The 57,246-nt window shown below is 73.7% G+C and carries 50 protein-coding genes (2 of these 50 cut by a window edge); 21 read left to right on the top strand and 29 right to left on the bottom strand.

Annotation, left to right across the window (positions count from 1 at the left end; all coding sequences use genetic code 11):
• Positions 1-325: the 3' portion of a hypothetical protein gene (locus CG736_RS21890; protein ID WP_157815690.1), read on the top strand. Its footprint begins 104 nt before the window's first position; only the last 325 of its 429 coding nucleotides appear in the window; its start codon lies off the left edge, out of view; its stop codon occupies positions 323-325.
• An 88-nt stretch (positions 326-413) separates the two neighbouring features.
• On the opposite strand, the gene CG736_RS21885 is transcribed toward CG736_RS21890, so the two are convergent.
• A complete protein-coding gene (locus CG736_RS21885) occupies positions 414-1,022 on the bottom strand; it encodes a TIGR03086 family metal-binding protein (protein ID WP_100587877.1) in 609 nt (202 codons plus the stop codon).
• 89 nt (positions 1,023-1,111) lie between these two features.
• A complete protein-coding gene (locus CG736_RS21880; protein WP_198520572.1) occupies positions 1,112-1,705 on the bottom strand; it encodes an NUDIX hydrolase in 594 nt (197 codons plus the stop codon).
• A gap of 228 nt (positions 1,706-1,933) precedes the next feature.
• On the opposite strand from CG736_RS21880, the gene CG736_RS21875 reads away from it, so the two are divergent.
• Positions 1,934-3,106 carry an exonuclease SbcCD subunit D gene (locus tag CG736_RS21875; protein WP_100587876.1) on the top strand — a complete coding sequence of 391 codons (1,173 nt, stop codon included), beginning with the start codon at positions 1,934-1,936 and terminating at the stop codon, positions 3,104-3,106.
• Positions 3,107-3,128: 22 nt separating this feature from the next.
• Positions 3,129-6,155, top strand: a complete 3,027-nt coding sequence (locus CG736_RS21870) for an AAA family ATPase (protein ID WP_100587875.1) — start codon at positions 3,129-3,131, stop codon at positions 6,153-6,155.
• Positions 6,156-6,184: 29 nt separating this feature from the next.
• Here the strand turns inward: CG736_RS21870 and CG736_RS21865 are convergent, their stop codons facing one another.
• Together CG736_RS21865 and CG736_RS21860 are read right to left on the bottom strand one after the other, a co-directional pair.
• Entirely contained in the window at positions 6,185-7,012 is an 828-nt protein-coding gene (locus CG736_RS21865) for an alpha/beta fold hydrolase (protein ID WP_100587874.1), read from the bottom strand.
• Positions 7,013-7,034: 22 nt separating this feature from the next.
• Complete coding sequence (locus tag CG736_RS21860) at positions 7,035-7,256, bottom strand: hypothetical protein (RefSeq protein WP_100587873.1); 222 nt, start codon at positions 7,254-7,256, stop codon at positions 7,035-7,037.
• A 128-nt stretch (positions 7,257-7,384) separates the two neighbouring features.
• On the opposite strand from CG736_RS21860, the gene CG736_RS21855 reads away from it, so the two are divergent.
• The 5 genes from CG736_RS21855 (at position 7,385) to CG736_RS21835 (ending at position 13,733) form a co-directional block, all read left to right on the top strand.
• Positions 7,385-7,567: a hypothetical protein gene (locus CG736_RS21855; RefSeq protein ID WP_100587872.1), complete on the top strand. Its 183-nt coding sequence runs from the start codon at positions 7,385-7,387 to the stop codon at positions 7,565-7,567.
• A 9-nt stretch (positions 7,568-7,576) separates the two neighbouring features.
• Positions 7,577-8,275 (top strand): pyrroloquinoline-quinone synthase PqqC, encoded by a 699-nt coding sequence (gene pqqC, locus CG736_RS21850; RefSeq protein WP_100587871.1) that lies wholly within the window; start codon positions 7,577-7,579, stop codon positions 8,273-8,275.
• Positions 8,276-8,278: 3 nt separating this feature from the next.
• Positions 8,279-9,715, top strand: coding sequence for a pyrroloquinoline quinone biosynthesis protein PqqE (pqqE, locus tag CG736_RS21845; RefSeq protein WP_198520571.1), 1,437 nt, complete (start codon positions 8,279-8,281; stop codon positions 9,713-9,715).
• A 19-nt stretch (positions 9,716-9,734) separates the two neighbouring features.
• The gene (pqqB, locus tag CG736_RS21840; RefSeq protein ID WP_100587870.1) at positions 9,735-10,625 is read left to right on the top strand and encodes a pyrroloquinoline quinone biosynthesis protein PqqB; all 891 of its coding nucleotides are present in this window, start codon (positions 9,735-9,737) and stop codon (positions 10,623-10,625) included.
• Positions 10,626-10,700: 75 nt separating this feature from the next.
• Positions 10,701-13,733 carry a choice-of-anchor D domain-containing protein gene (locus CG736_RS21835; protein WP_100587869.1) on the top strand — a complete coding sequence of 1,011 codons (3,033 nt, stop codon included), beginning with the start codon at positions 10,701-10,703 and terminating at the stop codon, positions 13,731-13,733.
• Between the two features lie 48 nt (positions 13,734-13,781).
• Here CG736_RS21835 and CG736_RS21830 read toward each other — a convergent pair whose 3' ends face one another.
• Together CG736_RS21830 and CG736_RS21825 are read right to left on the bottom strand one after the other, a co-directional pair.
• A complete protein-coding gene (locus CG736_RS21830) occupies positions 13,782-14,204 on the bottom strand; it encodes a secondary thiamine-phosphate synthase enzyme YjbQ (protein WP_043911095.1) in 423 nt (140 codons plus the stop codon).
• 213 nt (positions 14,205-14,417) lie between these two features.
• Positions 14,418-14,687, bottom strand: a complete 270-nt coding sequence (locus CG736_RS21825; RefSeq protein ID WP_100587868.1) for a hypothetical protein — start codon at positions 14,685-14,687, stop codon at positions 14,418-14,420.
• A gap of 821 nt (positions 14,688-15,508) precedes the next feature.
• Here CG736_RS21825 and CG736_RS21820 point away from each other — a divergent pair.
• A complete protein-coding gene (locus tag CG736_RS21820; RefSeq protein WP_100587867.1) occupies positions 15,509-17,689 on the top strand; it encodes a bifunctional glycosyltransferase/CDP-glycerol:glycerophosphate glycerophosphotransferase in 2,181 nt (726 codons plus the stop codon).
• Between the two features lie 235 nt (positions 17,690-17,924).
• Positions 17,925-18,596, top strand: a complete 672-nt coding sequence (locus tag CG736_RS21815; protein WP_083462242.1) for a 1-acyl-sn-glycerol-3-phosphate acyltransferase — start codon at positions 17,925-17,927, stop codon at positions 18,594-18,596.
• A gap of 16 nt (positions 18,597-18,612) precedes the next feature.
• Here the strand turns inward: CG736_RS21815 and CG736_RS21810 are convergent, their stop codons facing one another.
• Positions 18,613-20,415 carry an ABC transporter ATP-binding protein gene (locus CG736_RS21810; RefSeq protein ID WP_100587913.1) on the bottom strand — a complete coding sequence of 601 codons (1,803 nt, stop codon included), beginning with the start codon at positions 20,413-20,415 and terminating at the stop codon, positions 18,613-18,615.
• A 170-nt stretch (positions 20,416-20,585) separates the two neighbouring features.
• Entirely contained in the window at positions 20,586-21,359 is a 774-nt protein-coding gene (locus CG736_RS21805) for an SDR family oxidoreductase (RefSeq protein WP_100587866.1), read from the bottom strand.
• Positions 21,360-21,860: 501 nt separating this feature from the next.
• On the opposite strand from CG736_RS21805, the gene CG736_RS21800 reads away from it, so the two are divergent.
• A complete protein-coding gene (locus tag CG736_RS21800; protein ID WP_198520570.1) occupies positions 21,861-23,924 on the top strand; it encodes a discoidin domain-containing protein in 2,064 nt (687 codons plus the stop codon).
• 114 nt (positions 23,925-24,038) lie between these two features.
• On the opposite strand, the gene CG736_RS21795 is transcribed toward CG736_RS21800, so the two are convergent.
• The 3 genes from CG736_RS21795 to CG736_RS21785 are packed head-to-tail and all read right to left on the bottom strand — an operon-like array spanning position 24,039 to position 27,492.
• Positions 24,039-24,929, bottom strand: coding sequence for an SDR family oxidoreductase (locus CG736_RS21795; protein ID WP_100587865.1), 891 nt, complete (start codon positions 24,927-24,929; stop codon positions 24,039-24,041).
• Entirely contained in the window at positions 24,926-25,912 is a 987-nt protein-coding gene (locus CG736_RS21790) for an alpha/beta fold hydrolase (protein WP_100587864.1), read from the bottom strand. The genes CG736_RS21795 and CG736_RS21790 overlap by 4 nt, the downstream gene beginning before the upstream one ends.
• A complete protein-coding gene (locus tag CG736_RS21785; RefSeq protein WP_100587863.1) occupies positions 25,909-27,492 on the bottom strand; it encodes an NAD(P)/FAD-dependent oxidoreductase in 1,584 nt (527 codons plus the stop codon). The genes CG736_RS21790 and CG736_RS21785 overlap by 4 nt, the downstream gene beginning before the upstream one ends.
• 234 nt (positions 27,493-27,726) lie before the next feature.
• Here CG736_RS21785 and CG736_RS21780 point away from each other — a divergent pair, with 234 nt between their 5' ends.
• Positions 27,727-28,476, top strand: coding sequence for a MerR family transcriptional regulator (locus CG736_RS21780; RefSeq protein WP_232734104.1), 750 nt, complete (start codon positions 27,727-27,729; stop codon positions 28,474-28,476).
• Positions 28,477-28,982: 506 nt separating this feature from the next.
• On the top strand, positions 28,983-29,783 hold the full coding sequence (locus CG736_RS21775) for an inositol monophosphatase family protein (RefSeq protein ID WP_232734107.1): 801 nt from the start codon (positions 28,983-28,985) through the stop codon (positions 29,781-29,783).
• 15 nt (positions 29,784-29,798) lie between these two features.
• On the opposite strand, the gene CG736_RS21770 is transcribed toward CG736_RS21775, so the two are convergent.
• On the bottom strand, positions 29,799-31,244 hold the full coding sequence (locus CG736_RS21770; RefSeq protein WP_100587860.1) for a pyridoxal-dependent decarboxylase: 1,446 nt from the start codon (positions 31,242-31,244) through the stop codon (positions 29,799-29,801).
• A 321-nt stretch (positions 31,245-31,565) separates the two neighbouring features.
• Entirely contained in the window at positions 31,566-32,939 is a 1,374-nt protein-coding gene (locus CG736_RS21765) for a diaminobutyrate--2-oxoglutarate transaminase family protein (RefSeq protein WP_100587859.1), read from the bottom strand.
• Positions 32,940-33,116: 177 nt separating this feature from the next.
• Between CG736_RS21765 and CG736_RS21760 the strand changes: the two genes are divergently transcribed.
• Positions 33,117-33,731, top strand: a complete 615-nt coding sequence (locus tag CG736_RS21760; protein ID WP_100587911.1) for a class I SAM-dependent methyltransferase — start codon at positions 33,117-33,119, stop codon at positions 33,729-33,731.
• Between the two features lie 46 nt (positions 33,732-33,777).
• On the opposite strand, the gene CG736_RS21755 is transcribed toward CG736_RS21760, so the two are convergent.
• Both CG736_RS21755 and CG736_RS21750 read right to left on the bottom strand, forming a co-directional pair.
• A complete protein-coding gene (locus tag CG736_RS21755; RefSeq protein ID WP_100587858.1) occupies positions 33,778-34,494 on the bottom strand; it encodes a response regulator in 717 nt (238 codons plus the stop codon).
• Positions 34,491-36,146, bottom strand: a complete 1,656-nt coding sequence (locus tag CG736_RS21750; RefSeq protein ID WP_100587857.1) for a sensor histidine kinase — start codon at positions 36,144-36,146, stop codon at positions 34,491-34,493. The genes CG736_RS21755 and CG736_RS21750 overlap by 4 nt, the downstream gene beginning before the upstream one ends.
• A gap of 191 nt (positions 36,147-36,337) precedes the next feature.
• Between CG736_RS21750 and CG736_RS21745 the strand changes: the two genes are divergently transcribed.
• Positions 36,338-37,699 carry a cation:dicarboxylate symporter family transporter gene (locus tag CG736_RS21745; protein ID WP_100587856.1) on the top strand — a complete coding sequence of 454 codons (1,362 nt, stop codon included), beginning with the start codon at positions 36,338-36,340 and terminating at the stop codon, positions 37,697-37,699.
• Positions 37,700-38,001: 302 nt separating this feature from the next.
• Here the strand turns inward: CG736_RS21745 and CG736_RS38665 are convergent, their stop codons facing one another.
• The 5 genes from CG736_RS38665 to CG736_RS21715 all read right to left on the bottom strand — a co-directional run bounded on the left by CG736_RS38665 (position 38,002) and on the right by CG736_RS21715 (position 42,797).
• Entirely contained in the window at positions 38,002-38,967 is a 966-nt protein-coding gene (locus CG736_RS38665) for a hypothetical protein (protein WP_100587855.1), read from the bottom strand.
• 252 nt (positions 38,968-39,219) lie between these two features.
• Positions 39,220-39,837, bottom strand: coding sequence for a hypothetical protein (locus tag CG736_RS21730; protein ID WP_157815689.1), 618 nt, complete (start codon positions 39,835-39,837; stop codon positions 39,220-39,222).
• A gap of 246 nt (positions 39,838-40,083) precedes the next feature.
• Positions 40,084-40,785 (bottom strand): hypothetical protein, encoded by a 702-nt coding sequence (locus CG736_RS21725; RefSeq protein ID WP_100587853.1) that lies wholly within the window; start codon positions 40,783-40,785, stop codon positions 40,084-40,086.
• A gap of 132 nt (positions 40,786-40,917) precedes the next feature.
• Complete coding sequence (locus CG736_RS21720) at positions 40,918-41,619, bottom strand: response regulator transcription factor (RefSeq protein ID WP_100587852.1); 702 nt, start codon at positions 41,617-41,619, stop codon at positions 40,918-40,920.
• The gene (locus tag CG736_RS21715; protein ID WP_100587851.1) at positions 41,616-42,797 is read right to left on the bottom strand and encodes a sensor histidine kinase; all 1,182 of its coding nucleotides are present in this window, start codon (positions 42,795-42,797) and stop codon (positions 41,616-41,618) included. The genes CG736_RS21720 and CG736_RS21715 overlap by 4 nt, the downstream gene beginning before the upstream one ends.
• A gap of 161 nt (positions 42,798-42,958) precedes the next feature.
• Between CG736_RS21715 and CG736_RS21710 the strand changes: the two genes are divergently transcribed.
• The gene (locus tag CG736_RS21710) at positions 42,959-43,612 is read left to right on the top strand and encodes a DUF2306 domain-containing protein (RefSeq protein ID WP_100587850.1); all 654 of its coding nucleotides are present in this window, start codon (positions 42,959-42,961) and stop codon (positions 43,610-43,612) included.
• A gap of 41 nt (positions 43,613-43,653) precedes the next feature.
• Here the strand turns inward: CG736_RS21710 and CG736_RS21705 are convergent, their stop codons facing one another.
• On the bottom strand, positions 43,654-44,868 hold the full coding sequence (locus CG736_RS21705; protein ID WP_100587849.1) for an MFS transporter: 1,215 nt from the start codon (positions 44,866-44,868) through the stop codon (positions 43,654-43,656).
• 195 nt (positions 44,869-45,063) lie between these two features.
• Complete coding sequence (locus CG736_RS38425; protein ID WP_255419023.1) at positions 45,064-45,186, bottom strand: hypothetical protein; 123 nt, start codon at positions 45,184-45,186, stop codon at positions 45,064-45,066.
• A gap of 107 nt (positions 45,187-45,293) precedes the next feature.
• On the opposite strand from CG736_RS38425, the gene CG736_RS21700 reads away from it, so the two are divergent.
• A complete protein-coding gene (locus CG736_RS21700) occupies positions 45,294-48,617 on the top strand; it encodes an NACHT domain-containing NTPase (protein WP_157815688.1) in 3,324 nt (1,107 codons plus the stop codon).
• A gap of 17 nt (positions 48,618-48,634) precedes the next feature.
• On the opposite strand, the gene cynR is transcribed toward CG736_RS21700, so the two are convergent.
• Entirely contained in the window at positions 48,635-49,543 is a 909-nt protein-coding gene (cynR, locus tag CG736_RS21695) for a transcriptional regulator CynR (RefSeq protein ID WP_100587847.1), read from the bottom strand.
• 125 nt (positions 49,544-49,668) lie between these two features.
• On the opposite strand from cynR, the gene CG736_RS21690 reads away from it, so the two are divergent.
• From CG736_RS21690 to CG736_RS21680, 3 genes are all read left to right on the top strand, one after another.
• Complete coding sequence (locus CG736_RS21690; protein ID WP_100587846.1) at positions 49,669-50,313, top strand: carbonic anhydrase; 645 nt, start codon at positions 49,669-49,671, stop codon at positions 50,311-50,313.
• A gap of 19 nt (positions 50,314-50,332) precedes the next feature.
• Entirely contained in the window at positions 50,333-50,803 is a 471-nt protein-coding gene (gene cynS / locus CG736_RS21685; protein WP_100587845.1) for a cyanase, read from the top strand.
• Positions 50,804-50,873: 70 nt separating this feature from the next.
• Positions 50,874-51,374: a nucleoside deaminase gene (locus tag CG736_RS21680; protein ID WP_100587844.1), complete on the top strand. Its 501-nt coding sequence runs from the start codon at positions 50,874-50,876 to the stop codon at positions 51,372-51,374.
• Between the two features lie 12 nt (positions 51,375-51,386).
• Here CG736_RS21680 and CG736_RS21675 read toward each other — a convergent pair whose 3' ends face one another.
• The 6 genes from CG736_RS21675 to CG736_RS21650 all read right to left on the bottom strand — a co-directional run bounded on the left by CG736_RS21675 (position 51,387) and on the right by CG736_RS21650 (position 56,591).
• Positions 51,387-51,818, bottom strand: a complete 432-nt coding sequence (locus CG736_RS21675; RefSeq protein WP_100587843.1) for a CBS domain-containing protein — start codon at positions 51,816-51,818, stop codon at positions 51,387-51,389.
• A gap of 120 nt (positions 51,819-51,938) precedes the next feature.
• A complete protein-coding gene (locus tag CG736_RS21670; RefSeq protein WP_043911071.1) occupies positions 51,939-52,529 on the bottom strand; it encodes an ATP/GTP-binding protein in 591 nt (196 codons plus the stop codon).
• Positions 52,510-52,836, bottom strand: a complete 327-nt coding sequence (locus CG736_RS21665) for a DUF742 domain-containing protein (protein WP_229848276.1) — start codon at positions 52,834-52,836, stop codon at positions 52,510-52,512. Before CG736_RS21665 ends, CG736_RS21670 begins: the two co-directional genes overlap by 20 nt.
• Positions 52,837-52,940: 104 nt before the next feature.
• A complete protein-coding gene (locus CG736_RS21660) occupies positions 52,941-53,351 on the bottom strand; it encodes a roadblock/LC7 domain-containing protein (RefSeq protein WP_100587842.1) in 411 nt (136 codons plus the stop codon).
• Positions 53,348-55,777, bottom strand: coding sequence for a nitrate- and nitrite sensing domain-containing protein (locus CG736_RS21655; RefSeq protein WP_100587841.1), 2,430 nt, complete (start codon positions 55,775-55,777; stop codon positions 53,348-53,350). The genes CG736_RS21660 and CG736_RS21655 overlap by 4 nt, the downstream gene beginning before the upstream one ends.
• A gap of 31 nt (positions 55,778-55,808) precedes the next feature.
• A complete protein-coding gene (locus CG736_RS21650) occupies positions 55,809-56,591 on the bottom strand; it encodes an MHYT domain-containing protein (RefSeq protein WP_100587840.1) in 783 nt (260 codons plus the stop codon).
• Positions 56,592-56,884: 293 nt separating this feature from the next.
• Between CG736_RS21650 and CG736_RS21645 the strand changes: the two genes are divergently transcribed.
• A protein-coding gene (locus CG736_RS21645) for a toxin-antitoxin system, toxin component (protein WP_100587839.1) crosses the window boundary here: on the top strand, positions 56,885-57,246 show its beginning. 514 nt of this gene lie beyond the right edge of the window; the window shows 362 of its 876 coding nt (coding positions 1-362); the start codon lies at positions 56,885-56,887; its stop codon lies beyond the right edge, outside the window.

Raw genomic sequence — 57,246 nt, 5'->3', positions numbered from 1 at the left:
GGGCATCATCCCGGGCCAGAGCCTCAACGTCGGGGACTCGATCGTCAGCCCCAGCGGCGTCTACCAGCTGATCCTGCAGTCGGACGGCAACCTCGTCGAGTACCGCGGGTCCGGCAGCGGCCGCACGGTGTGCTGGGCGACCGGCACCAACGGGAGCGCCGCCCACCACGCCTCGTACCAGTCGGACGGCAACTTCGTGCTGTACACCCAGTACGGCACCGCGCTGTGGTCGTCGAACTCCGCGGGCACCGCGGCCATCAGCGTCGTCATCGCCAACGACGGCGTCGTCCTGGTGGGCCAGAAGCGGATCACCGGCGCCTGCTGACCCGCACCGCCCCGCGCCCCGACCGCCGGGCCGGTGCCGCCCCACCCCCGTGGGGGCGACACCGGCCCGCCCGCGCCCCGAACCCCCGTCAGCCGGTGTGCCCCGGCGCGGACCAGTTCGGGTCGCGGCCGAGCAGCAGCAGGATCCGGTCCAGCACGGAGGCCCCGGCCGGTACGTCCAGCGCGGGCGCGAACGCGGCGCCCTCCCGCTCGCGGGAAGCACCGGTCGGAACCGCTTCGGCGACCGTCAGCGCGGCCGCCAGCACGTCCGCGTCGAACTCGATCCCGACGCCGATCGAGGCGGCGACGTCCCAGCCGTGCACCACGTAGTCGACCAGGTGGAAGCCGACCGCCTGAACGGCCGGGAACCACTGCCCGCCGCGCACCTCCGGAAGCCAGAACTCCCGCTCCGGCACGCCCTCCTCGCCGAACGCCGCGACCACCGCGGCCGCCGAGGCGGCGAACTCCTCGCCCGGATCGTCGCCGACCGGGCGGTCGCGCCACACCTCGCGCCCGTGCAGCTCGCCGCCGGCCGCGAACGCGAAGCCGTGGTTCTGTCCCGTCATGTGCGCGAGCAACTGCCCGAGTGTCCAGTCCCCGCACGGCGTCGGGCGGTCGAGCCGGTCCGCGGCGACGCGGTCGACGACCGTCTGCGTGACCTTCAGGGCACGCGCATCGAACTCCTGAATATCCGTCATGCCGCGGATGCTACCCGCCGGATCCGCCAACTCGGTTGGCAGCAAAACCAGTTGACTCACCGCACCGATTGCGCACCCGGGCGGCGGGCTCAGCGCAGCCAGCAGCCCCCGAGCGGCAGTTCCTCGATCGTCTCGTTCGCCGACGCCGGAACCCCCAGCACCCCGACCGCCGCCGCCACCGCCGCCCGGGCCTGCTGCAGTCCGGCCGCACCCCAGCCGAGGAGTTCGACGGCCAGGCCCGGGGCGACCAGCAGACGACGGTAGTGGCGGCCGGAAGCCGGATCGGGGGCGGACCGGGCCACGCCGTGCAGCGCCGCGGCCATCCGCACCCGGGCGCACTCGTGGCCGCCGTTCGCCGAGCCGACCCGGTCGTACAGGTAGCCGAGGTAGACCGGCGGCCCGATCAGCGCCTGGGCCTCCTCGGCCGACTCGCGGGCCAGCGTCGCGCCCGGATCGCCCGCGTCCTCCGCCTCCAGCGAGCCGCCGGGGAGGCTGACCACGCCGTCCCGGGGGTTGACCAGCGTGAGCACCCGGCCGTCGGGGGCGAACAGCCAGCCCCAGGACTGCTTCACCGGGAGCCCCTCCGGCACCGCCGACCCGGCGTGCCAGGGCCAGCCGGCGTTCGGCCGGCGTCGGACCCGCCCGAGCAGTTCGGAGATCTCCGGGCTGTATTCGATGCCCATGCCACTCCCTCCGCACTCCGGGCGGCCGCCCTCGCCACCTGATGATCTTCCCCGAACACCCGACCGATGAACAGTCCCGGCCGCCACCCGGGTCAGCGCCCCACCCGTCCCGACCACCCCTCCCGTCACTCCCGACCCGGCCTGTCACCCGCACCTGTGATACTCGGTACCGGCCGGACCACCATGAAAGCGACGAGGAGTGACAGACATGCTGCGGGGAGCTTCGGCGTGAGGCTGCTGCACACCTCGGACTGGCACCTGGGCCGTTCGTTCCACCGCGAGAACCTGCACGAGGCGCAGCGCGCGTTCCTCGACCACCTGGTGGCCACCGCCGTCGCCGAGCGGGTCGACGCCGTGCTGGTGGCGGGTGACGTGTACGACCGGGCGCTGCCCGGGCTGGAGGCCGTCGCGCTCTTCGACGACGTGCTGTGGCGGCTGGCCGAGCGGAACATCCCGACCGTCTTCATCAGCGGCAACCACGATTCGGCCCGTCGGCTCGGGGTCGCGTCCCGGCTGATCGAGCGGGCGGGCATACACCTGCGCACCGATCCGGGCACGCTCGCCGAGCCGGTGCTGCTGGCCGACGGGCACGGGCCGGTCGCGGTGTACGGGCTGCCGTACCTGGAGCCGGCGCTGGTCCGGGACCGGCTGGGCCTGGCGAAGGGCGGCCACGAGCAGGTGCTGGCGGCGGCGATGGACGCCGTCCGGGCCGACCTCGCCGCGCGTCCGGCGGGCACCCGGGCCGTGGTGCTGGCGCACGCGTTCGTGACGGGCGGCGAGCAGAGCGACAGCGAGCGGGACATCGCGGTGGGCGGCGTGCAGTCGGTGCCGGCCGGGGTGTTCGACGGGGTGCACTACGTGGCCCTCGGGCACCTGCACGGCTGCCAGACCCTCGCCCCGCACCTGCGCTACTCGGGCTCGCCGCTCGCCTACTCGTTCTCGGAGACCACCCACCGCAAGTCGATGTGGCTGGTCGACCTGGACGCCGAGGGCGCCGTCGAGGCCACCCGGATCCTCTGCCCCCAGCCGCGTCGGCTGGCCCAGCTGCGCGGCCGCCTGGACGAGCTGCTCACCGCCGACGAGCACGAGTGGGCCGAGGGCGCCTGGGTGCAGGCCACGCTGACCGACCCGGTCCGGCCGGTCGACCCGATGGAGCGGCTGCGGGTCCGCTTCCCGCACACCCTGCAGTTGCTGTTCGAACCCGAGGGCGGCGAGCAGGCCGCGTCCGGGTCGTACGCGCAGCGGGTCAGCGGGCGCAGCGACCGGGAGGTGGTGGAGGGCTTCGTCGCCCACGTCCGCCCGGGGCGGGAGTTGGACGACACCGAGCAGTCCTGGCTGTTGGAGGGCCTGGAGGCGGTGCGCCGCACGGCCGCCGACCGGGCCGAGGAGAACGGCCGATGAACCTCTCGAAGGGGAGCGCCCGATGAGGCTGCACCAGCTCACCGTCACCGCGTTCGGCCCGTTCGCGTCGACGGAGCGGATCGACTTCGACCGGCTCACCGCGTCCGGCCTGTTCCTGCTGCGCGGGGCGACCGGCGCGGGCAAGAGCAGCGTGCTGGACGCGGTCTGCTACGCGCTGTACGGCGAACTGCCGGGCTCGCGCAGGAGCAACGGCGTGCGCAGCGACCACGCCGACCAGGGGCGGCGCACCGAGGTGGTGCTGGAGGCGACGCTGGGCGGGCGGCGGCTGGAGATCACCCGCAGCCCCGAGCAGCTCCGTCCTAAGAAGCGCGGTTCGGGCTTCACCGCGGACAAGGCGCAGACGCTGCTGCGCGAGTGGGCTGCGGACGCCGGCGAGGGCGAGCCGGGCTGGGTCGCGGTCAGCAAGTCGCACCAGGAGGCCGGTGAGGAGCTGACCCGGCTGCTCGGCATGAGCCGGGACCAGTTCTGCCAGGTGGTGCTGCTGCCGCAGGGCGACTTCGCGCGGTTCCTGCGCGCGGATTCCAAGCAGCGCGCCGACCTGCTCGGCAAGCTGTTCGACACCGGCCGGTTCGACCAGTTGGAGCGCTGGACGGCGGAGCGCCGGCTGCGCCAGGAGCACGAGGTGCAGGCCGGGCGGCAGAAGCTGCGCGACCTGGCGGCCCGGGCCGAGGAGGCCGCCGGTCCGCTCGCCGCGGACGCCGCCGCGCACCGACCCGACGAGAACGCCTCCGCGGCGGACGTGCTGGCCTGGGCGGCGATGCTGCGCGGCACGGCCGCCGAACGCGTCACCGCGACGGCGCTCGCGCTGGAGAGCGCCGAGGCCGCCCGCACCCGGGCCCGCACGCGGCTGGACGCCCAGCGCACCCTGGCGGACCGTCAGCACCGACACCGCTCCGCGCAGCAGGACCACCTCCGACTCGCCGGCGCCGACCGGGAGTCGGCCCCCGACCGGGCCCGCCTGCGCCTCGCGCTGGCCGCCGGGGCGCTGTCCCCGCTGCGCACCCTGCACCAGGGCGCGCTGGCCGCCCACGCCGCCGCCACCGCCGCCGAGTCGGCCCACCGCGTGACGCTCACCGCCCGGGCCGCCGCGCCGTGGGCCGTCCAGCTGCTCGGCGACCTCGAACCCACCGCTGCGGAACGCACCTTGCGCACCGAGGCGACCCGCCTCGCGGAGGCCCGCGCGGACGAGCAGCGCCACTCCCGACTGCTGGTCGAGCGCGACGAGTTGGCCGCCGAGCAGAAGCGGGCGGACGACCTGGCGGAGGAGTCGCAGGACTGGCTGTCCGGCTTCGACGACCAGCTGAAGCAGCTGACCGTCGACCTCGACGCGGCCCGCGACGCGCACGCGCTGCTCGCCCGACTCGACTCCCGGCACCAGGAGTTGACGGCCCGCCAGGAGGCGGCCCGCCGCCACCGCTCGCTCCGGGCCGCACTGTCCGCCGCCGAGGCCCGGGTCCGCACCCTGACGGACGCCGCGCTGGACGCCCGGGCCCGCACCCTGGACCTCCAGGAGCGCCGACTGGCGGGCATGGCCGCCGAGTTGGCGGCCCAGCTGGCCGACGGCGAGCCCTGCCGGGTGTGCGGCTCGCCCGAACACCCGGCCCCCGCCCGCCCGTCGGCCGACCAGGTCACGGCCGCCGACGAGCAGCGCGCCCGCGCCGCCCAGCACGCAGCGGAGGCCGAACTCGACGCCGCCAAGCACCGCTTGGGCACCCTCCAGGTGGACGCCGCGGCCGCCGAGACCGCCGCCGCCGGCCGTTCGGTCGCCGAACTCACCGCCATTCTCGACGAGTTGACCGCCGAGCGGCGCGAGGCACTGCACACCGCGGAGCGGCTGGTGCCGTTGGGCCAGCAGGTGGAGCGGCTGGAGCAGGAACGCCGGGCCCGCCACGAGCGGCTGCGGCAGGCGGGCGAGCGCGGCGCCGTCCTCGCCGACCGGCTGGGCACCGTCGCGGCCGAACTCGACACGCTGGCCGGGCGGATCGCCGCCGCCCGGGGCGACGCCCCGTCGGTCGCGGCCCGCGCCGCCGCGGTGGACGCCCTCGCGGCCGCCGTCACGGCCGTCCTCGACGCGGCCCGCACCACCGCCGAGACCACCCACCGACGCGCCGAGGCCACCGGCGCGTTGGAGCGCGCCGCCGCCGACGCGGGCTTCGCCGACCTGTCGGCGCTCGCCGCCGCCGAGCTCCCCGCCCACCGACGCGACGCACTTCAGCGGCAGTTCGAGCAGCTGGACGCCGCACTGGAGCAGGCCGCCGCCCGCCTCGCCGACCCGGAGCTGCGCGCGGCCGCCGAACTCCCTTCGGCCGAACCGGAGTTCGCGCACGCCGCGGAGGAACACGCCACCGCCGTCCTGCGCGCCGCCGACACCGCGCACCGCACCGCCGACGACCGGGTGGCGGCGCTGGCCCGGATCACCCGCGACCTGACCGCCCTCGCCGACGCCTTCGCCCCCGTCCTCGACGCGTACGCCCGGATCAGCCGCCTGGCCGCGCTGCTCGCGGGCGCGCCCGCCGAGAACGCCCTGCGGATGCGTCTGGAGTCCTACGTGCTGGCCGCCCGCCTGGAGCAGGTCGCGGCCGCGGCCAGCCAGCGCCTGCTGAAGATGTCCGGCGGCCGGTACACCCTGGTCCACAGCGACGGCCTGGTCTCCGGCACCAAGCGCTCCGGCCTCTCCCTCCACGTCGTCGACGCCTGGACCGGCCGCGAGCGCGACACCGCCACCCTCTCCGGCGGCGAGTCCTTCTTCGCCTCGCTCGCCCTGGCCCTCGGCCTCGCCGACGTGGTCACCGACGAGGCCGGCGGCATGCCCCTGGACACCCTCTTCATCGACGAGGGCTTCGGCACCCTCGACGAGAACACCCTTGAGGAAGTCATGGACGTGCTCGACTCCCTCCGCGAACGCGACCGCGCCGTCGGCATCGTCAGCCACGTCGCCGACCTCCGCACCCGCATCCCCGCCCAACTCCTCGTCCGCAAGCACCGCCACGGCTCCACCGTCCACCACACCACCCGCGACGACGCCTGAACCACCACCCGGGCGCGCCGCCCCGGACCTCACCCGTGTCGGCGGCCCGCCAGGAAGTCCGCGGCGAGGCGTCCCCAACTCCTGACGTCCGCCAGGGTGGTGGCGGTGTGCAGCCGGGCGTTCGGGAGGTGTTCGGCCAGGGTGCGGGCGGTGGCGAGGGGGTGGACGGGGTCGGTCGGCCAGGCCAGGATCAGGGTGGGGTGCGGGAGGTCGCGGAGGCGGTCGGGGGTGGGGAGGTCGGCGTCGGCGGCGGCCCGCAGGACGGCCGGGACGAGGTCCTCGACGGCGTCGAACTCGGTGGCGTACTGGGGGGCTTCGGCGAGGACGGCGGGCGGTCCGGAGAACTTCGCGGCGGCCCTGAGGGTGCCCGTCCCGCGCCGCTCCACCAGCGTCGCGGCGGCCCGCAGCCCGGCCCGGCGCGGCTCGCGGGCCGCCCAGGCGACGGCGGGGACGGCCAGCACCAGGCGGTCGAACCGTTCGGGCCGGGCGAGCGCCGCCCACAGCACCGTCGCAGTGCCCATGGACGCGCCGAGTCCGGTGACGGGGGCGTCCGGCGAGAGGTGGTCGCAGAGCGCGAGCAGGTCGGCGGCGAGCGCGGGGTAGCTGTAGTCGGCGGCGACCGGCCGGCCCGTGGACCGGCCGTGGCCGCGCGCGTCGTAGCGGGCCAGGCGGTGGGTCGCGGTGAGCGGCGTCCAGTCGAACAGGCCGGCCCGCTGCTCGTGGGCCCGGCTGGACAGCGAGCCGTGCGCGTGCACGGCGAGCGGGCCGGCGCTGCCGGTGGTCTCGAAGGCGAGCGTGGCGTCGGGGCGTTCCAGCCGGCCGGCGGCGGGCCCGGCGCTCGGCACAAAAACGGTCATTGCCCGATTGTCTGATGGATCATCAGCCGGAGCACGCGCCACGCTGGGCCTGCTGCCAGGTGCAGACCGGGCAGAGCGTGGATCCGGGCGTCTCGGCCGGGTACTCGGTCTCCCCGCCGCACAGCACACACGCGGCGCGCTCGCCGGGCCCGCCCGGCCGCAGCCCGCGCCGGGCCTGCTCCGGGTCGGCCGACACCTCGCAGATCTGTTCGGCGCCCCTGGTCTCCGACTGCTGCTCCGCCATGCGTCCAGAGTACGTCCCCCGCCGTCCGGGCCCCGGCCGCACCCTCGCCGGATTGCGCGGCACAGGGCACCGATCGATGGTGGAAACCGACCGTGTACATCCCATCGTGACCACCCCCGGGGTGCTGTATGACGAACCGACCGAACACCGCCGCCCCCTCGCCCCACCTGCCCGCCGGCCCCGCCGACCCGCCCCGCCCGGCGCCGTCCGGGCCGCCGCCCCGCCCGGACGTCCGGCGGGCCTGGTCGCCGCCGGACGCACAGAGCATCGAGCTCGCGCACGAGGTCACGGCCTATGCGGGCCGACGGTAGCGGCCGGCGATGACGGACCGGACAGCGCGTACCGTCCCGGAGTTCACCGCCGCCCTGCAGGCGCACTCCGAGAGCTACTGGGACAATCACCCCTTCCACCTGCGACTGCACCAGGGCGGCCTGAGCGAGCCGGAGTTGCGGTCCTGGATCGCCAATCGCTGGTACTATCAGAAGTGGCTGCCCCAGAAGGACGCGGCGGTGATCGCCAACTGCCCCGTCCCGGAGGTCCGCCGCCGCTGGGTCAAGCGCCTCGCGGACCAGGACGGCACCGCGCCCGACCGGGGCGGGAACGTCGACTGGCTCGCCCTCGCCGAGGCCGCCGGGCTCGGTCGGGCGGAGGTGCTGGACGAGCGCCACGTCCTGCCCGGCGTGCGCTTCGCCACGGACGCCTACGTGAACTTCGCCCGCACCCGGCCGTGGATCGAGGCCGTCGCCGCCTCGCTCACCGAGCTGTTCTCGCCGGGCCTGATGCGCGACCGGCTCACCGCCCTGCGCACCCACTACGGCTGGGTGGAGCCCGCCGGCCTGCGGTACTTCGAGCAGCGTCCGGCCGTGGCCGACGCCGACTCGGCCCACGCGCTGGGCCTGGTCACCGAGTACTGCACCAGCCGTGAGCAGCAGGACGCGGCCCTGGCCGCGCTCGCCTTCAAGTGCGACGTCCTCTGGTCGATGCTCGACGCCATCGAGCACGCGGCCGCGGCGGGCTGACGAGTGACCGCGGACGAGGAGGGCCCCTGGCGCCTGCGCCGAGGCGTCCGGCTCGGCCACGACCAGGTGCGGTCCGTCCCGGTGCTGCTGCATCCGGAGGGCGTGCTGGTGCTCGGCGGGACGGCCGCCGCCGTGCTCGCGCGCTGCGACGGCGCCACCGGCACCACGGCGATCCTCGCCGAACTGGAGCGGCAGTACACCGGGGTGCGACCGGCCGAGGTGCGGTCCTTCCTCGCCTCGCTGGCCGAGCAGTGCCTGCTGGAGGCCGGACCGACCGACCCGCCCCGGCCGCCGACCGTTCCCGGGACACCGGCCGTTCGCGAGACCCCCGAGAGCCCCGGGACCCCCGAGGCTCAGGACGGCGCCCGGCCGGACCGGCCGTTCGGCCTGCTCGCCGAACTGACCTACCGCTGCCCGCTGCGCTGCGCGTACTGCTCCAACCCGGTCGCGCTGGACGAATACGCCGACGAGTTGAGCCCGGCCGAGTGGCGGCGGGTGCTCACCGAGGCCCGGGCCCTGGGCGTGCTCCAGGTGCACCTGTCCGGCGGCGAGCCGCTGCTGCGGCGCGACCTGCCCGCGCTGGTGGCGCACGCCCGCGGGTTGGGCCTGTACACCAACCTGATCACCGGCGGGCAGTCGCTCTCCCCGGCCCGGCTGGCCGGACTGGCCGCCGCGGGCCTCGACCACGTCCAGCTCAGCTTCCAGGACGCGACGGCCGCCCCGGCGGACGCGCTGGCCGGCCGGCCCGTGCACGCCCGCAAGCTCGCCGCCGCCCGCCTGGTCAGGGCCGCCGGCCTGGCCCTGACGGTCAACGTCGTGCTGCACCGGCGCAACATCGAACGCGTCCCCGCCCTGATCGACCTGGCGGCGGAGCTCGGCGCGGACCGCCTCGAACTGGCGAACACCCAGTACTACGGCTGGGCGCTGCGCAACCGCGCCGCGCTGCTGCCGACCCGTGCCCAACTGGCGGCGGCCGAGGCCGCGGTGACGGCCGCCCGCGAGCGCCTGGCGGGCGTCCTGCAGATCGTCTACGTCGTCTCGGACCACCACGAGACCTGGCCCAAGCCCTGCATGAACGGCTGGGCCAGCCGCCAGCTGACCGTCGCGCCGAACGGTGACGTGCTGCCCTGCCCCGCCGCCGCGCAGATCCCGGGGCTCGGCGTGACGGGCGTGCGCGACCGCCCGCTGGCGGACATCTGGTTCGACTCCCCCGCGTTCACCCGCTTCCGCGGCACGGACTGGATGCCCGAGCCCTGCCGCAGCTGCGAGCGCAAGGAGCTCGACCACGGCGGTTGCCGCTGCCAGGCCTTCCAGCTCACCGGCGACCCGGCCGCCACCGACCCGGTCTGCCGGCTCTCGCCGCACCACGCGCTGGTCACCCGGCTGGTCCGGGACGGCGAGTCGGCGCCGACCGTGCCGCTGGTGCCTCGCGGGGCCTGAGCCGAGAGAGAGGGAAGCCATGCGGCTACGGGTACTCGGCACCGCCGCCGGCGGCGGCCTGCCGCAGTGGAACTGCGCCTGCCCGACCTGCGCCAGGGCCCGCACGGCCGGCCCGGGCGCCTGGCGGACCCAGGAGTGCCTCGCCGTCGGCGTCTCGGACGACGCCTGGTACCTGGTGAACGCCTCGCCCGACCTCCGCGTCCAGTTGCTCGCCGCGCCCGGCCTGACCCCGCCGGACGGCACCCGCCGCACACCGCTGCGCGGGGTCCTGCTGACCGACGGCGAACTCGACCACACCACCGGCCTGCTGGCCCTGCGCGAGGGCGCCGAACTGGACGTCCACGCCCCGCCGCCGGTCTGGCGCAGCCTCGGGGAGGTCCTCCCGCTGCGCGGCCTGCTGGCCTGCTACGGCGCCTCCCGCTGGCACCCGCTCGACCGGCCGCTCCGGCTCGACGGCGGTCTGACGGTCGACGCCTTCCCGGTGAGCGACAAGCGCCCCCGCTACGCCGCCCACTTCGACGCTCCCGGCCCCTGGACCGTCGCCTACCGCTTCACCGACACTCGGACCGGAGCCCGTGCGGTCTACGCACCCTCGCTCGCCGACTGGCCGGACGGATTCGACGCGTTCCTGGACGGCGCCGACTGCCTGCTCCTGGACGGCACGTTCTGGAGCGACGAGGAGCTGCGCCACGTGAGCGGCGAGCGCCGCACCGCCCGCGCCTTCGGCCACCTGCCGATCGCCGGGCCGGACGGCACCCTGCGCCGACTGCGCTCGCACCCTGGCACCCGGCGTCTCTACACGCACCTCAACAACACCAACCCGCTGACCGACCCGGACTCGGACCGGCACGAGGAACTCGCGGCCGAGGGCGTGGAGGTCGCCGGCGACGGCATGGAGCTGCAGCTGTGAGCAGTGCGTGAACACCCCCATGACCCACCGTCACATCCCCCCGACAGTCGCTCGAAACGGAAGAGGCAGCGCACGATGACGCAGAATGTGGTCGCCCACGACCCGACCGTCTCGATGAATCCGATGCGCACCGGCTGGGACCCGCACCAGCCGCAGCTGGCGCCCAGCAAGGTGAGCGCCGGCGACTTCGGCCAGTTGTTCTCGACGCCCGTGGACGGGCAGGTCTACGCCCAGCCGCTGGTCATCGGGTCCACCGTGGTGGTCGCGACCGAGAACAACAACGTCTACGGCATCCACGCCGTCACCGGTGCGGTCCTCTGGTCCAAGTCGCTCGGCCCGGCCTGGCCGGCCGCCGCGATCGGCTGCGGCGACCTCATCCCCAACATCGGCGTGACCTCCACCCCGGTGTTCGACCCCTCGTCGGGGCGGGTCTACCTCACCGCCAAGGTCAACGACGGCCCGGACACCAAGCACCCGCACTGGTTCCTGCACAGCCTGGACGTGGCGACCGGCCATGAAGCCGCGGGCTGGCCGGTGACGATCCAGGGCTCCCCGGTGAACAACCCGGGCAACACGTTCAACCCGTTCACCGCGCAGCAGCGGCCCGGCCTGCTGCTGCTCGACGGCGAGGTGTTCGCCGGGTTCGCCTCGCACTGCGACGTCAAACCGTACGTCGGCTACGTGGTCGGGGTGAACACGGCGACGCGTGCGCTGCGCATGTGGTCCACGGAGAACGCGGCCAGCGACACGGAGGCCGGGGTCTGGATGGGCGGCGGCGGCCTGGTCTCGGACGGTCCCGGCCGGATCTTCTTCTCCACCGGCAACGGCGTCTCGCCCGCGCCCGGCCCGGGCAAGCAGCCGCCCGGTCACCTGGCCGAGTCGGTGGTCCACCTGTCCAGCGGCGGGCAGCTCACCGCGGTGGACTTCTTCAGCCCCGGCAACGCGGACAATCTGGATCTGAACGACCAGGACCTCGGATCCGGCGGCCCGGTGGCCCTGCCCTCGCCGCCGTTCGGCACCGCGGCCCACCCGAAGCTGCTGGTCCAGATCGGAAAGGACGGCCGGGTCTTCCTCCTCGACCGGGACGACCTGGGCGGTCGCAGCCAGGGGCCCGGCGGCTCGGACCAGGCGCTGTCCATCGGCGGGCCGTTCCGCGGCATCTGGGGCCACCCGGCGGTCTGGGGCGGCGACGGCGGCTTCGTGTACGTCCCCGAGAACGACGGCCACCTCCGCGCACTGAGGTTCGGCGTCGACGGCGCCGGCACGCCCGTCCTGACCAATGCGGGCTCCAGCAGCGCCGCGATCGGCCACTACCCGGGCTCGCCGGTCGTGACGTCCGACGGCACGACCTCCGGCTCTGCGCTGGTCTGGATCGTCTGCCCCGACCCCAACGGTTCCGACGGCGTCAACGCCCAACTGCGCGCGTACGACGCGGTGCCGGTCAACGGCGTGCTGAAGCTGCGCTGGTCGGCGCCGATGGGGACGGCCGTGAAGTTCTCCAAGGTCGCCGTCGGCGAGGGCCGGGTCTACGTCGGCACCCGCGGCGGCCACCTGGTCGCCTTCGGCAGCCCGTCCCAGGCCGCGCTGACGGGCAGTCCGGTCGACCTCGGGCAGGTCGCGGTGGGCGCCACCGGGAACGCCACGGCGACGGTCACCGCGACGCGCAGCGTGACGGTCACCGCGATCACCACCACCGCGCCGTTCAGCGTCACGCCCCCGACCCTCCCCGTCACCCTGAACACCGGAGGCACCCTGGCCGTCCCGGTGGGCTTCGCGCCGACCGGGCCCGGCGGAGCGACGGCGACGCTGTCGTTCGCCGTGACGACGAACGGCGTCGCCGACACCGTCGGCATCGACCTGAACGGCACCGGCACCCAGCCCGGATTCGCCGCGTCACCGCCGTCGTTGGACTTCGGCCAGCTGCCCACCCAGTCCTCGATGACGCTCGGCGTGTCCGTCACCAACACCGGCACCGCCACCGAGACGATCGCCGGCGCCACGCCGTCGTCGCCCCCGTTCACGGTCACCGGCCTGCCCGCGGCCGGCGCCACCCTCGCCCCGGGCGCCTCGATCGCCGTGTCCGTCACCTACGCGCCGACCGTCGCGAGCCCGGCCGGCGGCGACAGCTCGCAGTTCGTCGTCACCGGCGCGGACGGCCACTCGGTCACGGTCCCGCTCACCGGTACGGCCGTCGTCGGCGCCCCGCACCTGACGATCAGTCCGGCCTCGCTCGACTTCGGCCAGGTCGCGGTCGGCGGATCGCTCGGCAGGACCTTCGACATCACGAACACCGGCAACCTGGTGCTGACCATCACCAAGGCCGCTCCGCCCACCGCGCCCTTCGCCGCCCCCGACCCGATCGCCGAGGGCCAGAAGCTCGGCCCCGGGCAGGTGGTCCACCAGGCGGTGGTCTTCTCCCCCACCGCGGCCGGAGCGGCCTCCGGCCAGTTCGTGATCACCGGCGACGACGGCCAGGGCAAGCAGCCCGTCCCCTTCACCGGCACCGGAGTCACCTCCGGCAGCCTCTCCCAGCCGAGCACCGGCAGTTGGACGTTCAACGGCACGGCCGTGCTCTCCAACACCGACATCGTGCTCACCGAGGCGATCAACGGCCAGACCGGATCCGCGCTGAACGACATGACCGTGCCCTCGGCGAACCTGCGCGCCCACTTCACGGCCGTCATCGGCGGCGGCTCGGGCGCGGACGGCCTGGCCTTCGTCCTGCTGGACGCGGCCCACGAGACGCCGCACTCGCTCGGCGGGGGCGGCGGCGGGCTCGGCTACTCCGGCCTGCACGGCCTCGCCGTCACCCTGGACACGTCCCAGAACGCCAACGACCCCTCCGCCAACTTCGTCGGCCTGGCCACCGGCGGCAACGGCGACGCGCTCACCTACGCCGCCACCGCGACCGACATCGGCGACCTGCGCACCGGCACCCACGCCGTGGACGTGCAGGTCACCGGCGGCCGCGTCCAGGTCACCGTGGACGGCAAGGCGGCGATCGACGCCACCGTGGCCGTTCCGGCCGCCGTCCTGGTCGGCTTCACGGGCGCCACCGGCGGGCTCGACGACAACCACCGCGTCCAAGGGGTGTCGATCACGTTCTGACGACCGACCGGCCCGCCGGCGGGTGCGCCGTCCCGCCCGGCCGGCCGGTCAGCCGAGGAACGAGAGCCGCAGGGTGCGGTCCGGGTTGTCGCCGTTGGTGTCGATCAGGACGACCGACTGCCAGATGCCGAGGGCGAGTCGGCCGCCCACCACCGGCAGGGTGGCGTGCGGGGCGACCAGTCCGGGCAGCACGTGGTCGCGGCCGTGGCCCGGGCTGCCGTGCCGGTGGCGCCAGCGGTCGTCGGCGGGCAGCAGCTCCCGCAGCGTGCTGAGCAGGTCGTCGTCGCTGCCGGAGCCGGTCTCGATGACGGCGATGCCGGCGGTGGCGTGCGGGACGAAGACGTTCAGCAGGCCGTCGCGTCCGCCGGTGACGTCCCGGAGGAAGTCGTGGCAGCGGTCGGTGATGTCGAGGGCGACTTCTCTGCGGCCCGTGGTGACGTCGAGCGTGGTGGTGTGGAAGGTGTCGGACATGGGGCCATCCTGGCCGATCTTGTGACCCCGTCCGAAGGGGCGGCCGCCGAACGCCACCCGACCGCAAGGCCGCCCGCCAGGGCACGCCAGCGCCTCGCAACCCCGCGCCACGGCTCCCCCGCCTACCGGAGGGGACGCCGAAAGCCCGACGGACTCCCGGTCCGTCGGGTTCGTGGAGACGAGCGGTGGCCGCCCGTCCTCACGTCGGTGCGCTCAGCCGCGGCTGCCGAACATGCTCCGCTTGAGCCTGCGCAGCGGGGCCATCAGCGAGACCCGCACGGAGCGCCGGGGCACGGCGACCGGGACGCTGGGTCCACGCGGCGTCAGTTCCCTTATCAGGCCGAGCGCTTCCGCCGTGTCCACCGTCGAGAGCGCGGGGGCGCCGAGCACCGCGAGGTGCCGGTCGATCCGGCGGCCGGTCGCGCCGACGCCGCACTGGATCGCGGGCACCCGGGGCCGCGTCCGCACTTGCATCTGTTCCATCTGTTTCCCACCCCTACGAGGCGCCAGGGCCGTGAGGCGAAGACTATCCGGCTATGACGGTCTTCATGCAACCGTCCTGGTGTTCTGCCACCGTATCGTGCGAACGGACTGCCGTGTCACCCAAGTACGGTGGTCCCGGTCACGACTGCGCATCGGTTGATGGTGCACCATCCAAGCATGACCGGGCGTCAGGTGCCGCAGCGGCTCGGGGCGTTCGCGGGCGCACCGGGGCAGCGGGGTGCGCCGGGCGCACGGACGTCCGTCCGTCCCGCACCGGTTTCGACCGCGCGCGAGCCGCTCCGCCGCCGGACCGCCCGCGCCCGGCGCCGAGCTGTCGGGCGCGGCATCGAGAGTTCAGAAATTGAACACATACGAGGGATTGACGCCGCCGGAACCTCCAAGCAGTATCTGTACCGACAAGGGATCACGGGTCGCGCCCGCCGATCCCCGGTCGGATGAGTTCGAACATGAACGAATCACCTGCTCATCCGATGACAGGCTTCCGGCACCACAGAGAGTCACTTGCGGCCGTCTCGACGCTGCGGCGGTCCGACTCCTGCGTGGTGCACGGACCGGCGGTCGACCGTTGAGGGTCGGTCGGGCCGCCAACCGGACTGCCGGTGCCGCCGCTGGTACGGCGCGGCACCGGCGGTCGTCTTCCTGCCGACAGGCACCGCCCGCGGCGCCCCGGACACCCCGACCACCTGCGCCCGGGGTGCCGCGGCCCGGCCGCGCCCGGGGCGGGCCCGTACGCGCTCGGTAGAGTGGGCGGGGACCGGGCGATCTGCCGGAGCCCCCTTCCCTTCGCGGAGTGAACGCACGTGCCACCCCTGCTCAGCATCGTCCTGCCCGTCCACGGCGTGGAACGCTTCCTGCCGCAGTGCCTGGAATCGCTCCGGTCCGACGGCGCCGCGCCCGGCGAGGTCGAACTGATCGCGGTGGACGACCGCTCCCCCGACCGCAGCGGCGCCCTGCTGGACGCCCACGCCGCCACCGATCCCCGGATGCGCGTCCTGCACCTGGCGGAGAACCAGGGCCTGGGCGGCGCCCGCACCGCCGGCCTCGCCGAGGCCACCGGCACCTACGTCTGGTTCGTCGACAGCGACGACTGGCTGCCCGACGGCACCATCGACGCGGTCCTCGCCGAACTGCGCGCCGAGACCACCCGCGACCTGCCCGCCGACGTGCTGCTCACCGACTTCACGCACGTCTACCACGACGGCGGCGAGGAGCCGAACCCCTGGCGGCACGTGCTGGCCGGCTCCCCGCTGGTCTCCGGCTGCACCGCCGCCGAGCACCCCGCGCTGTTCAACTCGGTGCTCGCGGTGTGGAACAAGATCATGCGCCGGCAGTACCTGCTCGACCTGGACGTGCACTTCGGCCGCGGGTACTACGAGGACATCTCGGTCACCTACCCGCTGCTGCTGGCCGCCGACCGGCTGGTCTACCTGGACCGCCCCTGCTACCGCTACCGGCGCGGCCGCCCGGGCGCGATCACCGCCACCGCCTCGGCCAAGCACGCAGACGCCTTCGCCCAGTACGACGCGATCTTCGCGTTCCTGGACCGCGACGAGCGGGCGAACCGGCTGCGCACCCTGGTCTTCGACCGCACCGTCAAGCAGGCCCTGACCGTCTACGACACCCCGGGGCTCGTCCCCGTCGAGCTGCGCGCCGAGTTCTTCGCCCGGATCACCGGCCACTTCGCCAGGCACCGCCCGGCCGGCTACCGCTTCCCGTCCGGCGTGCGCGGCATCCAGTACCGGCTGGCCGCCCGCGGCTCCCGGCGCGCCTACGCCGAGCTGCGCCGCGGCGGCCGGCTGCCGGGCGCCGTCAAGCGCGGCACCAAGGCGGTCGCGCCGGGCGTGAAGAAGGCGATGCGCAGCAGCGCCCGGTTCACCGCGTACAACGCGTTCCGGCGGCTTCCGGTGGACGAGCACCTGGCGGTGTACGCGGCGTACTGGCACCGCGGGTACGCCTGCAACCCGGCGGCGATCTACGAGAAGGCCCGCGAGCTGGCCCCGCAGGTGCGCGGCGTGTGGGTGGTGGAGAACGCGGCACGGGCCGCGACGCTGCCCGAGGGGGTGCCGTACGTGATCGTCAACACCCCGGCGTACCTGAAGGCGATGGCCACCGCCAAGTACTTCGTCAACAACGTCAACTTCCCGCACACGATGGCGAAGCGGACCGGCACGGTGCACGTGCAGACCCAGCACGGCACGCCGCTGAAGGCGATGGGGATGGACCTGCGGGAGCACCCGGTCGCGGCGGACGGGATGGACTTCGAGCGGCTGCGCGAGGCCGTGGCGCGCTGGGACTACCTGGTGTCGCCGAACCCGCACACCAGCGAGCACTTCGCCCGGGCGTTCCCCGGCACCTACCAGACCCTGGACACCGGCTACCCGCGCAACGACCGCCTGGTGCACGCCACCACGGAGGAGTGCGCGACGGTCCGCCGCGAGCTGGGCATCGCCCCGGGGCAGCGCACCGTGCTGTACGCGCCGACCCACCGGGAGTCCCGGGGCGGCTACCTGCCGCTGCTGGACCTGCCGGCGCTGGCCGAGCGGCTGGGCTCCGGCTGGACGGTGATGGTGCGCACCCACTACTTCCACGACGGCGGCGCGGGCGACCTGGCGGCCCGCCCCGGCTCGGCCCGGCTGCTGGACGTCTCCGACCACCCGTCGGTGGAGGACCTGTACCTGGCGGCGGACACCCTGGTCACCGACTACTCGTCGATGATGTTCGACTACGCGGTGCTGGACCGGCCGATAGCCGTGTACGCCCCCGACTGGGAGGAGTACCAGCAGGTCCGGGGCGTCTACTTCGACCTGATGAAGGAGCCGCCGGGCGCGGTCGCCACCGAGCAGGACGCGCTGGTCGAGGCGCTGCTCGCGGGCGACCCGGAGCCGGCCGCCCGGCAGCGGTTCCGGGAGCGGTTCTGCCCGTGGGACGACGGCCGGGCCGCCGAGCGGGTGGTCAGCCGGATCTTCCCGGTCCGCCGCTGACCGATCGTTCTCCCGACCCCGTCTCACCTGGTGGGAAGCGGCTTTCCCACCAGGTGGGCGTGACGAGGATCGCAGTGCCGGGATGGCCACGGGCGGTGGACGGGCGGCCGGGGCGATGTCGTAGTCTGCGATTCGAACCCAGTGGTCCGACCTCCGTCCGAGCCGCGTGCCTCGCCCCTCGGCGGGTACCGCCCTTGGGCCCCGGGCGGTCCGACCTTCGGCCAGGGAGGGCCAGTTGATCGACCTCGTCACCAAGCTCGTGCTCAAGCCGCTCGCGCGGGCCGTCTACCGGCCGACCATCGAGGGCCTGGAGAACGTGCCGCGCAAGGGCGGGGTGATTCTGGCGAGCAATCACCTGTCGTTCGTGGACAGCGTGGTGATCCCGCTGGCCGCGCCGCGTCAGGTGTTCTTCCTGGCGAAGGCCGAGTACTTCACCGGCACCGGGCTCAAGGGCGCGATCTCCCGGTACTTCTTCACCCACGTGATCAACGCCGTCCCGGTGGAGCGCGGCAGCGTCCGGGCCGCCACCGCCTCGCTGGAGGAGGGGCTGGAGATCCTCGACTCCGGCCGGGCGTTCGGCATCTACCCGGAGGGCACCCGTTCGCTGGACGGCCGCCTGTACCGCGGCAAGACCGGCGTCGCCTGGCTGGCGCTGACCGCCGGCGTGCCGGTCGTCCCGGTGGCCCTGGAGGGCTCGCAGCACATCCTCCCGGTCGGGAAGCGCATTCCGCGCATCAGCCGGATCACCGTCCGGTTCGGCGAGCCGCTGCGCTTCGACGACCTGCACGGCCAGGCCCGCTCCGCGAAGGCCCGCCGGCAGGTCACCGACGAGGTGATGGCCGCCATCCACGCGCTGTCCGGTCAGGAACTCGCCGAGCAGTACAACGAGTCCCCGAAGGCCGCCTGACCCGGCGTCGTCCCGGTCAGCCGACGGCCACCGGCAGCGCCTCCCGGTTGAGCAGCGCGGCGTAGCGGCCGTCGCGGGCCAGCAGCTGCTCGTGGGTGCCGAGTTCGGCGATGGCGCCGTGGTCGAGGACGGCGATCTGGTCGGCGTCCCGGACGGTGGACAGCCGGTGCGCGATGGTGATGGTGGTGCGGCCCTCGGCGAGGGTGTCCAGGGCCTGTTGGACGGCCAGTTCGGTCTGGTTGTCCAGCGCGCTGGTGGCCTCGTCCAGGATCAGCACCGGCGGGTTGCGCAGCACCGTCCGGGCGATCGCCAGGCGCTGCTTCTCGCCGCCGGAGAAGCGGTAGCCGCGCTCCCCCACCAAGGTGTCGTAGCCGTCCGGCAGTTCGGCGATCATCTCGTGGATCTGGGCGGCCTTGGCGGCGGCGACGAGTTCCTCGTCGGTGGCGTCGGGCTTGGCGAAGCGCAGGTTGTCGGCGACCGACGCGTGGAACAGGTAGGTCTCCTGGGAGACCACGCCCACCGCCCGGGCCAGCGTCTCGAAGGACAGCTCCCGCACGTCCACCCCGTCGATCAGCACCCGCCCGCCGGTGACGTCGTACAGCCGCGGCACCAGGTAGGACAGCGTGGACTTCCCGGAGCCGGTCTCGCCGACCACCGCGAGCGAGCCTCCGGCGGGGACGGTCAGGTCGATCGCGGACAGCGTCGGGCGGTCCTGGTCGGCCCGGTAGTGGAACTCGACGTCCTCGAGGCGCACGTCGCCGCGGATCCGCTCCAGGTGGACGGGGTGCTCGGGCTCGTCGATCTCCACCGGCAGGTCGAGGTACTCGAAGATCCGCTGGAACAGGGCGAGCGAGGTCTGCACGTCGACGCCGGTGGACAGCAGGCTGACGGTGGGCCGGAACAGGCCCTGCTGCAGCGACACGAACGCGACCAGGGTGCCCAGCGAGACGATCGGCGCACCCGTCGCGGTGGCCAGGCCCGCCGCCCAGTAGATCATCGCGGGCATCGCGGCCATCACGATTCCTATGGTGGACATCCGCCACCGGCCGGCCATGCTGGAGCGCACCTCCAGGGCCGCCAACTCGTCCGACTGGTCGGCGAATTCGCTGGTCAGCGAGGCGGAACGGCCCATCGTTCGGCCGAGCAGGATGCCGCTGACGGACAGCGACTCCTGCACCGCGGAGGAGAGCTTGGCCAGCTGGCGCTGCCGCTCCCCCGTGATCCTCTTCCGCTCCCGGCCGACCCGGCGGCTGATCCACACGAACACCGGGAGCAGCAGCAGCGAGACGACGGTCAGCCGCCAGTCCAGCGCGACCATCGCGACCACGCTGGCCACCACCGCCGTCAGGTTCGACACCAGCGAGGTGGCGGTGCCGGTGACGGTGGCCTGCATCCCGCCGATGTCATTGGCGATCCGGGACTGCACCTCACCGGTGCGGGTCCTGGTGAAGAACGCCAGCGACATCCGCTGCAGGTGCCGGTACACCGAGGTGCGCAGGTCGTGCATGACGCGCTGCCCGACGGTGGTGGAGATCAGCGTCTGCAGCACGTTGAGCACGCTGGTGACCACGGCCGCCGCGATCATCCCGAGCGCGAGCAGCGTGAGCAGCCCGGTGCGCCGCTCCGGAATCGCGGTGTCCAGCACCGCCCGCAGCAGGAACGGCGTCACCACGGACACCACCGCCGACGCCGCCACCAGCAGCCCCACCACGGCCAGCCGCCCGGCGTACGGCCGGAACAGCCTCAGAATCCGCCGCACCTGCGCAGGCTGCCGCTCCTCCCCCTCGGGCGGAGTCCAGTCGATCCGGTTCAGTCGCACGGGGACCTCCTGGTGGTCGGCGAACACGGCACTGCGAGCTTAGCGAGCTTCACTCACCATTAGCAAACCTAACCTTTTGGTCGGCCGAGATATTTCGGGACGAGGGAGGGGGCGAGACCGGGGCGCGCGGGGGCACCTCCACGCCCCTGCTCTCGCGCCCGCCGGCGCTCTCACCCCTTCCGGTAGTCCCGTCCCGCCGTGGTCGAGAGCTTGCCGAGCCCGCCCACCGGCAGCAGCCTCGCCGCCGTCACCGCTGCCTTGTAGCGCTTGCCGGGCACGCACAGCGGCCGGTTGCGGGCGAGGTCGCGCAGGGAGTCGTCGACGACGCGGTCGGCGGTGAGCCAGCCCCAGGAGGGGATGCTGGAGGTGCCCATGCCGGCCCGCTCGTGGAATTCGGTGCGGGTGAAGCCGGGGCAGAGCGCCTGCAGTCGGACTCCGCTGCCGGCCAGGTCGCGGGCGATGCCGAGGGTGAAGTTGACCACCCACGCCTTGGTCGCGCCGTAGGTGCCCCGCGGGACGAACGCCGCGACCGAGGCGAGGTTGACGATCCCGCCGAAGCCGCGTTCGCGCATGCCGGGGACGGCGGCCGTGGTGGTGCGCAGGACGGCCTCGATGTGGACCTTCAGCATGTCGAGTTCGTCCTGGACGGGGACGTCCAGGTACGCGCCGCGGTTGCCGAAGCCGGCGTTGTTGATCAGCAGGTCGACGGGGCGGGTGTCGTCGCGCAGCCGGTCCTCGACGGCGCCGATGCCGGTGTCGGTGGAGAGGTCGGCGGCGAGGGTCTCGACCTGGACGCCGTAGCGGGAGCCGAGTTCGTCGGCGGCCTGCTGCAGGCGCCCGGTGTCGCGGGCGACCAGCACCAGGTCGCGGCCGTCGCGGGCGAGGCGGTTGGCGAAGGCGGCGCCGATGCCGGCGGTCGCGCCGGTGATGAGGGCTGTCGTCATGGACCCGACCGTACCCGCCGGTAGCCGGATCCGGTGCGGATCCCCTCCGGAGGCCCCGTCGGCCCTTCGAGCGACGCGGAGGGTGTCGGCGGCGCGCCCCGTCGTGGCACCGGTCATATCACCCTACGGTTTCGGGCATCGCCGCCGTCCCATGCGGTGTCCGTCTCGCTCTGGAGAACTGATGCTTGTTCAGCTTCACCCGTTCCGGATAGAAGTCGCGTGCCCGGCCCGTCCCCGACCCCGGTGGTCCTGACAGGTCGGCACGCCTTCGCCCGCCGGGCCCGGCCCCCTCCCCTCGGGGCCGGGCCCGCGTGCGTGCCGGGCCGCGGAGGGCGGACGCGGCCGCGGGCACGAGTGCACGCGAAGGCAATCTGTCGATAAATCATCTCTCAAGCCCCGCTGGATACTGACCGGTAAGTAATCCGGTCAGATGTATTGACGGAGTGTCAACAGCTCGGGATTCTCGGGAAAACCGCCGCCTCCCCGACCCGAGAGGTGACCATGATCGAAAATGGTCGCACCAGGAACGTCCTCGCCCGCCTGCTGCCGCTGCTCCTGCTCGCGGCCGCGCTCGTCAGCGGCGCCGTGCCGGGCTCGAACGCCCGTGCCGCCGACAGTTGGTGGAATCCCACCGCCCGGCCGGCGCCGGACTCGCAGATCAATGTCACGGGCGAGCCGTTCCGCGGCGCCGCCGCCGACGGCAGCGTCCGCGGCTTCGTCGACGCGCACAACCACCTGATGTCCGCCGAGGGCTTCGGCGGCCGGGTGATCTGCGGCGCCGCGTTCTCCCCGCAGGGCGTCGCGGACGCGCTGAAGGACTGCCCGGAGCACTACCCGGACGGTTCGCTCGCCCTGTTCGAGAACGTCACGGGCGGCGCGAACGGCCACCACGACCCGGTCGGCTGGCCGACCTTCGCCGACTGGCCGGCCCACGACTCGCTCAGCCACCAGCAGGACTACTACGCCTGGGTGGAGCGGGCGTGGCGCGGCGGCGAGCGGGTGCTGGTCAACGACCTGGTGACCAACGGGCTGCTGTGCTCGATCTACCCGTACAAGGACCGCGGCTGCGACGAGATGGACGCCATCCGCACCGAGGCGCGTAAGTCGTACGAACTCCAGGCGTACATCGACGCGATGTACGGCGGGCCCGGCAAGGGCTGGTTCCGCATCGTCACCGACTCCGACCAGGCCCGCTCGGTGGTCGAGCAGGGCAAGTTGGCGGTGGTGCTCGGGGTGGAGACCTCCGAGCCGTTCGGCTGCAAGCAGATCCTGGACGTGCCGCAGTGCGACCGGGCCGCGATCGACCGCGGGCTGGACGAGCTGTACGCGCTGGGCGTGCGCAGCATGTTCCTGTGCCACAAGTTCGACAACGCGCTGTGCGGGGTGCGGTTCGACGAGGGCACCACCGGGGTGGCGGTGAACGCCGGGCAGTTCCTGTCCACCGGGACGTTCTGGACCACCGAGCAGTGCACCGGCCCGCAGCGCGACAATCCGATCGGGCTGCCCACCGCGCAGGCCCAGGGGATGCTGCCGGCCGGAGTGAATCTGCCCACCTACTCGGCGTCCGCGCAGTGCAACACCCGTGGGCTGACCGAGCTCGGCGACTACGCGGTGCGCGGCATGATGAAGCGCCACATGATGCTGGAAGTCGACCACATGAGCGTCAAGGCCGCGAAGAGCGCGTTCGAGGTCCTGGAGTCGCAGTCCTACCCGGGGGTGATCTCCAGCCACAGCTGGATGGACCTCTCCTGGACCGAACGCCTGTACCGGCTGGGCGGGTTCGCCGCCCAGTACCCGCACGACGCGAACGGCTTCGTGGCGGAGGCGAACCGCACCAAGGCGCTGCGCGACGCCTACGGGGTCGGCTACGGCTACGGCAGCGACCTGAACGGCGTCGGCGGCTGGCCGGGCCCGGTCGGCGCGGGCGCGCCCAACGCGGTGACGTACCCGTTCCGCAGCGCGGACGGCGGCGCGGTGCTGGACCGTCAGGTGACCGGCTCCCGGACGTGGGACGTCAACACCGACGGCGTGGCGCACGCCGGTCTGCTGCCGGACTGGATCGAGCAGATCCGGCTCAGCGGCGGGCAGGGCGTGGTGAACGACCTGATGAAGGGCGCGCAGTCCTACCTGACCACCTGGCGGGCCACCGAACAGCACGGCGCGGGGCGCGAGTTGGCGACCGGCACGGCGAGTGCCACGGCGAGTTCGGCGGAGTGGAACCCGTTCACCTCCTACCAGCCGGGCCGGGCGCTGGACGGCGACCGCTCCACCCGCTGGGCCAGCGACTGGAGCGACGACCAGTGGCTGCGGGTGGACCTGGGCTCGGTGCACACCGTGGACCGGGTGACGCTGGACTGGGAGCGCGCCTACGCCACCGGCTACCGGATCGAGGTGTCCACGGACGGCAGCACCTGGCGCACCGTCTGGTCGACCACGGCGGGTGACGGCGGGCTGGACACCGCCGCGTTCGCGCCGACGGCGGCCCGGTACGTGCGCTTCCACGGCACGGCGCGGGCGACCCAGTGGGGGTACTCGCTGTACGAGCTGTCGGTGCACGGCGTCTGACCCGGGCCACGCCGTCCGGTAGGACTGTCTGAATATGACGAGCGGACAATCAGCCTCTCTCGGGGCTGATTGTCCGCTCATCATCATGTGCCTGTCCGATCATCCGGCCGCCGGTCACTCCGCCTTGGCAGCCAGGGCGTTCCGGTCGGCGTCCCCGCCGGCGCCGACCGGACGCAGCCGGGTGTCGGCGGTGGCCTTCAGCTCGGGCGCGAGCTTGGCGACGTCGCGGGAGCCGACCGCGGCGATCAGGCCGGGGAGCATCCAGCGGACCGGCTGCATGCCGCGCAGCCAGGCCTGCGCGTACACGTGCGGCGAGCGGCGGCCGATGCCGGCCACCAGGCGCTCCACGGCCGGGCCGATCGGGTACGTCTTGTTGGCGGGCCACGGCAGCTTGGCGCGCATCTGCCGCAGCACGGCGTCCTGGTCGGCGCCGCGCACCATGTCGGTGTCCGTCCAACTCAGGTACCCCACGCCGACCTTGACGCCCTGGTAGGCGACCTCGGCGCGCAGCGCGTGGGCGAAGGACTCGACGCCGGCCTTGGAGGCGCAGTAGGCGGACATCAGCGGGGCGGGGGTGAGCGCGGCCAGCGAGGCGATCTGCAGCAGGTAGCCGCGGCTCTCGACCAGCGCGGGCAGGAACGCCCGGGCGGTGGCGACGGAACCGAGCAGGTTGACCTCGACCACCCGGCTCCAGGCCCGGAAGTCGCTGTCCTGCATCGGCCCGCCGAGCGCTATGCCGGCGTTGGCCACCACGGTGTCGATCCGCCCGTACCGGTCCTTGATCCGGTTCGCCACCTCGGTGAGCGCGTCCAGGTCGGTGACATCGGCCTCCCAGGCGGAGGCGTGCTCCCCGCACTGGGCGGCGACGGCCTTGAGCTCGGCGGGCTCCAGCCCGACCAGCGCGACCTTGGCGCCCCGGTCGGCGAGCTTCCGGGCCATCAGCGCGCCGAGGCCGCGGGCGGCTCCGGTGATGACGACGACCTGCGAGGACAGCGGCGGGGTCATGCGGTTTCCTCCACAGCGGCGACGGACTGGGACGGGATGTCGGAGGCGGCGGCGCCGACCGCGGCGGCCGACAGTTCGTCGGCGACCAGGGCGGCGACCCGGCGGATCTCCTCGGCCACCTCGGCGGGGCGTTCCACCGGGCTCATGTGGCCGGCGCCGGGCAGCTCCAGCAGGCCGCGGGCGTCGGCCAGGGCGGCGACGATGCGGTGCGAGTGCACGGGCGGGGTCAGCTTGTCGTTGGTGCTGGTGACGACGGCGGTGGGCGCGGCGATCCGGGCGAGGCCGGCGTACACGTCCAGGACGTCGAGGACGACCGCCCAGCCGTGGCGCGCCTTGGCCGGGCAGGCGTGCACCACCTGCGCGCAGGCCTCGACCCGGTCCGCGGGCGTGGCGGGGCCCATGGTGGCGTACTTGAGAGCGGCCCGGCTGATGCCGTTGACGGGGCCGAGGGACAGCCGGGACTGCAGCACCGGCCGGCTCAGGAAGCGCCGCAGCGCCTTGCCGCGCACGAACGGCGGCAGCACCAGCAGTTCGTCGACGAGGTCGCCGGCGCCGGTGTTGATCAGCACGTTGGCGGCGGTGCGGGCGGCCACCTCGGGCCGTCCGCCGGCCGCCATGATGGTCATGCCGCCCATGCTGTGGCCGGCCACCACCGCGCGCCGCCCGGCGGGGACGGTCGCGACCAGCACCGCTTCGAGGTCCTCGGCGAGCTTGCCGGTGCCGTACCCGGCGCCGTCGGCCGGCAGGGGGCTGCGGCCGTGGCCGCGCTGGTCGTAGGCGACCACGCGGTGGTCCGCGACCAGCCGGTTGATCACCGGCGCCCAGAACGTGGTGGCGCACGTCCAGCCGTGGGCGAGCACGATCAGCGGCGCGCCCTCGGGGCCGTACTCCTCGACGTTGAGTTCGGCGCCGTCCGCGGAGCGGACGGTGTGGACGGCGGCCGGGTCGGGCAGCACGCAGTCGGCGGGGATACGGGGGCTCATACGGGCACCACCTCGGGGTCGAGCGCGTCACCCAACGGGGCTGTGCGCTTGAGGAGTTCGTACTCGGCGAGGTCGACGTGCCGGGTGGCACGGCGGAAGGCGCTGGTGGAGGACGGCCACAACACGGTGTTCTTGCCGTCCTCTTCGAGGTACCAGCTGCGGCACCCGCCGGTGGTCCACACGGTGCGGCTCATCCGGTGCTGGAGTTCCAGGTTCCACTGCCGCTGGGCCCGTTCGGTGGGCTGCATCGCGGTGGCGCCGATCGAGTCCAGCGTGGTGAGCGCGTCGATCAGGTAATTGAGTTGGGACTCGATCATCAGGATCATCGAGCTGTTGCCGAGCCCGGTGTTCGGGCCGATCAGGAAGAACAGGTTCGGGAAGCCCCGCACGGTGGAGCCGCGCAGCGCCTCCATACCGTCCTTCCACGCTTCGGCCAGCGCCATGCCTCCGACGCCGTACACCCGCTCGGCGATCGGCAGGTCGGTGACGTGGAATCCGGTGCCGAACACCACTGCGTCCACCTCGTGTTCGCTGCCGTCGGCGGCGACCAGGGTGCTGCCGCGCAGCTCGCGCAGACCGGACGCGACCACCTCGGTGTTGGGCGCGGCCAGCGCCGGGAAGTACGTGTTGCTGAGCAGGATGCGCTTGCAGCCGATCCGGTAGTCCGGGGTGAGCCTGGCCCGCAGCGCCGGATCGGCGACCGCCCGGTGCATGTGGCGCAGCGCCACCTGCTGGACCAGCTTCAGGAATTGCGGACGGCGCACGAAAGCATCCACCTGGAGCTCGCGGATCGCGAACAACGCGGAACGCCGCAGCAGGCCGCTCGGCGGAAGTTTGCCGTGCAACCACTTCTCGACGCCGGTGACCTCGCGGTCGGCGCGCGGCATCACCCAGGCCGGGGTGCGCTGAAAGACCGTCAGGCTGCCGACGGTGGGCTGGATGGCGGGGATGATCTGCACGGCGGACGCGCCGGTGCCGACCACCGCGACGCGCTTGCCCGTCAGGTCGTAGTCGTGGTCCCAGCGGGAGGAGTGGAAGACCTTGCCGGGGAAGCCGTCCAGGCCGGGCAGGTCGGGGATCTTCGGTTCGGCCAGCGGGCCGGCGGCGGAGACCACGGCGTCGGCGGTCCAGCTGCCGACCCGGGTGGTGACCCGCCACCGGGTGCACTCCTCCTCCCAGCGCAGCTCGGTGACCTCGGCGCCGAACCGCAGGTGGGGGCGGAGCCCGAAGGTGTCGGCGACCCGTTCCAGGTAGGCGCGGATGTCGGGCTGGGCGGAGAACACCCGGGGCCAGTCGGGGTTCGGCGCGAACGAGAACGAGTACAGGTGGGAGGGCACGTCGCAGGCGCAGCCCGGGTAGGAGTTGTCGCGCCACGTCCCGCCGACCGACTCCGCGCGTTCCAGGATCACGAAGTCGGTGATCCCGGCGCGGCGCAGCCGGACGCCGGCGCCGAGGCCGCCGAAGCCGGAGCCGACGACGGCGACCCGCACGTGCGGCACGGCCTGCGGTGCGGCGTCCGCGCGCGACTCGTCGGGATCGGGCTCGACGGGGAGGGGCGGCTTCTTGGTACGGGGTGCCATGGGCGGGTCCTCCTGGCGAGGGTGGGGCGGCACGGGCCGGTGCGGTGCTGCTCAGCGCGGCGGTGAACTGCCGCTGAGAGGTGGGGGGATGGGGCCTTGACTGGGGCCCCGGATGCTGCCAGTAATCACTGGCGCGTTTGGCAGAGTAGCCCTTATTGACACCGAGTGGAATAGCGCGGACAGCGGGGATCACACATGTGTTCGCCCCGCCCGGTCGGCCCTATGCTGACCCGCGTGGCGGAGATCGAGCAGGACCGCGAACCCCCCGACGAGTACCGCATCACCGAGCTCGCCGAGGCGGCCGGCATCAGCGTGCGCACCGTCCGCTTCTACCGCGAACGCCGCCTGCTCCCGCCACCCCGCAAGGTCGGCCGGATCGCCTGGTACGGCCCCGCACACCTGGCCCGGCTGCGCCTGATCGCCGAACTGCTGGAACGCGGCCACGCGCTCGGCGGCATCGCCGAACTGATCGGCGCCGGCGAGGACGGCCGCGATGTCGCCGAACTGATCGGCCTCCAGGCCGCCCTGGTCGCCCCCTGGTCCGACGAGACGCCCGTCCACCTCGGCTGGGACGAGCTGCGCGCCGCGTTCGGCGACCAACTGACCGAGGCCAACACCGCCGAATCCCTCGCCCAGGGCTTCATCACCCTCGACCCCGACGGCATCACCCACATCAGCCGCCGCCTGATGGACGCCACCGTCGCCCTGGTCGACGAGGGCGTGCCGCTGTCCGCCGTCCTGGACGTCAGCCGGCGCGCCAGCGAGTACGCCGACGCGATGGCCGACGCCTTCGTCGCGCTGATCCGCGACCACCTGCTCGGCGCGCTCACCCACGTCCAGGACCTCACCCCCGCCGAGGCCGCCCGCCTCACCGAACGCATCCACCGCATCCGCCCCCTCGCCCGGGCCGTCAACGACGCCCAGTTCGCCCTGGCCATGGACCGCCGCGCCCGCACCGAGTACGGCCGGCTCGCCGGCGAGTAGTGGCTGCGCCGCCACCGATCACCCGCTCCGCGACACCCCGCCCCTCGCCGGCCCGGTCGCCGGCCGGCCCTCTCCACGCCCGCGCAGGCGCCCTTCTCGCCCGCCGGCCACCTGCCCACCACCCGCCACGCCCCGCACCCCATCCGTTCCCGGCCCTCCACCGCCCCGCACACGGTCACTGATCCCACCAAGCACCTGCACACCACCCACCACACCCCGCACCCCATCCACTCCCGACCCTCCACCGCTCCGCGCACGCGGTCGCTGGTCCTACGCACCACCTGTCACACCCACACCCCTCTACTCCCGACCCTCCGCCGCCCCGCGGACGCGGTCGCCGATCCCACCAGCCACCTGCGCACCACCCGCCACGCTCCGCACCCCCTCCACTCCCGACCCTCCACCGCCCCGCGCACGCGGTCACTGATCCCACCAACCACCTGCGCACCACCCGCCACACCAGGGCATGGGAGAGTGGGGGCGGTGAAGGGAGCGCGGGCGTGTTGATGGAGAAGGTCACCGAGATCCTCGTGGAGGCGGCGGCGGAGGCGGTCGAGCCTCGGTTCCGGGCGCTGGCCGAGGGCGAGGTGATGGAGAAGGCCCCCGGCGATCTCGTCACCGTCGCGGACCGGGACGCCGAGCGGATCATCACCCGGCGGCTGCGCGAGCTGCTGCCCGTCCCCGTGGTCGGCGAGGAGGCCGTGGCCGCCGACCCGGCGCTCGCCCGGGCGCTGCTGGACGAGCCCGCGGCCTGGCTGGTCGACCCGGTCGACGGCACCAAGAACTTCGTCGCCGGTGAGCCCTCGTACGCCGTGATGGCCTCGCTGGTCCGGAGCGGCCGGGCCGTCGCCGCCTGGATCTGGCAGCCGTGCTCCGGCACCGCCTACACCGCCGAACTCGGCGCGGGGGCCTGGCAGAACGGGAGGCGGCTGGTCCGGGAGCAGCTCACCACCGCTCCGGAGAGCTGGACGGGCATCCTGAAGTCCCGCTACTTCGACCCGCCCACCAGCCACCGCCTGCTCGCCAACGCCCGCGCGCTGGGCCCGTTGGATCCGGGCCGCAGAGCCGCCGGTATCGAGTACCCGCTGGTCGCCACCGGTGAGCGCGACTTCATCCTGTACTGGCGCACCCTCCCCTGGGACCACGCCCCGGGTTCCCTCCTGATCACCGAGGCCGGCGGCCGCTCCGCCCGTTTCGACGGCTCCCCGTACCTGCCCGAGCCTCCCGGCGGCACCAACGGCCTGCTGGTCGCGGCGGATCCGGACCAGTGGGAGACGCTCAGGGAGATCCTGCTCAAGGGGTTCTGACGCCCGCCGGGGCGCCTACTGCTTCTGCACCGCGCGCCCGCTCTCCACGACGGCCGCCAGCAGCGACTCCACCTCCCGTTCGGTGGTGTGCGGGTTGAGCAGCGTCAGCTTCAGCCGTACCCGGCCCGGGCCGCTGCCCGGGAGTTCGGTGCGGCCGACGACGGCCCGGCCGGTGCGCAGCAGGCGGCGGCGCAGCTCCGCGTTGACGTGGTCGCCGTCCTCCGCCACGTACCGGAACACTACGGTGGTCAGCACCGGTTCGCAGTAGAGCTCCAACTCGGGCTCGTCCCGGACGAGTTCGGCCGCCCGAAGGGCCAGCTGGTGGCAGCGGTCGACCAGCGCGCCGAGCCCGTCCCGGCCCAACGTCCGCAGGGTGACGGCGAGTTTGAACGCGTCGGGCCGACGGGTGGTGCGCAGCGACTGGCCGAGCAGGCTGGGGTAGCCGGCCTCCTCGTCGTCGGCGGGGTTGAGGTAGACGGCGCGGCGGGCCAGCGAGCCGTAGGTGCGGGCGTCGCGGACCAGGAAGACGCCTGCGGCGGCGGGCTGCCAGCCGAGCTTGTGCCAGTCGAGGGAGACCGAGTCCGCCCGGTCGAGGCCGTCCAGCAGCGGGGCGAGCCGGTCGGAGAACAGGGCGCCGCCGCCGTACGCGGCGTCCGCGTGCAGCCAGGTGCCGTGGCGGGCGGCGAGGTCGGCGACCTGCTGCAGCGGATCGACGGCGCCGGTGTCGGTGGTGCCGGCGGTGGCGACCACGGCGATCGGGGTGGCGCCCTCCCAGCCGGCCTCGGCGAACGCATCGGCCAACGCGTCCGGCACCATGCGCAGTTGGCGGTCGACGGGGACGGCGCGGACGGCGCGCTCGCCGAGGCCGAGCAGCGCGGCGGCCCGCTGGACGGAGAAGTGGGCGACCTCGGACGCCAGGATCCGGGGCCGGACGCCGTGCGGGATGCCGTTCAACTCGACGTCCGGGCCGAGACGTTGGTCGCGGGCCAGCATCAGCCCCATCAGGTTGGACTCGGTGCCGCCGGTGGTCAGCACGCCCGCCGCGCGATCCGGCCGGAAGCCCACCAACTCCGCGTGCTCCGCGAGGAGTTCACTCTCCAGTGCGGTGGCGGCCGGGGCCTGGTCCCAGGAGTCCTGGGACGGGTTGAGGGCGCTCACGGCGAGGTCGGCGGCCACCGCGACGGCCAGTGGCGGGCAGTGCAGGTGCGCCGCGCAGGCCGGGTCCGCGGGGTCGGCCGCGCCGTGCGCCAGCAGTTCCACCAACTGGCCCAGCGCGCCCGGCCCTTGAGCCCGCTCCAACGCCTCCCGGACCATCTCCCCCACCACCGCCGGCTCCCCGGCCACCACCGGCCCACCTCGCCGCACCGCCCCGGCAGTCAGCGCCGCCAGCACCTGCGCCAGCAACGGCCGCAACGCCTCGGGCCCGCCCACACCACCGGAGAGTTCGGTTAACCCGCCCACGTCCCACCCACTTTCCACAGAGACAGATTCAGCTTCATGACGCCGGCCCGCCTGCTCGCGACCGAGCAGGCGGACACGCCCCGGGACTCGGCGCGGTGGTCGCCGACCCCGCGCGGCAGCCGGAGGCAAGTGGCGTACAGGTCACGACAGTTGTCCGCGCCCGGGTCGGCCGATGGACGCCCCCGACCCACTCGCCTCCGCCGTCCACGGCCCGACCGGCCACCGCAGGCCCCCGAAGCGCCGACGAACGACCCCGCCCCACCCACCTCCGGCCGCACGGGGCTCCGCCGATCCCACCCGGCGACCGCACCCGCCCACTCCTCACCCCGCCGCCGCAGGCTCTCGCATCGCGAACTCGATGGCCTCGCAGAGCCGTTCGAGGACGGCGTCGGCCTGCTCGTCGGTGATGGTGAGCGGGGGGAGAAGCCGCAGGACGGCGTCGTGGCGGCCGCCGAGTTCGACGATCAGGCCGCGGGCGAGGCAGGCTTCGCGGACCCGGACGGCGAGGCCGGGGTTCGCGGGGCGGGCGCCGCAGCTGTCGGATTCGCCTGCGGGGTCGACGAGTTCGACGCCGAGCATCAGGCCGCGGCCGCGGACGTCGCCGATCACCGGGAGGCGGTCGCGGGCGCCGTCCAGGCGGGCGGCGAGCCGGGCCCCGACCGTTTCGGCCCGGGCGGCCAGTCCGTTCGCGGCGATGTGGCGGAGCGTCGCGGCGCCGGCCGCCATCGCGAGGGTGTTGCCGCGGAAGGTGCCGGTGTGCGCGCCGGGCCGCCAACTGTCGTACTCCTCGCGGTAGACGACGACGGCGAGCGGAAGACTGCCGCCGATCGCCTTGGACAGCACCATCGCGTCCGGCTCGATGCCGCTGTGCTCCACCGCCCACATCCGGCCGGTGCGGCCGACGCCCGTCTGCACCTCGTCGACGATCAGCGGGATGCCCCGTTCGGCGGTGATCCGGCGCATCTCACGGAGCCAGCCGTCGGGTGCGGGGACGACGCCACCCTCGCCCTGCACGGGTTCGAGGATCATCGCGGCGGCCGGGAGCACGCCCCCCGACGGGTCGTCGAGCAGGCGCTCGGTGTAGGCGGCGGCCAGCTCCGCGCCGCGTTCGCCGCCGAGGCCGAACGGGCAGCGGTAGGCGTACGGGTAGGGCAGGCGGGTGACTTCACCGGCACTGGGCAGCGGGGCCTTGACGGCGGTGTTTCCGGTGACGGCCAAGGCGCCGGCGGTCATGCCGTGGTAGGCGCCGGTGAAGGCGAGGGCGCCGCGGCGGCCGGTGGCGGTCTGCATGAGCTTGAGGGCGGCTTCGACGGCGTCGGTGCCGGCGGGGCCGCAGAAGTGGATCCGGGCCTTGGCGGCGAACTTCTCGGGGAGGCTCTCGAACAGCGCGGTGGTGAAGTCGTCCTTCTCGGCGGTGGCGAGGTCGAGCAGGTGGAGCGGGGCGCCGCTGTCCAGCGTGCGGCGGATGGCTTCGAGCACCACGGGGTGGTTGTGACCGAGCGCGAGGGTGCCGGCGCCGGAGAGGCAGTCCAGGTAGCGGCGGCCGTCGGCGCCCTCCACGGTCATGCCGTTCGCGCGCACCGGGACGATCGGGAACGACCGGGCGTAGGTGCGGGCGGCGGATTCGCGGATGCGCTGGCGGCGCAGGATCGCGTCGCCGGCGGGCGCGGCGGAGGTGCCGACGGTGAGGGTCACAGCGGAGCTCCCTTGGGAAGTTAGGTAAGCCTAACTTTACTCCCGAGGCTCCGACGGGTGCCGCCCCGGGGCACTTTGATCACTCGTCCGAGTGAGCACGCACCATTTCTCACACCCGCCTCCCCAACGAGCATGACCACGCCGAAGTCACGGCTGCGGCCCAAGTACCCTGCCGCCATGGAAACTCCGCCCCCTGACGCGCACGCCCGCGAACTCGCCGACACCCAAGCCTTTTTCGCCGAACGCGCCGCCGGCTGGGACGCCAAGTTCCCGGACGACGGTCCGCGCTACGCCGCCGCGATCGCCGACACCAGCCTGACGGTCGGCCAGTTCGCCGTCGACGCGGGCTGCGGCACCGGCCGCGCGCTGCCGCTGCTGCGCGCGGCGGTCGGTCCGTCGGGCGCCGTCCTCGGCGTAGACCTCACCCGGGAGATGCTGGAGCGGGCCGCGGAACACCGCTCCGACGCCGCCCTACTGCAGGCCGACTGCACCCGGCTCCCGCTCCCCGACGCCGTCGCGGACCTGGTCTTCGGGGCCGGTCTGATCTCCCATCTGCCGGGCCCCGACACCGGCCTGCGCGAACTCGCCCGCGTCACCCGCCCGGGCGGCCGCCTCGCCCTGTACCACCCCGTCGGCCGCGCCGCCCTCGCCGCCCGCCACGGCCGCCCCGTCACCGCGGACGACCTGCGCGCCCGCGACAACCTGTTCCCGCTCCTCGCCGCCACCGGCTGGAAACCGCTTTCCTACACCGACGAGCCGGACCGCTTCCTGGTCCTCGCCGAACGCGCCTGACGCGCACCCGACGCGACTGATCTGCCCAGCGGCCTGCCGGGTCCGGCTATTCGCACTTCCAGCGGTACCCGAGTTCAGGACGGCCGACCTGCCCGTAGCGGGGTTCGCGGGTGGCGTGGCCGGTGGTGACCAGGTGTTCGAGGTAGCGGCGGGCGGTGATCCGGGAGACGCCGGTGGCCTCGGCGGCCGCGCCGGCGGAGAGGCCGTCGGGGGCGGTGCGCAGGGCGGTGGCGAGGGTCTCCAGGGTGGCGGCGGTCAGGCCCTTGGGGAGGCTGGTGCGGTCGGTGCCGCGCAGCAGGGCGAGGGCGCGGTCGACCTCGTCCTGCCCGAGAGCCTCGCCCTCGCGACCGAGACTGGCCCGGTAGCGGGCGTACTGGCGCAGGCGGTCGCCGAGCGCTGCGGCGCCGAACGGTTTCAGCAGGTACTGGACGACGCCGGCGGAGACGGCCTGCCGGACGGTGGCGAGGTCGCGGGCGGAGGTGACGGCGATGATGTCGGCGCTGTGCCCGGCGGCGCGCAACGTGGCGCACAGGTGCAGGCCGTGGCCGTCGGGGAGGTAGAGGTCGAGCAGGATCAGCTCGACCGGGGCGCCGGCCTCCCGGGCGCGGTCGAGGGCGCGGACGGCCTCGGCGCGGGAGTGCGCGGTGGCGGTGACGGTGAAACCGGGGGTGGCAGCGACGTACCGGGCGTGGGCGTCGGCGGCGACCGGGTCGTCCTCGACCACCAGGACCCGGATCGGCCGCTGCTCGGGGAGGCCGATCATGCGTCCACCGCCGGGCGCTGGAGCGGGAGTCGGACGGTGAGCACCGCGCCGCCGCACGGCCCGCCGAACCGGTGGTCGCCGTGGCCCAGTCGGACGTCGCCGCCGTTGCGGCGGGCGGTCTGGGCGACCAGCGCGAGGCCGAGTCCGCGGCCGTGCTGCTTGGTGGTCCAGCCGCGGCGGAAGACCTCGTCGGCGGCGGCGGGGTCGACGCCGGCACCGGTGTCGGCGACCCGGAGCAGCAGGTGGCCGTCCTCGGTGCGGGCGGTGACCCGGACTTCCGGGGCGGCGTGGGCGGCGTTCTCGATGGCGGCGTCGACCGCGTTGTCGATCAGGTTGCCGAGCAGGGTGACCAGGTCGCGCGGGGTGAGCCGGTCGGGCAGGACGCCGTCGTCGATCCGGCTGTCCTCGGTGAGGTGGAGTTCGACGCCGCGTTCGGCGGCCTGCGCGGCCTTGCCGAGCAGCAGTGCGGCGAGCACGGGTTCGCCGACCGCGCCGACCACCTGGTCGGTGAGCCGTTGGGCGAGGGCGAGTTCGGCGGTGGCGAACTCCACCGCCTCGCGGTGGCGGCCGAGTTCGATCAGCGAGACCACGGCGTGCAGCCGGTTGGCGGCTTCGTGGGCCTGCGCGTCGAGTGCCGCGGCGATGCCCTTGACGGTGTCCAACTCGCCGGTGAGTCCTTGGAGTTCGGTGTGGTCCCGGAGGGTGACCACGCTACCGAGTCCGGCCCCGATCGGCGAGGTGTTGACCAGCAGCACGCGTTCGGCGGTCAGGTGCACCTCGTCGCGCACCGGCTCGACGGACTCCATCGCCCGGTTCAGCGAGCTCGAAAGCCCCATCTGACGCACCGTCAGCCCTTCGACCTCGTCGGCGACTTGGAGCAGCTCGCGGGCGGCATCGTTGCACAGCAGCACCCGGTGGTCGCGGTCGAGCAGCACCAGCCCTTCGCGCACCGAGTGCAGCGTCGCCTGGTGGTAGTCGTACAGGTGGGCGAGTTCCTCGGCGTCCATGCCGTGGGTGTCGCGGCGCAGCCGGGCGGCGACCAGGTAGCTGGCGGCGGCGCCGAGCGTCAGGGCGCCGACGGCGACGCCGGTGAGGGCGAGCAGCGGGACGCGCAGCCGGGCGGAGATGTTGTCGACGGTGATGCCCGCGCTGACCAGGGCGACCACGTGGTGTTCGTCGTCGTAGACGGGGGCGACGACGCGCACGGACGGGCCGAGGGTGCCGGTGTAGGTCTCCTGCTGGAGGCGGCCCTGCTGGGCCTGGTCGATGTGACCGAGGAAGGGCCGGCCGATCTGCGCCGGGTCGGGGTGGGTCCAGCGGATGCCCTGCGGGTCCATGACCGTGACGAAGTCGACGTAGGTGTCGGCGCGGACCCGCTGGGCGTACGGCTGGAGAACCGCGCTGGGGTCCGGACCGACGGCGGCCGCACGGACGGTGGGGGCGTCGGCGACGGACTGGGCGACGGCGGTGGCCTCGTGGCGGGCGGTGTCCTCGGCGCGGGCGGCGGTGAACAGGTAGGCGAGCACGGCGCCGCCGGCGACCACGGCCCCGACGATGACCACCTGGACCGCGAACAGCCGTCCGGCCAGGCTGCGGCGCCGACGGGGGCGGGCGGCGCGAGCGGCACGGGCGGTCGGGCTGGGCGGGTGCATGCCGACAAGTGTGCCTGGTCACGGGCTTGTCACGACGTTCGCGGGGGTTTCCCGTGAACTCTATGACCGCAATCGTGACGTGCCCCACGAGGGCGCGGATAGTCAGCCGCGGCCCGCCACCCACGGGCCGGTCGCGTCCACTCCCCCCGGTGGCGCGACGAGAACGAGCCTACGGCGAAGGAGCCGAGCGGATGACCCCCACCACGAGCGGGAAGCCGACGCGCAGATCGGATCGGACCCACTACCTGTACCTGGCGGTGATCGCGGCGGTGATCGCGGCGATCGTGGTGGGTCTGGCCGCCCCGAAGTTCGCGGTGGAGCTGAAGCCGGTCGGCACCGGCTTCGTCAACCTCATCAAGATGATGATCTCCCCGGTGATCTTCTGCACCATCGTGCTGGGTGTGGGCTCGGTCACCAAGGCGGCGAAGGTCGGCCGGGTCGGCGGTCTGGCGCTCGGCTACTTCCTGCTGACCTCGACGGTGGCGCTCGGCATCGGTCTGCTGGTGGGCAACCTGCTGGAGCCGGGCAGCGGTCTGCACCTGACCGCGGCGCTGGCGAAGTCCGGCCACGCGCAGGCCGCGGCCGGCGCCGCGACCACCACCGACTTCCTGCTCGGGATCATCCCCACCACCCTGGTGTCGGCGCTGACCCAGGGCCAGGTCCTGCAGACCCTGCTGGTGGCGCTGCTGGTCGGCTTCGCACTACAGGGCATGGGAACGGCGGGCGCGCCGATCCTGCGCGGTGTGGAGCACCTGCAGAAGCTGGTGTTCCGGGTGATGTCGATGATCATGTGGGTCGCCCCGATCGGCGCGTTCGGCGCGATGGCGGCGGTGGTCGGCGCGACCGGCACGGCCGCGCTGAAGAGCCTCGCCGTGATCATGGTCGGCTTCTACGTGACCTGCGTACTGTTCGTGGTCGTGGTGCTCGGCCTGCTGCTCCGGCTGGCCGCCGGCGTGAACGTCTTCTCCCTGCTGCGCTACCTGGGCCGGGAGTTCCTGCTGATCCTGTCCACCTCGTCCTCCGAGAGCGCGCTGCCCCGGCTGATCTCGAAGATGGAGCACCTCGGCGTGAGCCGCCCGGTCGTCGGCATCACCGTGCCGACCGGCTACAGCTTCAACCTGGACGGCACCGCCATCTACCTCACCATGGCCTCGATCTTCATCTCCGAGGCGATGGACAAGCCGATGTCGATCGGCGAGCAGCTCTCCCTGCTGCTGTTCATGGTGATCGCCTCCAAGGGCGCGGCGGGCGTCACCGGCGCGGGCCTGGCCACGCTGGCCGGCGGCCTGCAGTCCCACAAGCCCGCGCTGGTCGACGGTGTCGGCCTGATCGTCGGCATCGACCGCTTCATGTCGGAGGCCCGTGCCATGACCAACTTCGCGGGCAACGCCGCCGCCACCGTGCTGATCGGCCACTGGACGGGCGAGCTCGACCGCGAGCGGATGAACGCCGTGCTGGCCGGCGAGCTCCCCTACGACGAGACCGCGGGCGCGCCCGAGGGCGCCGAACTGCCGGCCCAGGCGCAGGCCCCGGTGACCGAGCCGGCCGCCTGACCGGTCCTCGGCCACGACTGCACTCCGCCCCTGTCGGCGCCCCGGGTCCGCCCGGGCACCGGCGGGGGCGTCGCCGTTCACCCGCACCGCCGAGAAGTGCGGCACGTCAGGCGGGGGCGTCGCCGTTCACCCGCACCGCGAAGGAGTGCGGCGCGTCAGACGAGGGCATCGCCGTTCGCCCGCACCGCGAAGGGACGCAGCACATCAGGCGAGGGCATCGCCGTTCACCCGCACCGCGAAGGGACGCAGCACATCAGGCGAGGGCATCGCCGTTCGCCCGCACCGCGAAGGAGCGCAGCACGTCAGGCGGGGTCGGGGGTGGTGCCGGAGAGCGCCCAGGCGAGGCCGGTGGCAGGGTCCTCCAGGGCGAGGTGCAGATGGCGGAGGTCGTCGCCCGGTTCGGTCCAGGCCAGGCAGTGCAGGCGGCCGACCACGGCATCGACGCGGGCCGGGTCCGCGGTGTCGGCGTCCTCCATCGCGGCGAGCAACTGCCAGACGGCGAGCCGCCCTTGGGCCGCGCCGCAGTCGGAGCGGGCGGACGCGAGGTGGACCAGCGCCGGATACAGCGCGGCGAACGGCAGCTGCCCGCCGGTGACTTCGGGACCGGCGGTGAGCTGCGCGGCGGCATCGGTGGCGCGGCCGCGCACACACACGGCGCTGGTCCAGTCGGACAGGCCGGCGAGCAGGCCGGTCGCCAGTCGCCCCGTCAACCGGGCACCGGGGGACGGCAGTCGGACGACGCCGAGGCCTTCCCGGGTGGGCGGCGCCAGTTGCAGGGCGCGCCGTGCGCCGCCGCCGGGCAGGTACTCGCGGACCCGGGTGTCGTGCTCCCATCCGCTGTCCTCCCACGGACGCAGCCGGTACGGCACCCCGGCCTCGTCGCACCCGCCACCGGACGGGCCGTCGCCGAGCAGGGCGCGGGTGTGCGCGGCCGGCCGGCGGATCGCGGGCGGCAGCTGCAGCTCGGCCAGCACCGTCCAGGGGTGGCGGGTGGCGAGCACCTCCCACAGCGGCCCGGCGTCGTGGTCCCCCACCGTCGCCGCGCCCGGCCCGGCCGTGGGGTCGAACAACCTCGCCGCGACCGCGGCGGGCGCGCCGTACGCCACCAGGTGCCCGAGCGGCCCCGCCAACCCGTCGCCGAGCGCCCTGGCCACCCGGAACCGCCCGAGCAGCTCCCCCCACTCCCCCTGCGCGGCCAGCCTCTGCCCGGACGGCCCCCACCCGTACCGCGCCGGCCGCGCCGGCCCCGTCCCGTTGTCGACGATCATCCGCTCAATGTACGACCACACCGGAAGGACAGCCCGCCGACGCGACGGTGACGCACCGTCATACGCCTCCCGCGACGGTCGGACCGGGCGCGCACCGCAGGCAGGTGGTCTCCCGGACCCGGATCGCCGCCTGGAGGCCGCCCTTCCGCTGCCCGAGTCGAGGTGCAGCATGGTGGCGAACGCGACGTCCCCGCCCGTCACGACGGTCAGGTCGTGGGTCTGCAGACTGGTCGGACCGGTGTGCCCGCCCCGTCAGTACCGCTTGTCGACCGCCCGGCAGCGGTCGCCGCTGAGGGTGCACACCTCCGCGTCCCTGAACGTGAAGGGCACGTTCACGTAGTACGCCAGCCGGAAGGTCCGGCCGTCGTCCGCCCGTGCCACCTGCTGCGTCATGGCCTCGTACTGGTCGTGCGTACTCGGGTTCCGGGCCACCAGCGGTTCGTCGGGGCCGGTCAGCAGCAGCACGGTGCCGTACCCGTCCGTCGAGGGGAAGGACCCGATCAGGCCGCTCACAGCCACCACCTTGGGCTCGTCGGGCACGCCCACGCAGTTGACGGACTGGGTGTAGGTCGACGGATCGCCCGTCACCACCGGCTCGGGCGACGCCTTCCCGACCGCCGGTGCCACCCCGAGGATCGCGGCGAACGCGACGGTGCAGACGACCGTACTGTCCGGCATCCACACCGCCAGGATCTCGCCGGTCGGCAGGACCTCCAGCACCATCAACTGATCGGCCTCGGGCGGCGAGTACGTGATGCCGGTCTCCGGCAGCATCTTCCGCAGGTCCCGCAACACCCACCGCCCGGGCGCCGGCAACGGCTGCGCCGCCCGCACCCGGACGGCGGGCGGCGACGTCTTCTTCGCCTTCACGACGGGCTCCCCGAAGACGGTGCACCCCGTCAGCAGCAGCAGAACTGCCGCACCGGCCAACCGTCTTCCCCTGTGCGTCTGTGCCACGGCGGCTCCCCCGAGACCGATCGGCTGACCCGTCGATGGTTCCACCGACCTTCTGCCGACAACCGAACTACCTTGAAGAGAAAATGAGTTGAAACGCGCGCGGAATCACGGCGCAGCGGGCAGGCGATCGGGCATCGGCCCGTGCCGACCCCGCCCGTGCTAGTCGACCGGCAGGCAGCGGTCGCCGTCGGCGGTGCACACCTCCGCGTCCCTGGGCGTGAAGGGCGCATTCAGGTAGTACCCGAAGCGGAACGTCCGGCCGTCCTCCGTCCACCCCACCTGCTGAGGCATCGGGCCGTAGTCGACGCCGGTCCTCATGTCTCGGGCGAGGAGCGGTTCGTCGGGGCCGGTCAGCAGCACCACCGCCCCGAGCCCCTCGGTCAGGGGGAACCCCCCGTTCCGAACTGTCACCCTGGTCACCTTGGAGTCCTTCGGCACCTCGGTGCAGGCGACGCTCCGAGCGTAGTTCGCCGGATCGTCCGTCTCGGACGGGCTGGGCGACGGCTTTCCGAGGTATTCGACGTCCAGGGCGAACGCGCCGGTGCAGGCGACCGTGCTGTCCGGCATCCACACCACCAGGGTCGCGCCGTTCGGCCAGGCCTCCAGCAGCATCAACTGATCGGCGTCAGGCGGTCGGAGGCCCTCGTCGGACAGCGGCGGGAAGCTGGTGCGGGGCTGCGGCCGGTCGGCGCCACCGATCGGCAGCTTCCCCCACATGTTCTGCAGCGCCCACTGTCCGCGCTCCGGTAACGCCTTCTCCGCCCGCACCTTGACGGCGGGCAACGGCGACTTCTCCGCCTTCACGGCGGACCCCCCGGAGCCGGTGCACCCCGCCAGCAGCAGGACTGCTGCACCGACCACTCGTCTTCCCCTGTGCGTCTGTGCCACGGCGGCTCCCCCGAGACCGAACGGCTGACCCGTCGATGGTTCCACCGACTGTCGGCGGCCAACCGAACTACGCTGAAACGAGACCGAGTTGAGAGGCCTCCGGAATCAGGGCGCGCCGGGCGGGCGGTACGGGTGCGGGCCCATCAGGCCGTGCCGGTACGCGGCGACCACGGCCTGCGAGCGGTCGTGGACGCCGAGCTTGGCCAGGATGCGTTTGACGTGGGTCTTCACGGTGGACTCGGCCAGGTGCAGCAGCGCCGCTATCTCGTCGTTGGGGCGGCCGTCGGCGGCCAGCCGCAGGACTTCGCGCTCCCGGGCGGTGAGCGCCGCCAACTGCCCGCTGCCGTCGGCGCCGACGGGCTCGGGGGCGGGGGCGGGAGCGGCGAGCAGGTGGCCGAGCAGGTCGCGGGTGACGGCCGGGTCGAGGACGGCCTCGCCCGCGGCGACCGCGTGGACGGCGTCGATCAGCCGCTCCGGGGAGGCCCGCTTCAGCAGGAATCCGGCCGCGCCGGCGCGCAGCGCACCCCACACGTACGCGTCGTGGTGAAAGGTCGTCAGCACCAGCACCCGGGGGCCGACCCCGGCCAGCCGGCGGGTCGCCTCGACGCCGTCGCAGCCGGGCATCCGCACGTCCATCAGCACCACGTCGGGGCGCAGCACCCGGGCGAGTTCGACGGTGCGCAGCCCGTCCTCGGCCTGGCCGGCCACTTCGATGCCGTCGGCGGTCTCCAGGACGACGGCGAGTCCGGCGCGGAGCAGCGGGTCGTCGTCGGCGATCAGCACCCGGACGGGGCGGGGGGCGCTCATGCGGGTGTTCCGGTCGACGGGAGGGTGAGGAGGACGCGGAAGCCGCCGTCGGGGCCGGGGCCGTGCTCGGCGGTGCCGTGCAGGCGGGCGGCGCGTTCGGCGATGCCGGTGAGGCCGCGGCCGGGGCGGTGGCCGGGCGGTGGCCCGGTGCCGTCGTCGCGGATCTCGATCGCGGTGGTGTCGGGGGTGGCGCGGATGTGGACGGTGGCGTGCTCGGCGCCGGAGTGGCGCAGGGTGTTGGTCAGTGCCTCCTGGACCACCCGGTACGCGCAGCGGTCCTGTTCCAGGGGCAGGGGCGGGGCGTCGTGGCGGAGCGTGATGTGCAGTCCGGCGTGTTCCATCCGTCCGATCAGGGCGGGGAGTTCGGCGAGGCCGGGTTCGGTGCGCGGTGTGCCGTCGGCGAGTTGGGGTTCGGTGCGGCGCAACAGGCCCAGCACCCGGTCGAGTTCGCCGAGGGCGTCGGCACCGGTGTGTTCGAGCGCGCGGAGCAGGTCGCGGCTGCGTTCGGGGGTGCGGTCGATCAACCGGCGGGCGGCGCCCGCCTGGACGAGCATCAGGCTGAGCGAGTGCCCGACCAGGTCGTGCACCTCGCGGGCGATCCGGGCGCGTTCCTCGGCCAGCAACTCCTCGCGGGCCTGCCGCCGTTCGACGGCCTGCTCGGCGAGCCGGTGCGCGGTGCCCCAGCCGAGCGCCCAGGCCGCCAGCCAGACCGCCAGCACGCTGATCGGCATGATGGTCGTGGTCGGGTGCCCCAGGAAGTAGCCCGCCACGCCGACCGGCACGATCACCGGCCCGTACCCGGCCCGGCCCCGTCCGCCGTACCGTCCCAGCGCGTACGCGCCGAGCAGGTTGGCGTACGGCGAGACCACGCTCGGCAGCACGAGTTGCGACTCGACGGTGAGCGCGACGGTCCCCACCAGGTACGCGGCCAGCGGCGCCCGGCGGCGGACCACGACCGCCGCCGCGAGCAGCAGCGTCAGGGTGAGCGCGAGCGGCATCCGCCCGCCGATCCGGGCCGCCGATCCGAGCCGTTCGACCAGCATCGCCACCAGCAGGACGGCGGCGGGCCCCGCGTCGTTGAGCGCGGGCGGCAGGGGCCACAGGGTCCGCAGGACCGCTGCGATCCGGGGTTCGGCGGAACCGGCGGGATACCTGGTGCGAGGTCCGGTGTCGGTCACCCGGTGAGGCTAGCCACCGAGCGGCGGTGTTCGCACGCCTGTCCGGGGAGATACCGGGGTTCCCCTGGGGTACGGCGGTATCTCCCTACCCTCGCTGGGGTATCCCGCTGCCCCCAGCGGGGGGACGCCGCCGCCCGGGGCCGCTCCGTAGCGTCCTCGGCATGACACTCCATCACCCCGCCGCGCCCCCGATACCCACCGCCGGACGGAAGCGGGGCGCCCTGCGACGGGCCGGCCGGATCGCCGTCCCGACCCTGGCGCTGCTGGTCGCCGCGGTCTCCGCCCGCTACTTCACCCTCGACCCCGACACCTTCGTCCCCCAGCAGCGCACCGTCTACCTCGCCCACCTCGCCCCGCTGCTCCTGCACATCGGTGGCGGCATCGTCGCCCTGGTCGTCGGCCTCGCCCAGTTCCTGCCCGGCCTGCGCGCCCGCCGCCCCGCCGTGCACCGCTGGACCGGCCGCCTCTACGCGCTCGCCGCCCTCGCAATGGGCATCGGCGGCCTGCTGATCGCGCCGCGTGCGCTGTTCCCGCCGTTCTCCCCGTTGGGCTTCGCCGCCCTCGACCTGCTCACCCTCACCACGACGGCGCTCGGCGTCGCCCGGGCCAGGGCCGGGCGGATCGCCGAGCACCGACGCTGGATGCTCCGTTCCTACGCGCTGATGTTCGCCGCCGTCACCTTCCGCCTGTGGCTGTTCGTCGTCGGCCTGACCGGCCTGCCCTTCGGGGTGGTGTACGCCTCCGGCGCGTGGGCGTCCTGGATGATCAACCTGGCGGTGGTGGAGCGGATGCTGCGCCGCCGCCGGACGGCCTGACGGCCTGTCGGCATCCGCTACCGCCGCGCCGGGCCGCCGGCTCAGCCCTCCGTCAGCACCCCGCGGCCCGTGTCGGCCGTCCTCCGCCAGGACGGGGCGGCAGCGAGGGCGGCCAGCACCGGGGCGGCGGCGAGGAGCAGGCAGACCGACAGCGGGAGGCGCTCGGTGAGCAGACCGACCAGCGCCGTGGACGCCGAACCGCCCGCGTTGAAAGCCGTGTTGACCCAGGCGCCGGCCCGGGTGCGCTGCTCGGGCGGAGCGATCTCGTCGGTGAGCAAGTAGGCGGTGGTGAGGGTCGGAGCGACGGCCAGTCCGGCGAACGCGGCGATCACGGCCAGCACGGGGAGGGACGGGGCGAGCGCCGCCAGGGCGAGCGCGGCGCCAAGCAAGGCGGTCAGCACGGTGAGCCGATTCCCCGCCGCCGCACGCCAGTTGACGGCGCCCAGCGCCAATCCGCCGACCGCGCTGCCCGCGGCGAGCGCGGCCTCCACCCAGGCGACATCCGCGTCCCGCCCGTGCCGGCCCGCGAACACCACGGCCAGCAGGCCGAACGCACCGAGCCCCGCCCCCGCGCCGGCAGCAGCCGCCAGCGGCTGCCGGGCCCGGGACAGCAGGCCCTTGGTGCTCGAACTCGCCGCCTCCTCGGCCGAGTTGTTCCTGGCTGCTTCACGCGGCACCGAGACCGCCAGCGCGACCGTCCCGCCAAGGACGAGCACCGCGCTGAGCAGCAGGCCGACCGCCGGCCGGGCCACCGACGCGAGGGCGCCCGCCAGCAACGGGCCGGTAACGTACAGGAGTTCCTCCGCCACCGTGTCCAAGCTGTAGGCACGGCGGCGCAGTTCGGGATCGGTCACCAGCCGGCTCCACTGCGCCCGGGTGACGGGCCCGAGCGGCGGGGCGAACACTCCCGCCGCCGCGGCCAGCACCAGCAGCACGGGATACGGCACACCGGACCGCCAGGTGGCGGCGGCCAACCCGACCAGCGTCAGCGCGTACCCGGCCGCCATCGGCGGCAGAACGCGACGCGCACCGTGCCGATCGACCAGCCCCGCCCGGGCCGGGAACAGCAGGACGCTGACGGTGGAGAACACCGCCATCACCCAACCGGCCCGCGCGTACGAGCCGGTGGTGGCGGCGACGGCCAGCAGCAGGGAGAGCGAGACGGTGCCGTAGGAGAGGCGGCCGATCAGGGCCGCACCGAACAGTCGGGCCGCGCCGGGCGCACGCAGGACAGCCCTGTAGGACGACGAAGACATCGTGAAGTTCCTCGCGAAAGACGGCGCGCAACGCGCCGGAAGGTGAACAGGAACGCCGAAGGCGCCGCGCCACCGGTCGTGGTGGGCGGTCGCCGCGCGGGGTCCTAGTCACGGAGGAGGAACATGCCGGCCATGCTAGACCACCCGCCCCGGACGCCGTCCACGCACTTCCGCCCACCACGTCCTGACGGACCGTCACCGCCGCTGGAGCCACCACACCGCCAACGCGGTGCCGCCGGCCCCCGCGGCCGCCCGCACCGCGCTGAAGAGCGCCGCCCTGACCAACCGCTTCGCCGTCCGTCGCACATCGTTCGCCATCGCCGGCCCACCTCCGGATCGTCCGCCCCGGCCGGGTGCCCGGGCGCTGCGACCACCCTCGGGCGGACGGCCTCCGGATACCCCGATCCCCGGGCGGTGCGGGCGAGTTGGCCGCTACGCTCCAGGTAGCGGCGCTGCCCGCACCCGCCCGCACCGGGTGGAACGGGCGGGCATTCGGCCGCATCCGAACAGGGAGCACTCCGATCGCCACGCTCGACCCTCGCCAACGTCTGCACACCGAACTCGCGGCCCTCAAGGCCGAGGCCGACGCGGTGCGGCGGACGCAGGGCCTGCGCCCGCTCTCGCAGGCCGAGATCGAGCGGGCGCTGCGCCAACCGCCGTACGGGATCGCCGACTTCCGGGGCCAGCGGGTCAGCGACTGGGTGCCGAAGGACGTCCGGCAGGCGCAGGCGCCGGCTGCGGACAGCGCGGACGCGCTGTGGGCGCTGGTCCGCCTCTGGTCCGGGACGGCGGGCCGCCCGCCGCGCACCCGGCAGTACTGGACCGGCCTGGCGGAGGCGGCCCGCGAAGCACCGCTGACGACCCCCGCCGAGACCTTCGGGGCGCCGGAGCCGACCGCTCCCTCCCCCGTCCCCGAGTACGACCTCGATCAGCTCGGCGAGCGGGAGTTCGGGCGGCTGGTGCGACTGCTCGCGCGCGCCGAGGCGGGCGAGCCCGTCGCCGTGGACCACACCGAGCCGAACGGTCCGAGCCTCCCGGACGGCCACGAAGTGGCCGTCTGCTTCGTTCGCCCGACCGCCTGGTCCGGCACCCGGATCCCGGTCGCCTGGCTGGCCGAGCTCGCGGCGGATCTCGGCAGCCGCGGCATTCCCGCCCACCGGGTCCTGGTGTGCACCAACCTCCCGGGCACGCCCGACTCCGAGGCCGGGCTCCGGCCCCCGCACGACGACACGCCCCGGGCACGCCAGTTGGCGACCCGCGAGCTCCGGGGCCTCCGGATCTGGCATCAGAAGGACGTTCGGGCCCGGCTGCACGCCCATCCCGAACTGCGCCGCCTGTACGCGGGATTCGTCACCCCCATCGACACGCCCACCCAGGTCGGCGAGTTCCTCGACGGAGTGGCCGCGGGAACGACCGCCAGGCTCGCCCAGAGTCCCATCGACACGCCCACCCGGGTCAGCGAGTTCCTCGACGGAGTGGCGGCGGGAATGACCGCCAGGCTCGTCCATGCGCACACCGCCACCGAACTCCTCAGCGACCAGTGGGTCCGGCTCGGCCAGGCCGGCGCCGAGGGCGACCGGCAGCGCCTGAGCCTGGGCACGGTGGCCATCGACCTGGAGGCCACCACGCCGGCACCGGACACGGAAGTCACCGTGCAGAGCGCGCGCTTCGTCATCGAGCGCGGCGACCACATGCTGCGCCCGTCCAGCAGGCCGAAGGAGGCCGGCCTGCTGGACGTGGCCCTGATCGGCGGGCCGGGCCAGGGCAAGAGCACCCTCGGCCAACTCATCTGCCAGGCCTACCGCGTGTCCCTGCTCGGCAAGGACGACTCGGTGTACCTGTCGTCCAGCACACGCGTCCTGCTGCATGCCCTGCGCAACGACCTCAGTGCGGCCGGGATCCCCCTCCCGCGCGTGCGCCGCTGGCCGATCCGAATCGCGCTGCACGACTTCGCCAACCACCTCGCCACCGGCGGCGACCGCAGCATCCTGCGCTACCTGACGTCTCGGATCGGCCGTCAGCTCAATGGCAGGCTCGGCACCGAACGTCTCGAACAGTGGCTGGCCCACTGGCCGTGGTTCCTGGTCCTGGACGGGCTGGACGAGGTCGCCTCGCCCGAGGTTCGCGAGGACGTGATGATGGCGATCGAGGACTTCCTGCTCCACGTACGCCAGTTGGACGCGGACCACCTGATCCTGGCGACCACCCGCCCGCAGGGCTACCGGGGCGAGTTCCACGTCGGCGACTTCCAGCAACTGCGGCTGTCCCCGCTGTCCCCGGAAGCCGCCCGGCACTATGCGCAGCGGCTCGCGGACGCCCGGCACGCCGACGACCCGGAGATGCGCAGGGCGGTCGTGGCCCGGTTCGGCGAGGCCGCGCAGCAGCCCAACACGGCCCGCCTGATGAGCAGTCCGCTCCAGGTGACCATCATGTCGCTGCTGGTGGAACGCCGGACCAGGATGCCGCAGAACCGGTTCGAGCTCTTCGAGGCGTACTACTCGACCATCTACGCGCGCGAAGTCGACAAGCCCGGGGAGACCGGCCGACTGCTGGCCGAGCACAAGGGGCACATCGACTGGATGCACCAGTACGTCGGCCTGACCCTGCAGTCCCGGGCCGGGCAGGCCGGCGAGCTCGATTCCGTCATGCCGGAGTGGGAGCTGCGCCAACGCTCCCGCACCCGAATGGTCGAGGAGACCGAAGACCCGTCACAGGCAGCGGACTTGGCCCCGCAGCTCCTCGACGCGGCCACCGAGCGGCTGGTGCTGCTGGTCGCTCCCGAGGCGGGCCAGGTCGGCTTCGAGGTGCGCAGCCTCCAGGAGTTCATGGCCGCAAAGGCGCTGATCTCCGGCCCGGAGGCGGACATCCTGCCGCGGCTCCAGCAGCTCGCGGGCCGACCCGACTGGCACCACACCTGGCTGCTGGCGGCCGCCGGAATCTTCAGCCAGCGCCCGCACCTGCGGGACGGGCTGCTGGCCGTCCTGCGCGACGCCGACACCGAGGATCGGGTGGCGATGACCCTCCGCCCCGGCCTTTCGCTGGCCGCCGCCCTGGTCGAGGACGATCTCGCCCGCGCGCACCCCCGGCACCACCGGCTGCTGCTCGCCCACGCCTGTGAAGCACTGGACGGCCCGATGAACCCGACCTTCCAGGGGATCGCCCAGATCCTGGTGACCGCGGCCGACCGGTCCGACGGGGCGGCCGAGATCGTTCTGCGCGCCGCCGCGAGGGCCGTCCGCTCACGCGGCACGAGCCTGTTGACGGGGCTGGCGCTGCTCCAACGCTGGGTCCTGACCGACGGCGACTCCCGGCACACGGTGGCCGGGCTGGTCGACCGGACCATGGCGGCCCTCGACACCTCGACCCGCGCAGCTGTCGTCGCCTGGGACCGGACCGGCCACACGGCCTTCGAGGCCTTCGGCGTCCAGGCCCTTCAGCACTACCGCGTCCTGGGGCACGAGTCGCTGGGCCCCGTCCTCGCCGAGCACGACCGATCGGCCGCGGAGCTGGTCGAGTCCTTCGACGTCACCGTCGACCGGGTGGCGGTGTCCGGCGCCGAGCTCCGCGTGCTGGGGGTGGCCCCGCCGCCGACGTCCGATACCGACCTGATGACGGCCATCGCCGAGGCCGTGGAGGCCCAGCCGCTGACGTCCTGGCCGCTGGCCTCCCAATTGCGTTCGTGGCTGGCTGCCTCGGCGCTCCTGCTGCAGGACGGCCAGGCCCCGCCCCGGGTCCAGGGCATCAACTGACGCCCCCACCAGTCCCTTTACCCCACCGGCGCGTACCCCCGTGCCCGCACCAGGTCGTGCGTCAGCCGGGTGAACGCCCGGCTTGCCGCGCTGCGGTAGGCGCCCTCGCGGTGGAGCAGGGTCACGGTGCGGGTCGGCAGGGGCGGGTCGAGGGGGACGGGGGCGAGGTGGGGGTGGTCGTCGGTGACGGCGTCGGGGAGGACGGTGGCCAGGTCGGTGCGGCGGACGATCTCGGTGAGGGCCTGGATGGAGTTGGCCTCGACCGAGATGCGGGGAGTGGTCCGATGCTGTGCGAAGTAGTCGTCGATGTGACCGCGGGTGGCGAAGTCGCCGGTGAGGAGGGCGAGTTGTTCGCGCTGGAGGGCGGCGACGGGTAGCGGGCCGGGCATGGTCCGGGCGCGTTCGGCGCCGGTCACCAGGCTGAGGGTCTCGGTGAACAGGGCGGTGCCCGACAGGCCGGGGAGGTGGGTGCCGGCGAAGGCGATGCCGAGGTCGAGGTCGTCGGCGAGCAGGGCGGTTTCGATGCGGTCCTGGGTGGTCTCCGTGAGCGTGAGGCCGACGCCGGGGTGGCGGGTGTGCAGTTCGGCGGTGAGCGGGCCGATCAGGTAGGCGGTGAACGTGGGGGTGACGCCGAGGCGCAGGTGGCCGCGGGTGAGGTCCTGGACGTCGTGGACGGCGCGTTCGGCGGCGGCCAGGTCGCGCAGCGCGCGCCGGGCGTGTTCGGTGTAGACGACGCCGGCGTCGGTGAGCTGCACGGTGCGGCCGGTGCGGTCGAGCAGTTGGACGCCGACGGTCTTCTCCAGCTGCTTGATCTGCTGGGAGAGCGTGGGCTGCGAGATGTGCAGGTCCTCGGCGGCGCGGGTGAAGTTCCCCTGCTCGGCGACGGCGAGCAGGTAGCGCAGGTGACGCAGTTCGACGGAAGCCATGGACAGCACTATAGATACGACCAATGGAGACCATGGCCAACGACTCTTGGACGCTATGAGCACAGGTCATGCATGGTGGATCTCACCAGCCCACCGGGGCCGGCACTCACTCGAAGGGAGTGACCATGCAGGACATCACCGACGGCGTCGCCCGTTTCCAGCGCGACGTCTTCCCGGCCAAGAAGGAACTCTTCGCCCACCTGGCCACGCACCACACCCCGGACACGCTGTTCATCAGCTGCTCCGACGCCCGCGTGGTGCCCGAGCTGATCACCGGCACGGAACCCGGCGACCTGTTCGTCGTCCGCACCGCGGGCAACCTCGTCCCCGCCCACACCCTCGGGGCCGACGGCATCTCCGCCAGCATCGAGTACGCGGTGGCGGCCCTGAACGTGCGGGACATCATCGTCTGCGGCCACTCCGCCTGCGGCGCGATGACCGCCCTCGCCGAGGGCCACGACCTCACCGGCGCCCCCGCCGTCGCCTCCTGGCTGCGCCACGCGGACTCCTCGCTGGCCCGCACCGCCGCCGACGGCGACGTCCCGGCACTGGTCCGCGAGAACGTCCTCGCCCAGCTCGCGAACCTCGCCACCCACCCCTCGGTGGCCCGCGCACTGAACGAGCACAAGGTCGCCCTGCACGGCTGGGTCTACGACATCCCGACCGGCCGCATCGACGACCTCACCGCGTCCGACCTCACCCCGTCCGACCTCACCCCGTCCGACCGCGCCGCGTCCGACGACCGCTCCTCCGCCGCGATCGCGGCCTGACCGAAGGAACCGAGCCACCGTGATCCAGTCCCAGTTCAACCAGACCGCCCGCGAGGCCCTGGCCGCCAAGGCCGTCGACGCCAAGGCCCGCAAGGACCTCTCCTGGCAGCAGATCGCCGACGCCTCCGGCCTCTCGGTCGCCTTCACCACCGCCGCCGTCCTCGGCCAGCACCCGCTCCCCCAGGACTCCGCCGAGGCCGTCGCCGCGCTCCTCGGCCTCGACGAGGACGACACCCGACTGCTCCAGAGCGTCCCGGTCCGCGGCTCGATGCCCGACCGCATCCCCACCGACCCGACCATGTACCGCTTCTACGAGATGCTCCAGGTCTACGGCACCACCCTCAAGGCCCTGGTCCACGAGCAGTTCGGCGACGGCATCATCTCCGCCATCAACTTCAGGCTCGACGTCAAGAAGGTCGCCGACCCGGACGGCGGCGAGCGCGCCGTCATCACCCTCGACGGCAAGTACCTCCCCACCAAGCCGTTCTGAGTCGACCAGCACGCCACCGGGGCGGACCGCACCGACCGGTCCGCCCCGCCCCCAACTGCCAGGAGCCACCGTGGACTTCGCCCAGCGCACCATCGACCTCGCCCGCCAGAACGTCCTGGAAGGCGGCCGCCCCTTCGCCACCGTCATCGTCAGGGACGGCGAGATCCTCGCCGAGAGCCCCAACAAGGTGGCCCAGACCGGCGACCCCACCGCCCACGCGGAGATCCTCGCCATCCGCGACGCGTGCACGAAGCTCGGCACCGAGCACCTGACCGGCGCCACCATCTACGTGCTGGCCCACCCTTGCCCGATGTGCCTGGGCTCGCTGTACTACTGCTCGCCGGACGAGGTCGTCTTCCTGACCACCCGCGACGCGTACGAGCCGCACTACGTCGACGACCGCAAGTACTTCGAACTGAACTCGTTCTACGAGGAGTTCGCCAAGCCGTGGCAGGAGCGCCGACTGCCGATGCGCCACCAGGAACGCGAGGACGCGGTCGACGTCTACCGCCTGTGGCAGCAGCGCAACGGCGGTGAGCGCCGCGTCGCGGGCGCCCCCGCCGCCGGCTGACCGACGGGCCCGCTACACCGGGTTCGCCGCGTAGATGTGCTCGGCGAACTCGGCGAGCTGGTGCTCGGGGAGGTGCCGGGCCAGGTCGGCCTCGCTGATCATGCCGACCATCCGCTTGTTCTCGATCACGGGGAGTCGGCGGATGCGGTGGCTCTCCATCTCGCGCAGGACGTCGTCGACGCCCGCGTCCGCGTCGATCCAGCGCGGGGTGCCCTCGATGATGTCGGACGCCGTGCACTCGGCCGGGCTGAGCCCTTCCGAGACGCACTTCACGACGATGTCCCGGTCGGTGATGATCCCGCACAGCCGTTCACTGTGCGTCTCGTCGCCGACGGGCAGCGCGCCCACGTTCAACCGGCGCATCAGCTGGGCGGCGTGCAGGAGTGTGTCGCTCTTGGTGATCCAGTGGGCACCCGGATGCATGATGTCCTTGGCCGTGGTCATGCCGTCCTCCTGGTTACTGCTGGTTACGTCTGGCTGTGCCCCTCGTCCAGGTTCTCCCCGCGCATCGGTCCCCGCGATTCGAACCGATCCGGGAGCGATGCCGACGATGCGCCCCCGCGGTCAACTCCCGGCCCGTGCCAGCACTCTGGCCGCGTGCACCTTCCCGGCGTGCTCAACGAGGTTGATCAGCACGGTCTTTCCCGAGCCCCGTTCCCGCGCGTCGCACAGCACCACGGGGGTCTCGCCGTCGAGGTCGAGGGCCCGGGAGACCTCCTCGGGCGCGAACGCGCGGGTGCCGTCGAAGTGGTTGACGGCGACCACGAACGGGATGCCGCGGTGCTCGAAGAAGTCGACGGCGGGGAAGCAGTCGGTGAGGCGGCGGGTGTCGGCGAGGACGACGGCGCCGAGCGCGCCCTGGGCGAGTTCGTCCCAGAGAAACCAGAAGCGGTCCTGGCCGGGGGTGCCGAACAGGTAGACGGACAGGCCCTCGCGGATGGTGATCCGGCCGAAGTCCATGGCGACGGTGGTGGTGGTCTTGCGTTCGACGCCGCCGAGGTCGTCGACGTGGGTGCCGGCCGCTGTCAACTGCTCTTCGGTGCGCAGGGGTTTGATCTCGCTGACGGCGCCGACCAGGGTGGTCTTGCCGACGCCGAAGCCGCCGGCCACCAGGATCTTCAGGGCGAGGTCGGTGTCAGAGCGCGCGAAGTCCATGGATGACCTCCTGGAGGATGTGCTCGTGCGGGAGCAGGGCCGGCGGGACGGGGCGGCTGACCCGGACGAGTTCGGCGTCGAGGAGGTCGCCGAGCAGGACCCGGACCACGCCGAGCGGCAGGTCGAGGTCGGCGGCGATCTCGGCGACGGACAGCGCGTTGCCCAGGCACAGGTGCAGGATGGCGGCCTGTTCGGGGCCGATCGGCAGAACGGCGGGGTCGGGGACGTCGGTGACCACCAGGGCGATCAGGTCGAAGGGCTGGCCGGGGCGGGTGCGGCCCTTGGTGAGCGCGTACGGGCGGACCATCGGCCCGGCGGCCTCGTCGTACCACTGGACGGGTCGCTCGGGCGGCGGCGGGTAGCCGAACGGGGAGCCGGGCAGGTAGCGGCGCGGCGGGTAGGCCAACGGGCTCACCCCTCCCGGTGGCCGCGCGGGGCGGCGTGCAGGTGTTCGCCGACCCGGCGCACCAGGCGGGCCATCTCGTAGGCGACCAGGCCGAGATCGGCGTCGGGTCCGGCGAAGACCGCCAGGCAGGAGGACTGGCCGGCGGCCGCGACGAACAGGAAGCCGCGCTCCAACTCGACCATGGTCTGCCGCACTTGGCCGGCGTCGAAGTGCCGGCCCGCCCCCTTGGCGAGGCTGTGGAAGCCGGAGGCGACGGCGGCCAGGTGCTCGGTGTCCTCGCGGGCCAGGCCGCTGGAGTTGCCCATCGACAGGCCGTCGGCGGAGAGCACCACGGCGAACTTGACGTGCGCGGTGCGGGTGATCAACTCGTCGAGCAGCCAGTTGAGTTCGCCGCTGTGCTGGGCGGTGCCGATCATCGGTCGAGGTCTCCTCGGTCCAGGGGGTGCGGGTCGGGGGCGCTGCCGCGGGCCCAGCCGCGCTGGAACGCGGCCATCGCGGTGCGGGCCTGCTCCGGGTCGCGTTCGGCGGGCGCGGCGGGGCGCAGCCCTGGCCGGACCGGTGCGGGCGCTTCGCGCAGTTGCGGCGCGAGGCTGGCCTGCCGTACCCGGCGCGGGAGCCGGTCGTCGCCGTCGGCGGGAAGCGCGAGCCACGGCACGGCCGGGAGCTGCGGCGCGGGCGGTTCGGCGAGGGCGGTGGCGGTGGCCCGACCGGACAGCGGTGGCGGGGTCAACGGCCTTGCGGGGTAGGCGGGTTCGACATGGCTGTCAAGCTGCTCCGGCTCGCCGGCCCGCAGGTCGAGCAGGTCGGTCGGCAGCAGCACGACGGCGGTGGTGCCGCCGTACGCGGACGGGCGGAGGGCGACTTTGACGCCGTGGCGCTTGGCGAGTCGGCTGACCACGAACAGGCCGAGCCGGTCGCTGTCGAACAGGTCGACCTGGTCGCTGGCGGCGATCCGCCGGTTGGCGTCGGCGAGGGCTTCGGGGCCCATGCCGAGGCCGCGGTCCTCGATCTCCACCACGTAGCCGGTGCCGACCTGTTCGCCGCGGATGTGGACCTTGGTGTGCGGGGGCGAGAACCCGGTGGCGTTCTCGACGAGTTCGGCCATCAGGTGGGTGAGGTCGGCGACGGCCGGGCCGGTGACGGCGGCGGGCGGGAGGCGGTGGACGTCGACCCGGGCGTACTCCTCGACCTCGGCGACGGCGGCGCGGACCACGTCGGTGAGCGGGACGGGTTTGCGCCAGGCCCGGCCGGGGGCGGCGCCGGAGAGGATGATCAGGCCTTCGGCGTGGCGGCGCATCCGGGTGGTGAGGTGGTCGAGCCGGAACAGGTCGTCGAGTTCGGCGGGGTCCTCGGTGCGGCGTTCCATCGCGTCCAGCAGGGTGAGTTGACGGTGCACCAGGACCTGGCTGCGGCGGGCCAGGTTGACGAAGACGCCGGAGACGCCGGAGAGCACCTCGGCGCGTTCGACGGCGGCGGTGACGGCGGCCCGCTGCACGCTGTCGAGGGCCCGGTGGACCTGGCCGATCTCGTCGCCGCCGTGTTCCCGCAGCGGCGCCTCGGCGTCCACGTCGACCTCCGCGCCGGACCTCAACCGCCGCATGGTGGCGGGGAGTTTGCGTCCGGCGAGTTCGAGTGCGGCGTTGCGCAGGGCGTGCAGTTCGGCGACCAGGCCGCGGCCGACCTGGACGGAGATCAGCAGGGCGGCGAGGACGGCGAGCAGGCCGAGCAGCACGGTGGCGCCGGAGGTGGTGAACAGGCCCAGGGCGTACGGGTCGGAGCGTTCGGCGGCGGTCTGTCCGGCCTGCTGTTCGACAGCGGCGAGGTCGTGGGCGGTGGTGGCGGCGACCGTGGTCCAGCGGTCGGCGGGGACGGCGGCGAGGGCGGCGGCAGGGCCGTCGGCGGCGAGCGCGGCGTCCTCGTAGCGGCGCAGTTCCCGGTAGTCGGGGCCGGTGGTGACGGCGGCCAGCGCGGTGCGGTCGGCGGGGCGCAGGTCCGGTGCGGAGGCCTGTTCGAACTGGCTGCGGGCGTAGCCGGCCTGCAGGACGGCGCGGTACTGGCCGTCGGAGAGTCGGCCGGCCCGGGCGGCGGCGCGCAACAGGGCGTCCTCGCGGGCGAGTTGTTCGCGGGAGCGGGCGAATTCGAGCAGCGCGCGGGCGTCGGCGGCGACCCGGTGGTCCTGCAGCGCGGTGAGCGAGCCGGCCACCGCGAGGGCGTGGTCGACGGCGGCGGTGTAGGCGCTGTAGGCGTCGTCCCAGCGGACGCCGTGGCCGAGGATCTGGAGGCGCAGCACGGGGAGTCCGGCGAGGGAGCGGGTGAGGGTGTCGAGGCGGTCGGCGGGTTCGCCGCCGAGGCCTTCGGCGTCGGCGCGGTTGTAGCCGGGGGCGAGGCTGAGCGGGGCGGCGGCGCGGTCGGTGTTCTGGGCGGCGGCGCGCAGTTCGCCGTCCCGGGCGGCGTCGGGGCCGGTGGTGGCGAGGAGTTGTCCGGCGGCGGCGCGTTCCGCCTGCAGGGCGGTGACGGTGCGGTCGAGGGGGGCGCGCAGGGCGGCGTCGACGTCCTTGATCCGCAGCAGGTCCGAGACGTCGCCCGCGGTGCTGACGGCGGCGAACGACCACAGCGCCATCAGGGCGACCACGGGGAGCATCAGCACGGCGACGATCCGGGCGCGGACGGTGCGCGGACGCAGGTCGGTCCGGGTGAACGGGGCGGTGGGCAGCGGGGTTTCGTCGGCGGGCGGTCCGGCGTGGGCGCCGCGCCGGGGGGCGCCGGGCCGGCCGCGGGCGGGACCGCGCGGTGCGCTGGGGGCGGGTGGTCCGCTGCGGGAGGTGCCTCGGGGTGGGCGCATGGGGGGCGGCCTTTCGGGGGGTGGCGGGCAGTCAGGCGGCGCGGCCGAGTTCCTCGACGGCGAGTTCGCCGGCTTCGCGGTAGGCGGCGCTCTCCTGGGCGGTCGGGGAGAGCGAGACGAACGCGGCGGTGAGGAACAGGAAGGAGCCGAGTCCGACGGCCAGCGGGAAGACGAACTGCATCGGGGTGGCGCCGCCGAGGCCGGTGCGGGCGGGTTCCATGTGGACGTGCACGGCGGCCATGCCGGTGTAGTGCATGCAGCTGACGGCGATGCCCATGACCAGGGAGGCGGCGGCCGCGGCGTACACGTTGCGGATGGTGATGGCGGCCCAGAGTGCGGCGGTGGCGGCGGCGACGGCGATCAGCACGGACAGCGCCACGGTGCCGAAGCGGTACTGCAGTTCGCCGTGGATGCGGACGGCGGCCATGCCGAGGTAGTGCATGGCGGCGACGCCGACGCCGGTGGTGAGGCCGCCGAGCAGCAGGCTGCGGCCGCGGTGCCGCCCGTGGCCAACGACGAAGACGCCGAGGCCGACCACGGCGACGGCGACCAGCAGGCTGAGCACGGTCAGCGGGACGTCGTAGCGCAGTTCGGTGCCGTTCACCGTGAAGCCGAACATGGCGACGAAGTGCATGGTCCAGATGCCGGAGCCGATCGCGGCGGCGGCGGTGAGCAGCCAGTTGCGGCGGGAGGCGCCGGTGGCGGACAGCGCGCGCAGGGTGCACCGCAGGCCGAGGGCGGCGCCCACGCAGGCCATCGCGTAGGACAGGACTGGGGTGAGCCAGCCGAAACTGAAGTGGTCCATCGATCCCATGGGTGCCTCCCGCGAGTGCCCGGCGGCGCTCGCCCACTCTGGTGTTGTTCAGGGCTCCCGGGTGCCATGGCTCTTGTGATCCGGGGACGCTGGACGCTACCCAGAGTTGAGAGATGGTCACCAGAAGATCTGAAAAGCACCACGCATTGTGGGGGCGATGTGCTCGAATGGGCCCGCGGCCTATGCCTGCCGCATGTCCCCGCGATGCCGACGACTATTCGAGGTGCGGGCTGTCGGCCGGACCCGCTAATCTCCGCGTGCTTCCCAGTTGGAACATCAATTCGAGGATCTACGTGCCCAATCCCGTCCCGCCCCCGCCGGCCGACGCGTTCGCCGCTCCCGCGTACGCCGCCCCGGGTGCCGAGACCGCTCCCACGTATGCCGCCCCGGGTGCCGAGACCATTGCCTCGTACGCCGCTCCGGGCGCCGAGACCGCTGCCGCCCCGCAGCCGCAGTTCCACGGCCCGTTCTGCCGTTTCTGCGGTTCGGTCCCGGCCGTGGAGGCCACGGTCCGCGGCCACCAGGGCTTCATCGTGCTCATGCGCTTCCTCAAGCTGCGGGGCCCGTTCTGCCGCGACTGCGGTCTCGCGTCGGTGCGCCGGATGACCTCGAACAGCCTGTGGCAGGGCTGGTGGGGCATCGGCTCGATGCTGAT

Source organism: Kitasatospora sp. CB02891 (assembly GCF_002803145.1).
Lineage (GTDB): Bacteria > Actinomycetota > Actinomycetes > Streptomycetales > Streptomycetaceae > Kitasatospora > Kitasatospora griseola.
This window is presented reverse-complemented; position numbering and strand designations above follow the sequence as displayed.

Bases quoted from the DNA above. Each gene is read 5' to 3' on its own strand.
- CG736_RS21885 (WP_100587877.1), bottom strand. From the start codon at position 1,022: ATGACGGATATTCAGGAGTTCGATGCGCGTGCCCTGAAGGTCACGCAG.
- CG736_RS21880 (WP_198520572.1), bottom strand. From the start codon at position 1,705: ATGGGCATCGAATACAGCCCGGAGATCTCCGAACTGCTCGGGCGGGTC.
- CG736_RS21870 (WP_100587875.1), top strand. From the start codon at position 3,129: ATGAGGCTGCACCAGCTCACCGTCACCGCGTTCGGCCCGTTCGCGTCG.
- CG736_RS21865 (WP_100587874.1), bottom strand. From the start codon at position 7,012: ATGACCGTTTTTGTGCCGAGCGCCGGGCCCGCCGCCGGCCGGCTGGAA.
- CG736_RS21860 (WP_100587873.1), bottom strand. From the start codon at position 7,256: ATGGCGGAGCAGCAGTCGGAGACCAGGGGCGCCGAACAGATCTGCGAG.
- CG736_RS21855 (WP_100587872.1), top strand. From the start codon at position 7,385: ATGACGAACCGACCGAACACCGCCGCCCCCTCGCCCCACCTGCCCGCC.
- pqqC (WP_100587871.1), top strand. From the start codon at position 7,577: ATGACGGACCGGACAGCGCGTACCGTCCCGGAGTTCACCGCCGCCCTG.
- pqqB (WP_100587870.1), top strand. From the start codon at position 9,735: ATGCGGCTACGGGTACTCGGCACCGCCGCCGGCGGCGGCCTGCCGCAG.
- CG736_RS21835 (WP_100587869.1), top strand. From the start codon at position 10,701: ATGACGCAGAATGTGGTCGCCCACGACCCGACCGTCTCGATGAATCCG.
- CG736_RS21830 (WP_043911095.1), bottom strand. From the start codon at position 14,204: ATGTCCGACACCTTCCACACCACCACGCTCGACGTCACCACGGGCCGC.
- CG736_RS21825 (WP_100587868.1), bottom strand. From the start codon at position 14,687: ATGGAACAGATGCAAGTGCGGACGCGGCCCCGGGTGCCCGCGATCCAG.
- CG736_RS21805 (WP_100587866.1), bottom strand. From the start codon at position 21,359: ATGACGACAGCCCTCATCACCGGCGCGACCGCCGGCATCGGCGCCGCC.
- CG736_RS21800 (WP_198520570.1), top strand. From the start codon at position 21,861: ATGATCGAAAATGGTCGCACCAGGAACGTCCTCGCCCGCCTGCTGCCG.
- CG736_RS21795 (WP_100587865.1), bottom strand. From the start codon at position 24,929: ATGACCCCGCCGCTGTCCTCGCAGGTCGTCGTCATCACCGGAGCCGCC.
- CG736_RS21790 (WP_100587864.1), bottom strand. From the start codon at position 25,912: ATGAGCCCCCGTATCCCCGCCGACTGCGTGCTGCCCGACCCGGCCGCC.
- CG736_RS21785 (WP_100587863.1), bottom strand. From the start codon at position 27,492: ATGGCACCCCGTACCAAGAAGCCGCCCCTCCCCGTCGAGCCCGATCCC.
- CG736_RS21775 (WP_232734107.1), top strand. From the start codon at position 28,983: ATGGAGAAGGTCACCGAGATCCTCGTGGAGGCGGCGGCGGAGGCGGTC.
- CG736_RS21760 (WP_100587911.1), top strand. From the start codon at position 33,117: ATGGAAACTCCGCCCCCTGACGCGCACGCCCGCGAACTCGCCGACACC.
- CG736_RS21755 (WP_100587858.1), bottom strand. From the start codon at position 34,494: ATGATCGGCCTCCCCGAGCAGCGGCCGATCCGGGTCCTGGTGGTCGAG.
- CG736_RS21750 (WP_100587857.1), bottom strand. From the start codon at position 36,146: ATGCACCCGCCCAGCCCGACCGCCCGTGCCGCTCGCGCCGCCCGCCCC.
- CG736_RS21745 (WP_100587856.1), top strand. From the start codon at position 36,338: ATGACCCCCACCACGAGCGGGAAGCCGACGCGCAGATCGGATCGGACC.
- CG736_RS38665 (WP_100587855.1), bottom strand. From the start codon at position 38,967: ATGATCGTCGACAACGGGACGGGGCCGGCGCGGCCGGCGCGGTACGGG.
- CG736_RS21720 (WP_100587852.1), bottom strand. From the start codon at position 41,619: ATGAGCGCCCCCCGCCCCGTCCGGGTGCTGATCGCCGACGACGACCCG.
- CG736_RS21710 (WP_100587850.1), top strand. From the start codon at position 42,959: ATGACACTCCATCACCCCGCCGCGCCCCCGATACCCACCGCCGGACGG.
- CG736_RS21705 (WP_100587849.1), bottom strand. From the start codon at position 44,868: ATGTCTTCGTCGTCCTACAGGGCTGTCCTGCGTGCGCCCGGCGCGGCC.
- CG736_RS38425 (WP_255419023.1), bottom strand. From the start codon at position 45,186: ATGGCGAACGATGTGCGACGGACGGCGAAGCGGTTGGTCAGGGCGGCG.
- cynR (WP_100587847.1), bottom strand. From the start codon at position 49,543: ATGGCTTCCGTCGAACTGCGTCACCTGCGCTACCTGCTCGCCGTCGCC.
- CG736_RS21690 (WP_100587846.1), top strand. From the start codon at position 49,669: ATGCAGGACATCACCGACGGCGTCGCCCGTTTCCAGCGCGACGTCTTC.
- CG736_RS21675 (WP_100587843.1), bottom strand. From the start codon at position 51,818: ATGACCACGGCCAAGGACATCATGCATCCGGGTGCCCACTGGATCACC.
- CG736_RS21670 (WP_043911071.1), bottom strand. From the start codon at position 52,529: ATGGACTTCGCGCGCTCTGACACCGACCTCGCCCTGAAGATCCTGGTG.
- CG736_RS21665 (WP_229848276.1), bottom strand. From the start codon at position 52,836: ATGGTCCGCCCGTACGCGCTCACCAAGGGCCGCACCCGCCCCGGCCAG.
- CG736_RS21660 (WP_100587842.1), bottom strand. From the start codon at position 53,351: ATGATCGGCACCGCCCAGCACAGCGGCGAACTCAACTGGCTGCTCGAC.
- CG736_RS21655 (WP_100587841.1), bottom strand. From the start codon at position 55,777: ATGCGCCCACCCCGAGGCACCTCCCGCAGCGGACCACCCGCCCCCAGC.
- CG736_RS21650 (WP_100587840.1), bottom strand. From the start codon at position 56,591: ATGGGATCGATGGACCACTTCAGTTTCGGCTGGCTCACCCCAGTCCTG.